The following is a 51,088-nucleotide window of genomic DNA, read 5'->3' as shown; positions in this document are numbered from 1 at the left end:
CCGGAACTCTTTCGTATCCATCCACCGAAATAAATTTGCCGTTCAAAAACAAAGGCTCTCAGACGGGGCTATGAAAAAACGTACATTAGGGGAGGCAGAAAACAAGGAAAAGGGCAGTACGGAAATAAAAGAAGAATAAAATCCAACATTATTCACATTGATATATAATAGCCAAGTATTTCGCCATATCAATATAAATCCAACTATAATCAAAATCAAACAGTTATCTAATTTATTGGTTATTAAACATATAATACGCCAAAACATTTATTTTGGAGAATATAATATTAATTAAACAAAAAAATGGCATCATTAAAAATAAAGTATCGACATTCCTCTATAGAAGGAAAAGCGGGAACATTGTTCTATCAAGTAATTCATAATCGTGTAGCAAGGCAGATAAATTCAGGATACAAGATTTATCCTGACGAGTGGGATATTTTCAATTCCCAAATAATCATACCAGCAAAGACAGGAGAAAACCGGCATCGGTATTTGGTTTCTTTAAAAAAATGTATTGAGGAAGACACCTCACGTCTAAAAGATATTATGATAAGATTTGAGAATCTTGGATACAAATATACGGCAGACGAAATCATTGAATATTATTCCGCTCCTCCTGTGAACGAGTACTTTGTGTCATTTTGTGAGAATCTCATTGAAGAATTGAGACAAATAGGTAAAATACGCACCACAGAAACTTATACCACTACGCTCAATAGCTTCAAGCGATTCATGAATTTCAGAAAGAAAGGCAGAGACATCCCTTTCGACAATATAGACTCCAACCTGATGATGGAATATGAACAATATCTAAAATCTAATGACATTTGTCCGAACAGTACTTCCTATTACATGAGAAACCTCAGAGCCATGTATAATCGTGCCGTAGAAAAAGAATTGGTTATACAGCGATATCCGTTTAAACATGTATATACGGGCATAGATAAAACTGTAAAACGGGCAGTTCCGGCCAAAATTATCCGACAGATACGCGATATGGATTTAAGTCACGACTCCTCTTTGGAATATGCAAGAGACCTATTTATGTTCAGTTTTTATACCCGAGGGATGTCATTTATAGACATGGCTTATCTAAAGAAAAGTAATTTGCAAAACGGTTTTTTATCATATCGCAGAAAAAAGACCAACCAACAGCTAGTAATCAAATGGGAAAAGCCCATGCAAGAAATCATAGATAAATACGATACCATAGGTTCTTCTTATCTATTGCCGATCATTCTCGACGCAAAAACGGATGAACGGAAACAATACAAGAATGCAGCCCAGCTGGTGAATTCAAAACTAAAGAAATTGGGAAAACAAATCGGCCTTCCTATTCCGCTGACGAGTTATGTGGCACGTCACGCCTGGGCTTCTATCGCCAGAAGCAAAAACATTCCGTTGGCTACCATCAGCGAAGCTATGGGACATGATTCAGAAAGCACTACACGGATTTATCTTGCATCGTTAGACACCTCCGTAGTGGATAAAGCGAACAGTATTATTTTAAATACACTTTAATTCACATTATAAAACAGTTTACGCCATAGGTTTCAGCATACGTGCCCAATCGGCCCGCTGTTATTCTATGGCAATTATTATTTTTATTTATCTGACAAAAAATAAGTTGGAATTATGTTATACAAATTGAAGTTTTCTTTCTGAGAGAAAGATTTGTAAATGCAAAAGTACAAAAGATAACACAAAAAACACTAAAAATCAGAAGAAAAATATTAGTCATACCATAAAAAATAAGAGGTATGATTAGAAAAAACTGATTATTTGTTGAGCAAATTGATTATACCAATCTTATAAATATTTGATATACATCAAAATACCAATCACCCCATTTCTCTCAGAAAGAGAAACACCGAAAATAGGAGAAATTTCCTATACGAATGCCATAGGAATATAATGAACAAGTATATACCCTATACTTTCAGTTGTATGACAAGATGGATTCAGAAAGGAAAAAGCCCCGTGAAAGTACAAAATTCTTGCTTGAAAAAGATTGAATAAATGACGGTTTTCTCCATAAGAGAAATGTTTTGAATATGCAAAAATACATAAATTATTGAACATAATAGCATAAAACAAAGAAAAACCTTAATAGCCACCTCGTTAAATGTCGTGGTTACATAACAAATGTTGAGTAAACTAGATTGTATTTACAGCGAATAATCCCTGTAAATCAATTATATATGTTAAATATTTATGTCCTCTATTTTTCTTATGGAGAAAAATAGGAATGCGGCAAGATAAAAGACGGCATGAATGGTTGATATGACAGCCAAAAAAGACATAAATTACTATAATACAGACCAATACATAAGTTGGGATGAACTATGGGTATATCTTGACCTGCCGTAATAACTAAAAAACACACGACGAATGAGTACTCCCATAACCACAAGGGAAGATCTAACTAGAATCCAATGGTTCGCCATGAGCGCTTATAAAAACGAGAAAAAGGCGGAAGAGATGCTCAAAGGCAAGGATGGTCTAGAGTATTTCATACCGAAACACTATGCCGTAAGGGTCTATCACGGAGTGAAATCCAAAAGGCTTGTACCAGTCATCCCGAATCTCGTCTTCGTGCATGCTTCCCGAAAACAGATCACGGATTTCAAAAAAAAATATAATTTCTTACAATTCATGATGTGGGAGAAAAGCACGGGACTGAAATATATCGTGGTGCCGGATAAGCAAATGGAGAGCTTTATCAAGATTGCCTCGCAGTATGAAGAAAACACTATTTATTATAAACCGGAAGAGATTGACATACGGAAAGGTACCCACATATGTATTTACGGTGGCAAGTTCAATGGAGTAAAGGGCGTATTCATGCGGGTGAAAGGAAAACGTCGCCGCCGGGTGGTTGTGATGCTTGAAGGGATTATGGGTATATCGGTAGAAGTTCATCCCGATTTGATTGAAGTCATCAATGATTCCGATTGTGACAAATTTTGAGAGATGACACAAAAAGGAGATGATGAAGTTCCCCTTCCTCGTGGCCTTACACAAATAAAATAATATTTGAATATATGTATTTTTGGATTGTAAATTGTTCACTGGCATTTTTGCTTTGTGTTCTCTGTGCGGGTATCGTCATTCCCCAGATTCTGCTAATCGCTTTCCGTAAGAAATTGTTCGACTTTCCCGATGAGCGGAAGGTACATCATTGTGCGGTGCCCCGATTGGGTGGTATCGCATTCAAGCCGGTAGTGTTTTTCACCATAGCCCTGTTGCTAGGAATCAATATGGTGCTGGGACATTCGGAGATATTGTCCGAAATCGGGAACGACGTGTGCTCTTTGGCTTTTGCTTTCTGCTCCATCATGGTACTATATCTGGTTGGCATGGCCGATGACCTGATCGGTATCCGTTATCGTGCCAAGTTTGTCATCCAGATTCTGTGCGGCGTGATGCTTATTGCCGGTGGGGTATATATCAACAACCTATACGGTGTTCTGGGCATCCATGCGGTGCCGTTATGGTTAGGATATCCCCTGACCATCCTGATCGTGGTCTTCATCATCAATGCCATCAACCTGATTGACGGCATTGACGGGCTGGCTTCCGGGCTATGCAGTATCGCCTGCCTATTTTATGGACTGACTTTCTTTATGCTCCATCAGTATGTTTATGCCATGCTGGCGTTTGCCACATTGGGAGTGTTGGTACCATTCTTCTATTACAATGTTTTCGGGAACGCCAAACACGGAAGGAAGATCTTCATGGGCGACACAGGCAGTTTGACCATCGGCATGATGCTCTGTTTCCTCAGTCTCAAACTGACCATGTGCGGACTAGACGATAATACAGGAAATGTACATCCGATGGTGCTGGCCTTCTCACCCTTGCTGGTTCCATGCTGTGACGTGGTCAGGGTTTACCTGCATCGGGTACGCAACGGAAAGAACCCGTTCCTGCCGGACAAGAACCATATCCACCATAAGCTGCTTGCTCTCGGAATAAAGCAGCGCAATACCATGATCATCATTGTTTCCGTGTCAACTATATTCATACTGCTCAATATTCTTCTGTCCCTTTATCTCAATGTGAACTGGATCGTTTTGGGTGATATATTGATATGGACTCTCGCCAACATCAGGCTGACAAAATCTATCGCACAACTTCAATCGGAACAGAAAACCAACAAATAAAAATCAATAAATATGAAAATCAGATACATTTTATCCTTATTAACCGTGGCCTTTCTATTGGGATCATGTGCCACACCGAAAGTCGCTTATTTCACGGACCTGAAACGGGGTACCGCAGAGCAAGTCTTGAACCCGCTGGAAATCCGGATACGTCCAGAAGACAAGATTTCCATACAGGTCAACAGCAAAGACCCCTTATTAATGAACCTTTTCAACCTTCCGATCATATCCCGACAGATTGGTACGACATCAGGTACATCCAATAGTCAGGGAATATCAGGATATACAATAAATAAGGATGGGGATATTGATTTTCCTGTGCTGGGACATATCCATGTGGCAGGAATGACACGCGCGGAGATCGCCTCGTATATAAAAGAGGAATTGGTTTCAAAGAATCTCGTGAAAGACCCCGTTGTTACAGTGGAGTTTATGAACCTGACCGTTTCAGTGTTGGGCGAGGTTGCCACCCCCGGACGTTTCAATATCGAAAAGGACAAGCTGACACTTTTGGAGGCCTTAAGCATGGCCGGGGACCTTACCGTCTATGGGAAACGGGAAAACGTGCTGGTACAACGGGAGGAAAACGGGAAAAAAACCCTGTATCAGGTCAACCTGAATTCGGGATATGACCTTTATGCCTCTCCTGTGTATTATTTGCAGCAGAACGATATCGTTTATGTGGAACCCAACTCAATGAAAGCACGGCAGGCGACCGTCAACGGCAATAACGTCCGCTCAGCCTCTTTCTGGATGTCATTGGCCTCGTTGCTGACGACCATTACCGTGTTGATTGTAAAATAATATAGAATCAGATATGATGACCGTAAATCAAAAGAATATAAAACCGGGGCAGCAGGATGATTTCCTGCGAATACAGGACCTGTTATACCTGTGCCTCGCAAGATGGAAGTGGTTCGTCTTGTCTTTAGCGGTAACGATCGGTGCCGCTACTGCCTATCTGTTACGCACTCCTGCCGTATATACACGTACCACTTCGGTATTGATCAAAGAGGATTCCAAAGGCAAGTCGGTCTCCTCGGATTTGGAATCCTTCTCGGAGTTCGGGCTGTTTCAATCCGGTACAAATGTGAATAACGAACTCATCACCTTTCGATCACCGTCTTTAATGACCGAAGTGGTTAAACGGTTGCGTCTGGATATGAATTACTTCGTTCGGGGAAAATTCCACCGTCAGGTAGCCTATGGACTGACATTACCGGTGGATGTAACGATAAATGACTTGCCTGAGAATGAATCAGCCGGTTTTACGTTGGAAATACAGCCGGACGGTACGTTATACCTATCCGACTTTATACGTAACGGGACAGATCTTGAAGAAAAGGACGTAAAGGGAAGCTTGCTCGACTCCATCACTACGCCATTGGGAAAAATCATTATCCATACAACACCCAATTACGTGAAAGGCGAGGCATATACATTATATGTAGGCAAATCCAGTCTGTATAACGCCGTCAACTCCTGCTCGTCCAATCTGTCCGTTTCATTGAACAGCGAGAAAGCGTCAGTCATAGACTTGTCATTCAAGGATAACTCCACACAGCGGGCAGAAGATGTATTGAGCATGTTGATTTCCGTTTATAACGAGAATTGGGTGAAGGACAAAAACCAGATCGCTGTCAGCACCTCAATGTTCATCAACGAGCGTCTGGGCGTAATCGAACGGGAACTGGGAAATGTGGACGAGGATATCTCCTCTTACAAGTCAGAACATCTGTTGCCCGACGTGCAGGCGGCATCGAGTATGTATATGGCTCAAAGCAGTGCGGCCAACGCGCAGATCCTGTCCCTGAACAACCAGCTTTATATGACCCGTTACATCCGGAACTATTTAGCCAACGATGCCAACCGTACCCAACTGCTTCCGGCCAACTCCGGCATTGAAAGCGCCAATATTGAATCGCAGATTGCCGAATACAACAAGCAACTGTTGCAGCGCAACAGTCTGGTTGCGAACAGCAGCACGGAAAATCCGCTGGTCGTGGATATGGATCAGGCTCTGGCATCCATGCGTGGGGCGATAATCAGATCTATCGACAATCAGATAGTGACCTTGAATTCGCAGATAAAAAGTTTGCGGCAGACGGAGCAACAGACGACATCACGTATAGCGGCCAACCCAACACAGGCCAAGTACCTGCTTTCGGTGGAGCGCCAACAGAAGGTAAAGGAAGCTCTTTACCTATTCCTGTTGCAAAAGCGTGAAGAGAACGAACTCTCACAGGCGTTCACGGCTTATAATACCCGCATTGTTACCCCGCCACACGGCAGCATGTTGCCGACATCCCCTGTGCATAAAAATATCTTTATGGTCGCATTCGCTCTGGGGCTGCTCATTCCGATAGTCATTATCTTCATGCGCGAGAATATGAATACCCGTGTACGGGGAAGGAAAGACCTGGAAAACCTGACTATACCGTTCATCGGTGAAATTCCGCTGTTCACAAGAAAGAAAAAAGGGATATTAGGAAAGAAACCGCAGGAAGTCAAGGCCGTTATCGTCAAGGAGGGCAACCGTGACATCATCAACGAGGCATTCCGCGTATTGCGTACCAACCTGGAATTTATGACCGGCAAGGACAAGACTTCGAATGTCATCATCATGACCTCATTCAATCCGGGCAGCGGCAAATCGTTTCTGACCATGAACATCGCCGTGAGCCTTGCCATCAAAGGAAAAAAAGTGCTGGTAATCGACGGAGACCTGCGCCACGCCTCTGCATCATCCTATATCGACTCTCCTGACAAGGGATTGAGCGACTATCTGGGAGGTCGTATCGATAATCTGGATGAGATCATCGTACCCGATCCGAAACATAAATCTATGGATATACTACCCGTGGGAACGATTCCTCCTAACCCAACGGAATTATTGTTCGACGAGCGGTTAAAGCAGACAATCGATACTGTAAGGGAGCAATATGACTATGTGCTGATCGACTGTCCGCCCGTTGAACTGGTGGCCGACACGCAAATTATTGAGAAACTGGCCGACCGTACCGTTTTCGTAGTTCGTGCAGGATTACTTGAACGGAGTATGCTTGCTGAATTGGAGAAAATCTACGAGGAGAAAAAATACAAGAACATGTCCCTGATCTTGAACGGGACCGAGGGAAGTGGCGGTCGCTATGGATACCGTTATGGCTATCGATATGGTTATCACTACGGTTACGGCTCAGGATACCACTAAGGTTCCGACGGAAAACAGGGTGGGGATAAATGGATGATTATTAATTAAAAAAAATAAAATGTTTTATATAAAAATACTCGTATCATTGTGTGGCCATTCAGGAAACGTATATCGCTGAAAGATAGCGGTATATTCAAGAATTTTACCGACTGTCACTCGCACATTCTGCCGGGTGTGGACGACGGTGTGCAGACGATGGAAGAAGCATTGGAAATACTGCGCCTGTATGAAGAGTTGGGCATAAAATCCGTATGGCTTACACCGCATATCATGGAAGATATGCCCAACACCACACTGCACCTCCGGGAGCGTTACGCTGAACTTCAAGCCACCTATAGCGGTCCGATAAAACTGCATCTGGCCTCAGAGAACATGCTTGACAACCTCTTCGAGGAACGGTTGGAAAAGAACGATCTGCTGCCCTTGGGTGAAAGCGGTGACCATCTACTGGTGGAAACCTCCTACTTTAACCCTCCGATGGGATTGAACAACATTCTGCTCCGCATCAAGGCTAAAGGCTATTATCCCATTCTTGCCCATCCGGAACGGTATGTTTATATGGGTGAGTCGGATTATCAACAATTAAAAGACATGGGAGTGAAGTTTCAGTTCAATCTTCCGTCAATAGCGGGTATGTATGGCAACCGGATTAAGAAAAAAGCCATGCTGCTATTAAAAGAAAAGGCTATTACTCATATAGGAACGGACATTCACAATTACAATATATTTCAAAAGTTCATTTGTACGAGTATTACAAAAAATATACAAAACTGTTTAATTGATAGTCAGACTGTTATAGTTTAAATAGATTATAATTATCGGTTATTAAGACCTGTAGATTCTGTTTAACTTTTTCTCTCTAGGTGGATTTGCATAAAATACATACAAAAAAATCCAACAGGCTGGAATTCAATGGAAATTGTAACAATCGACTTGGAGCAGATACACACAATCTCTCTTTTATCCAAACCAGTCTTAAAATAAATCATTACACCCCTATCAAGCAATAGGCTTGCAACTTCAACATAAAACAACAATCCATATGTCATTAACAAAAGTTTTAGTTACTGGTGGAGCGGGATTCATCGGCTCCAATTTATGTGAGTATTTATTGGCTCACGACTATGATGTAATCTGTTTGGATAATTTTTCCACAGGTAAACCTGAAAACATTTTTCCATTTCTACAACGATATCCGAATAAGTTTAAACTTATCGTAGGAGATATACGGAATCTGAACGATTGTAAGAAAGCTGTAGAAAATGTAGATTACGTTATGCATGAAGGAGCATTAGGCTCAGTTCCACGTTCTATCAAAGATCCTATAACTACAAATGAAACTAATATATCGGGATTCTTAAATATGCTGACAGCCGCTCGCGATGCCAATGTAAAGCGTTTTATATATGCAGCAAGTTCTTCTACATATGGAGACAGTCAGTCTCTTCCCAAAGTAGAAGATGTGATTGGTAAACCGCTTTCGCCTTATGCCATAACAAAGTATGTAAACGAGCTTTACGCCGATGTGTTTGCCAAAACCTATGGAATGGAATGTATCGGCTTACGATATTTCAATGTTTTCGGTCGTCGTCAAGATCCATTCGGGGCATATGCTGCGGTGATTCCTTTGTTCGTTAAGAAATTCATGGCTCATGAGAGTCCTGTCATTAACGGAGATGGTGAATATAGCCGCGATTTTACTTATATAGACAATGTGATTCAAATGAACATGCTGGCTATGACCACGACAAATCCGAATGCAACCAACCAAGTATACAATACTGCTTTCGGAGAACGCACCACATTAAACCAGTTGGTCGGTTACTTGAAAGAATTTTTGAGTGAATTTGACCCCGAAATTGCCAACGTGAAAATAATTCATGGTCCCAACCGCTTGGGGGATATTCCCCATTCCTTGGCATGTATTGATAAAGCAAAATCCCTTTTAGGTTACAATCCTCAATACAGTATGCGTGACGGTTTGAAAGAGGCTGTCAAATGGTATTGGAAGAATATTTAAAGTAATAATAACAGATGAAATTATGAATGAAACTAAAATTTGCGTAATTGGTCTTGGTTACGTAGGGCTCCCTTTGGCTCGTCTTTTCTCGACAAAGTATAAAACGATAGGTTTTGACATGAACCAAGCTCGTGTGACTGCTTTGATGGCAGGTCATGATGCGACACTCGAAGTGTCAGATGAACTACTCCAATCTGCCCTTGCCAATGGTTTTAAGTGTACTGCCAATATAGAGGAAATCCGTGATTACAATTTTTATGTAGTTGCCGTTCCCACTCCGGTAGACAAAAACAACAATCCGGATTTGACTCCGCTTTACGGTGCCAGCACAACTGTTGGTAAGGTAATCTCCAAAGGGGATATTGTGGTGTATGAATCTACTGTTTATCCAGGTGTTACAGAAGACGAATGTATCCCGGTTGTGGAAAAAGTGTCCGGATTGAAATTTAATGAAGATTTCTTTGCTGGCTATAGCCCTGAACGTATAAATCCGGGAGATAAACTTCATACAGTAGAAAAAATCAAAAAGGTTACTTCCGGTTCTACGCCTGAAATAGGTAAGAAAGTAAATGAGGTATATGCTTCTGTAATTACCGCCGGTACACATCTCGCTCCTACGATGAAAGTAGCGGAAGCAGCCAAAGTAATAGAAAACTCACAGCGTGATATCAATATCGCATTTGTGAATGAGCTATCCAAGATATTTACTAAAATGGGCATTGATACACAGGATGTACTGGAAGCAGCTTCTACCAAATGGAATTTCCTGCCATTTAAGCCTGGGCTGGTTGGAGGCCATTGCATTGGAGTTGATCCGTATTATTTGGCTCAATGTGCACAACGTCACGGTTATAATCCTGAGATAATCTTAGCCGGTCGCCGAATGAACGACGGTATGGGGGAATATGTGGCCAACCAAGTTGCGAAATTGATGCTGAAGAAAGGAATACAGGTGCTCAACTCTCATATCCTCATATTAGGGTTTACTTTTAAAGAAAACTGTCCTGATGTGCGGAACACAAAGGTTATAGATATTTACAATGCTTTGCGAGAGTATAACGTACATATCACCGTATATGATCCTTGGGCCAATCCTGATATAGTTATGCGAGAATATGGAATCTCGGTAACGAACCAACATCCTTTGGATAAGAAATTCGATGCGGCAATTATAGCTGTAGCACACGAACAGTTTATAGGCTTTGATGTAAAAACGTTACTAAATGCTCAACACGTCATATTCGATGTTAAAGCTATCTTTGAAAAAAACGTTGTAGATGGTAGACTCTAATCGGATTGTCTCCTTTGACATATTGAAAGGGGGAGGAATTTTATTGGTCATCCTTGGTCATATACAAATCCCTTACATGTTGAAAACCGTTATTTACAGTTTTCACATGCCCCTTTTCTTTTTTGTGTCAGGCTGTTTCTTTCGTCCAATCAGTTTGAGAGAGTTTTTTGCAAAAAAGACCAGACAATTACTGATTCCTTGGGCCTTTTTTGCCTTTTTGTTGTTCGCATATTTGTTCGTTTTGAAACTTAACGAAACTCATAATTGGGCAAAAGCGATCTCGCTCCCTGTAACGAGTATGTTTGATGGTTTTCTCGGTGATGAAAACTCTTTTATTTTATTTCATGTAATTTGGTTTTTAATTTGTTTGTTCGAGGTTTCATTCGTTTATTTATTGATACATAAAATCACCCCTACAATAAAGCATTAACAATCAGCGCATTATGTATATTATTATATGGAGTAGGATATTGGTTAAATGCTAATAACATTGATTTGCCATATTTTATTGACACAACAATGTCTACCTTGATTTATTACCATCTTGGTTTTTGCTTCATGCGGAACAAATGGTACGGCATGAAGGTTTCACCGATATACTCATTATTCTTGCTTATTATCGCCATTGTTTTCATCGTTCTATTTCCCTCTTACGTTGACTTAAAATCAAACAATTTTCCATTGCATCTATTGTTGCTTTCAATGGTTTTTATTATGAATTTTTATTGGTTTATCAATTCATATTTTAATTCGAGAAAGCTGAAACTTATTCCATTGGATAAAATATTGATTTGGTGTGGAATTAACAGTTTGGCATTATTGGGGCTACATATATTATTTGTAGATACATTCTGGATCGTGCGCAATAAGTTACATCTTGTAAACTACAGTTGGACCATATTGGAATTTGCACTCATTGTTGCAATATGCTATTTTGCGACAACCTTAATAAAAAGATACATTCCGTCTGTATTAGGAAGATCATAAGCTTGCTATGAATAAGACATCGTCCGTAAATAATAAAAAAATATTCAAGAATACAGTGGCACTTTATGCACGTATGTTGCTGTCCATGATTGTATCACTATATACATCACGGATCGTGTTAAATGCACTTGGTGTAGATGATTATGGCATTTATGGACTTGTCGGCGGTATTGTTGTCCTATTTAGCTTTTTGAATGTAACGATGAGTGGAGCGACTTCACGCTTTCTTACAGTCGAACTTGCCAAAAATGACCCTCGACAACTCCAACAAACATTCAATACAGCCTTTATATTACATATAGGAATTGCAATTATAGTCTTGTTTTTGGCTGAAACGGTCGGACTTTGGCTGTTATTCGAAAAATTGAACATTCCAGATGAGAGAATGAGTGCAGCTGTTTGGGTGTATCAATTTTCAATAATTTCCTCAATGGTCAGCATCACTCAAGTTCCATACAATGCGACTCTTATTTCGCACGAAAAAATGGACGTGTATGCTATTGTGGAAATTGTTGGATCACTGTTGAAGTTGCTGATCGCTACACTTCTACTTATTACAGTATGTGATAAGCTCATTTTATATGGAGGACTTATGCTCTTATCTTCATTCTTGATTGCAATGACATATCGCATTTATTGCATTAGGCATTATGACGAATGCCGGATTAATTGGGAATGGAATAAGGTTATCGGCCGTTCTCTGTTTAGCTTTTCAGGATGGAATCTTTATTCCAATATTTGCTTTACTACTCGTCAACAGGGAACAAATATGTTGCTTAATATATTTGGCAGTACAGCTGTTAATGCCGCAGCCGGATTGGCAACAACTGTGCAACTGATGATTGAACAAGTATCAACCAATTTGGTAATGGCTTCGAGGCCGCAAATTATAAAGCAATACGCATTGACCGATTTCAATGCCATGATACAATTACTAAAGCAAACTACTTGTTTGGCAAATGTGTTATATCTGTTGGTTGCTATTCCTTTTATCTCTGAAATACATTATGTAATGAATTTATGGCTCGTGGAAGTTCCTCCATATACAATTGAATTCTGTATTTTATTGATAGTCTCAAGCTTCATATCATTGAATAATAATATTATATATATTGGAATACAAGCTGTCGGACGTTTGAAATTTTATTCATTTATGGCGGGGACAGTATCATTATCAGTCATTCCGATACTTTGGTTATTGTTTAGTAAAGGTATCGGCTTGACTTGGGCTTTTGGATTGCCTATAGTGAGCACATTATTGATTTATATCGTTTGCTCATATACACTCCATCATTATGTTGAAGATTTCAAACCGATACGTTTTTTCTTCACAACGATGGTAGTGAATCTTTTCATAAGTATTCCTTCTTTTACCGCAATCCTACTCATACAACATATCTTGGTTGAGTCCTTTACAAGAGTGATTATCGTGGCTCTTAGTTCTTCAATAATATTGGTTGTTCTGTCCTATTATGTGCTATTAGACAAAGAAAATAAGAAAAAAGTAAAAGCATTGATTTTAAACAAATTAAAACGATGAATAAAAACATACTTATAATTACTCCTTTTTTTCCGCCACAGACTCATGCTGCGGTATTTAGGGCATTTAAACTTGTAAAATATCTTAAACGTACAGGTTGGAATCCGATAGTACTGACGGTTAATCGTAATTATCTATATTTAGAAGATCCTGATTTGTTGGACGAAGTCCAAGACGTGCCTATTTATCAAGCCAATTATATAGAACCGACATTGCGCGGCCTTAGAATGTTGCTTGGAGGAGAAGATACTTCACTCAAAGCCATTACAGCCAAAGCAAAAACTATTGGTGCACAGTCAAAAAGCACGGATACAGTCACCTCTAACAAGCAATCTTTATTCGGTAAGTTTTATAAATATATACTAGACCGATGGATTCAAGTTCCCGACCGCTTTAGATTCTGGGAAAGAAGTGCCGTGAGGATGGGACGAAAAATAATTAAAGAACATGATATATCTATCATATATACCACTTGCCTGCCTTTTACCTCAAATAGAATCGGTATGCGACTTAAACATCTAACCGGAGTAAAATGGGTTGCTGATTTCAGGGATCCTACCACATACGCTAAGCGAATGTATTCTGATTATTTTCCTGTTTTTGCCAAGCAAAAGAAAATTGAACAAGATACTTTTAAATACGCTGATGCTATTACTGGTCTGTCGGGAGCATACCTGAATATATTTAATGATTTATATGAGGGACGATACTCAAATAAATCATATTTTATTCCAACTGGAGTAGATGATGATTATTTGCCTTCTTTTCAAAATAGAGAAAAAGAGAATTATATAATATTCGTGGGTGAATACCTCCATGAATATAAAGATAATTTCTTGAAAATATTTGCCGAAGCTGTCAATTCTAAGGAATTAAAAGGCAAGGGTTGCACCCTTAAAATTGTGGGTAATAAGAATATCAATCAAAAACAAACGGAAGAATTTGTCAATGATTTGGGAATCTGTAACAACGTGGAATATATCAATCATGTACCGCAGCGTAAATTGTATGAATTGATAGTTAATGCAAAAGCAGCAGTACTTATTCCCGGACACACGGCTTTATGGTGGACTAATTTCGCAAAAATGGTCGATTATATCGCATTACAAGTGCCTGTATTAGCAATGGTGCCCATGACTAGCGAAGCACGAACCGAATTGATAAAAGCAGGCATAGGTATTTTTATAGATACTCCTCAGCAAGGTGTTACTGTCATCAAACAAGTATTTAGCGAAAAATTTCCAATGACGGCAAACAAAGAATATTGCCGCCGTTACTTGGCATCGCAACAAACAAAATCTTTCATTGATATTTTCCAAAAAATACAATAGAGATGCATATAGCGTTTTTAACTACAGAATATCCGATATTGGGTATGAAATGTGGCGGAATCGGAATTTTTATCAAACATTTGTCTCATCTTATCGTTAAGAGTGAGACTGGTGTGAAGGTATCAGTTGTGTATTGGGGCAATAAGTTTACAGAAACTGTGTGGGACGATGGTATATCTGTGATACCTATAAACCAGCCTCATAAGTCTCCATTTTCTTCTTTTATCAATAGAAGGTATCTAAATAAAAAGTTAAATCTATTAGTGGCAAAGATTGGCATCGACCTCGTTGAATCTATCGACTGGGAGGGACCTTTGGCTTTTTGTAGTTTATCTGTACCAGTAGTTACAAGATTACATGGTTCAAATGTGTATTTCGATCATTTGTCTGGAAACAAAACTCCATGGAACGTACGGCTTATGGAATATAATGCTTTGCGTAATTCTGATGCCTATATAGGAGTTAGCCGACAGGCTCTCGACCTGACGGATAAATTATTCAGTCTGTCTTCGAATAAGAGAAAATGTGTAATATATAATCCTGTGGATATAAACATGCCCCCTCTTTCATCTAGTGACATGAACAAAAATACAATAACGATACTTTATTGGGGGACAATTGTTGAGAAAAAGGGGGTACTTGATTTGCCTCTTATTTTCAACAGGATATGCGAGCAAAACGACAATGTCAAACTCATTCTCATCGGACAGGATGCAGTAGTGAATGGTTCTTCGACATGGGAAAAATGCAAATCTCTCTTTTCAAAGCAATCGATCGGTTGTGTATCGTATTTAGGTCGCTTACCTTATGACAAGACTATGTCATACGCTAACAGTGCCGATATTTGCATATTTCCAAGCCATGCAGAAACTTTCGGTTTGGTCTTACTGGAGGCAATGTTACTGCGGAAGGCAATTGTTTGTTCCGATATCGATTGTTTTCAAGAGATTATAGGAGACAGTAACTGTGTTTGCAAATGCAGGGTGAAACGTATCGATGAATTTGCAGAGGCTTTGCAACGGCTAATCTCGAATCCCATTTATAGGTGTGAACAAGCCGACAGGGCTTATCTAAATGCAACTGCTAGATTCAACACCAACGAGATAGTGGCACAAAACATCGAATTTTACAATCGAGTTATAAGAGATAGCTCCAAACATCATGTAGAAGAATCCTAACTCAACTGCTTTATTAGAAAATTTAAACGGACTTTTTATTTATAAAATCACATATTCATACGAAGGGGAGTTAAGGCTTTTTTTGTATTGCCATCTTGAAGAAAGTCAAACATTTCAGTACAACTACGTAAAATATAGAAATGCTTCATTATAGTGAAATTTCTGATAGAGTATAATTCCTAAACGAAGTGATTAATTTCTTAACTCTTGATTCATATTATTCATAAACGCCTTATGCAAAAAGGGATAAGCATTATTTTGCCCACACTTAATCGGGCTGATTATCTGGCAAGTACAGTTGATTGCTTAATAGAGCAAGATTTTGGGGAGCCGTATGAAATAATTATTGTAGACCAATCGGCAGCCATTGACAGTACTATGTATAGTCGTGCAAAAGATAGTGATACATTGATTAAGTACTATCATGTGACTGAATTTAGAGGGCTACCTGAAGCTCGTAATTTCGGTGTGCAACACACACAATACGCCTACATCCTATTTCTAGATGATGATATCGAGTGTGACTGCAACCTGCTCAAAGAGCATTACAAGTTCTTGTCACAACCTGATATCGCAGTAGTGGCAGGGGGAATTACAGAAAAATATAAGAATAATCCCAAATCGAAAAATGTAGGCAAGTTCCATTTCTATACGGCAACTCCAGAACGGGGATTCCACATTAATCATAAAGAATATGTAGATCATGGCGGAGGTGGAAATTATAGCATAAAAAAAGACATATTTTTAGAAGTTGGTGGTGTTGATGAATATTTGAATTATGGAGCTGCTCTATATGAAGAAACCGAAATATGTTTACGAGTAAAGGAACTTGGATACAAAGTTTTTTTTAATTATGATGCTCATGTATGGCACTTGGCTGCTGATACAGGCGGTTGCAGGGTTCTGGATATCAATCGCTATATTGCTTCATTAGTACATAACCGGGCTTTATTGATTAGCCGTCATCTCAAATGGTATCATAGGCCGACTGCTTACATCTATTTGTTGCGTCTTGTTGCATCATACGCTTTTACTTACCGCAATCCCGGACTGTTTAGACTTTTTGCAAAAACTTATAAAGAAGGTTATAAAAAAGGAAAACTAACTCCTAAATATACTCATTATGCAAACATCTAACAAACACATTTTTATTGTAACCTATGATTATCCACCAAGTAATGGTGGTATTGCAAGGCTTTGTTTTGAACTGAAAAAATATTTAGAGAAAAAAGGACTGAATGTTACAGTCATTTGTCCCCAAAGTACTTCTACCGATGCAGAGGAGGATAATAATGTGGTGAGATTGCATGGAAGAAGAGGAATATTGGAGTTGCGTACATTGAAGTATTTACGCAAAAAAACTGTTCCCGGTGATATTGTAATTACCGGGAATTATCATCCAGAGGGAATGCTGTCTCTATTGTCAAACAGAGAAACCTATATATTGGCACATGGAGCCGAATATCTTGCCGGAAAGAGTTTTTTCCGACGCTGTATTTGGCCTACTTATCGACGTTTTATACTAAGAAACGCCTCTTGCGTGATTGCTAACAGTCATTATACAGAGACATTAGTAAAACATTGTTCTCCAAATGCTAAAACAATCGCTATTCCGTTAGCGGTTGATGCAATTCATTTTCGCCCTACTTGTGAAAAATATAAGGATGGCTTGCTACACCTCTGTTCTATTTCTCGATTGGAAAAATTTAAAGGACATGATTTTATTATCCGGACGATAGCTTCTTTACCGGCAAAGTATAAGCAACAAGTGCGATTGCATCTCGGAGGTAAAGGAAAATATAAGAGTGCACTTGAGCGGATGGTTACCGATTTAGGATTGTCAGATATTGTATCATTTGAAGGTTTCATTGATGATAATAAACTTTGCGATTTCTATTCAGCCTCGCATATATTCATTCTCTGTACACGTGAAGAAGCGGATAATAGGAATGTAGAAGGATACGGGCTTGTTTTTGCCGAAGCGCAAGCTTGTGGAACCGCCGTTATAGGTACTCGTACAGGTGGCATTCCCGATGCTGTCGAGGAGAATAATGGCGGTTGGTTGATACATCAGGACGCCCACGAAGAATTGGAGAATTTACTCATTAAGTTAATCGACGATAAATCTCTTGCTATAAATGAAGGTCGTAATGCACGTCGGCGCATAGAAGCTAAAATTACGTGGGAACATTATGTGGACCAAATTTGTGATGTCATTTTATGAGTATTAGTCTATATATAGCCTTATATTACAACTTGTTGCTGCTATTAGTTGTTTACATCGCTATTCAACCGGTCAGGGCAGAAACAGTAAGACAGCCTTATATCAACAACCAGATATTTAGCCTTGCTTTACTCTTGATTGTATATGTTCATGTAACTTTCCGACCGACCGATTATCACTACTTTGGAGATACTTCAGCTTATGCCATGGCTTTCCAAAAGAAAGCCTTCTATGGTACGGTTGCTATAAGAGATAGAGATATTGGTTTTGAGTATCTTACCTATTGGCTTTCACAACTCGTCAATTTAAAAGGGTATTGGTTTGTTCTTTGCTCATTATATATATTGCCTGTTTTCTTTGCTTTAAAGAAACGATTCAAACAACAATATGCTGTAGCACTAGTGTTGTTCGTTTGTTCTTTGAGTTTTTGGGGATACGGAGTAAATGGACTGCGTAACGGAATAGCTACATCGTTAGTTATCTTCTCTTTTCTTGTTCCAAACAACGATATTAAACGAATTCCTGTTTGGATTATAGCATGTCTTTTCCATCAATCCGTCATGTTGCCAATTGGCTGTTTCTTGCTGACCCGACTTTCAAATAATCCCAAACACTACTTATACTTATGGGGAACGTTTTTCCTGCTTATGCTTGTTGCACGTGATTCTTTCTCCACTTTGTTGACAAACATTCCTTGGTTTGAACAGGATAAAAGGATGTCTGAATATTTGAATATGTCTTATAAAGGCATGGAGCAAATGTTCTCTAATATTGGATTTCGCTGGGACTTCATTATTTATAGTTTGATACCCATTATCGCAGGAGTGAAATATATCTATACATATTGCTACGAAGACAAATTGTTTATCCGTTTATTTAATACTTATATAGCAAGTAATGCGTTCTGGCTATTGACCATTCATGTACCGTATAATAACAGATTTGCTTATCTATCTTGGTTTCTTTATCCTATAGTATTGATATATCCCTTGCTAAAAGATAACTTAATAAATAACCAGGGAGAACGAATAAAATGGATTATTCTATGTTATTATATGTTCACTTATGTAATGTGGATAAAATAAAATACAAAACAATAGAAAAAGATTTTTATGAAAGATTTAGTTACTGTATTTACACCGGTATATAATAGGAAGAATTTAATTGGAAATCTATATCAGAGTTTGTTGTCTCAAACCTATAAAAATTTTGAATGGATTATTGTTGACGATGGGAGCACTGATGATATTGATGAAATTATAAAATCTTATCAAAATGAAGATCGTATATTAATTCGTTTCATCAAACAAGAGAATGGTGGAAAACATAGAGCAATCAACAATGGCGTATTACATGCAAAAGGAGAATTATTTTATATTGTAGATAGTGATGACTATTTAACAAAAGACTCTATAGAACGAATAGTTTTTCATTATCAATATATAAAGAATAATGATAAATTTGCTGGAGTTTGTGGTATGAAATGCTTTCCAGATGGTTCTCGTATAGGGAAAGAGGTTACATGGAAAATTTTAAAAGATTCTTGGATTAACTATTGGATTATAAAAAATATAAAAGGGGATGTTGCGTTTGTTTTTAAAACATCAGTCCTGAGAAATTATTTATTTGACGATATACCCGGAGAAAAATTTTGTGCAGAAAGTTTGGTTCTAAACCGTATTGGAAAAAATTACCTTATGTTATTTTTTAATGAAAAAATATACATCGCAGAGTATTTATCAGACGGTTTATCTGTTTCATCAATCAAAAACAGAATGAATTCACCTAATTATGCCATGAGAATTTATTCAGAAATGGCATCACTAGATATTCCATATTTAAAAAAAATAAAAGCTCATATAAATTACTGGCGTTTTGCTCCTTGCTCTAAATTGAAAATGAAAAATAAAATAAAACAAATAGGAATTTCTAGTTATATTATTTTTATGCCTATTGGCTATTTGTTTCATATGAAAGATAAAAAAAACAATTATATAGATATTAGACATGTCGGATCTAAGCGGTAGAACTTTATTTAAACGGATTAAACCATTAATTAAGGTATTCGTTATAGTAGATTCATATCTTCCTAGGAAACTTAATAATTTTTTATTTGTAAGTTTAAGAGGTATTGGAGGAAAAGTTGGTATTGTGATTAGATACATATTGGTGAAAAATCTAGCAAAAAAATGCGGTGATAATGTTGTAATTAAAGAAAATGTATATATATCTAACATAGAGAAACTAGAACTGGGAGATAATATCAGTATTCATCCGATGTGTTATTTTGAATGTAGCGGAGGATTGATGATCGGAAATAATGTGTCTATTGCCCATTCAAGTTCAATACTAACAAGTACTCACACTTATTCTGATTTTAATTTACCTATTAAATATAATGAAATCCTAAAAAAAACGGTAGTTATCCATGATGATGTATGGATTGGTTGTGGAGTGAGGATTTTATGTGGAGTTCACATTGATACAAGATGTATAATAGGCGCAAATAGTTTGGTTAATAAAAGTGTTGACTCATTCTCTATTTATGGGGGAGTTCCTGCAAAAAAAATAAAATCTTTTCAATGAAAAAAAAGAAATTATTCAAAATAACAAATTCAGCTTATTTTCAAGTCCGGCAACTTCAAGGTCAATTGAATTATTTTTCCGCATATTTCGATGTCATTGCCGTTGCCCCTAAAGGAGAAGGTTGGGAGGAATTACAGAAGCAACAGGCACGTTGTATTCCGGTAAAAATGTCAAGAGCCATAAATCCGATTTTCGATTTAATAACTCTTTTCCAATTGGTAAAACTTTTTATCAAAGAGAAGCCGACTATTGTTCACTCGCACACCCCCAAAGCTGGTCTTTTGGGTATGTTAGCAGCATGGATAGCACGTGTGCCGATCCGTATGCACACGGTAACAGGCTTCCCATTGACGACGGCTACGGGCATAAAAAAACAAATTCTTCGTTTTACGGAACGGTTAACTTACGCTTGTGCCACAAATGTATATCCCAATTCACAAAAGATGTGTGATATTATTTGTTCAATGGGGATCGGCAATCCTAAAAAAATGCTTGTTATCGGTAATGGTGGTTCAAATGGAATTGATACGGCATTCTATTCGCGAAATGCTACACAAGATATTAAGATTTCAACTTTCGATTTCACGTTTGGTTTTGTAGGTCGTATATTTTATGAGAAAGGAATCAATGAATTAGTAGCTTCTTTTATTCGATTACAGAAAGATTATCCTAACATAGGATTACGTTTAATCGGCTTTATGGAAGAAAACCTTTATCCGGTTGATGATTGGGTAAAACAAGAGATTAGCACAAATTCTCACATTGAGTTTGTCGGCTTTCAACAAGATGTTCGTCCCTATCTAATGGGGTGTGAGGCTTTTGTTTTTCCCTCCTATCGTGAAGGTTTCCCTAATGTTGTCATGCAAGCTGGGGCCTTGGAATTACCACAAATCGTTACAGATATCAATGGTTGTAATGAAATAATTGTTCAAAACAAAAATGGAATAATTGTTCCACCACAAGACGAACACGCATTGTATAAAGCCATGAAATATTTTTTGGATAATCCTAATGAGGTAAAAAGAATGGCAAAGAATGCAAGGGCAATGATTACATCACGTTACGAACGCAATAAATTTTGGAAATTGATGCTTGAAGAATACTATCGGCAAATTAAAAATCGAATTAAATAACATCTATGCAAATCATACTGTTATCCGGCGGTTCTGGTAAACGCCTATGGCCGCTTTCCAATAATACACGGTCAAAACAATTTATCAAACTGTTGACTGCGCCCGATGGCTCGAAAGAGTCGATGGTGCAGCGGGTGGTACGGCAATTACGAGAAACCGGCATCTGTGATTCGATTACTGTGGCAACAAGCCAGTCACAACGGGATATCATCATCAACCAGCTTGGAGAAGAGATTCCTGTAGTTACGGAACCGGAGCGTCGCGATACATTCCCGGCTATCGCTCTCGCAAGCTCGTATTTGGCCTACAAACGAAAATGTTCCACCGATGAGATTATAATCGTCATGCCTTGCGACCCTTATACCGAAACAGGTTATTTTGAAACGATTCGCAGGATAGCGGATGCAGTGAAAAACAATGTAGCCGAACTAGTATTGATGGGAATTAACCCCACATATCCGTCAGCAAAATACGGATATGTAGTGCCAGTCAATGATGTACAGAACAAAGGAATATTTCAAGTATCACGCTTTACGGAAAAGCCAGATATGATAACTGCCGAGAAACTTATTTCAGAGGGTGCTTTCTGGAACGGAGGCGTATTCGCTTTTCGGTTGGGGTATATGACAGATATTGTAACCCGACACATCAAAACCGACACTTTTTCAGAAATTCGTTCTCGCTATGGGGAATTTCCGAAAATCAGTTTTGACTACGAAGTCGCTGAAAAAGCGCAGTCGGTAGCCGTCGTACCTTTTGCCGGAGAGTGGAAAGACCTTGGTACATGGAATACGTTGACTGATGAACTATCGGAACACACCATGGGCAATGTTGTCATGGATGAAGAATCCGAAAATACCCACGTCATCAACGAACTTGGACTGCCAATCATGTGCATTGGCACACGGAATCTAGTTATCGCAGCATCAAATGATGGAATCCTAATTTCGGACAAAGATAAAAGCGAGAACATCAAAACTTACGCTGACTGCCTACAACATCGGCCAATGTTCGAAGAACGTCGCTGGGGTGAATACAAAGTTGTCGATACCGCCGAGTTTTCCGACGGTTACAAATCACTTACCAAGCAACTGAAAATCAAATCCGGTAAGAGTATCAGCTATCAGGTACACCGCCATCGCGATGAAGTCTGGACGTTTATCGACGGCGAGGGAGAACTGGTACTCGATGATATCAGGTCGGTTATCAGCAGAGGCGATACGATTACAATCAAGAAAGGTGTTAAACATGCAGTCAGGGCTATCTCTGAATTGACGTTCATCGAGGTGCAGTCCGGAAATCTACTTGCAGAAGAAGACATTGAACAATTTGACTATAAATGGTAAAATCCTTCGTTAAAACCTCTGACAAAAGAATGAAGTTGGTTTACAAGAAAGTTATCGAACCTCAATTAGGCAACCTGATATCCATATTGAAAAAGAAATGATAATCTATAGCATTGATTATTATCAACAAGATCAAGATTGTACTCAATGTGGAAAACATTCGGAATGTATTTGCCGGTAAAATGATAAAATATCACTATCCATATGTAAGTAAGTATATATACCGGACACAGGATCTTGCGAAAGTAGCTTCGTTTTCAGATTCTAAACCGCAGAAACAGCATTACGCAAAAATTAATGGGTTGGAAAAACTTATTATAAATACTGGTAATGAACCTTTTCATTGATTTTTCTAATGAAAAAGACCATCCTTCAATACATGACCGATATCTATCAGGAAGATATTCCCAAACATATCCTTCAAGAAAACAAGATACGCCTGAATTCTTTTTTCCTGGAACAGGAATCCGTACAGAAGAAAGGGACTCAGTTTATATTCAGATATGCATTCTACTCCGTTGAGAAACCCCGAAAGATCACGAAGCAGCATCTATTGAAAGAATATGCAGGGGTGCCTTTGGAAAAAAGGAGCGTACAACCGGAACAAATACCCGATATGAAGCAATATAGTGATATAATACTGTATGGAGATGCCAGCTCTCCTGAAGCACAGCAACAGCTGGCGGAATAACTCCAACAACATAATTCATTAAAAGTCCAGTTGTCTTTTTTTGACAAGAGAAATGATTCCACTAGCAAGGATGAACAAGCCATCGCATATGCGGAACTACAGAAGGCGCTATTTTTTTGCCAAAGAAAAAAGATACCTCTCCTGTTCGTTTCCTTAAAAGGGATGATAGACGACATCCGTTTTCTCAATCTGCTGGAGGAGAGCCATGTCGATTTCAGATGTATCGATTTTCCATGGTTCTGCAAGGAGAATCTGCCTCTGATAAAGGCAGTTGTGCTATATGAAAAGTTGGAAATAAGAATAAATGTATAAGATATCAAGCTTACAGATTGGACTTCAATGTTGCAGCATTGAGGTTTATGAGAAACAATTCTAAATATATTTCTGTTTGGCGAAATCTTATTCTAAAAGGAACTCTAAATAAAAGAATCCACCTTCAGATATCTTTCTTCACTTATCCTCAAAGTATATAATCCAAACATAAATATCAGACCTATTTTCCCTATAACTGAGTAATAAAAAGATTATTCCCCAACACCGTAAACAAAGAAATAACAGAAGCACTTTAAAATGGTGTATCTAACTCACTTTTTTAAGGATAATATCCCTGTTACAGTTATCTGTAGCAGGTGATCCTTTCAAATTGGGCATTAGATGCACCCTTTTCCTTATTCCAACAAATGCGCCTCTTGTAACCTCACCAATTCCCAATACATCTTCAAAAACATCTCCAGATACACCTTCAGACTCGGGAAATAGACGAAAGACTTCCAGCAAAAGAAAGGCACATGAATGGCCGTTCATTCGGAACCTCCATTTCTGGATAGCGTTTCTTTGTCCATCCAAAATAATCTCTATCGGGACAGAACAATAAACAAAAGCATAAATATCAGGCAAAATTGTCCCGATAAAAGAATTATAACATGACTATTGAAGATGAAATCCTCCAATACCTGCACTATCATCCTCTATCAAACAGGGTTGAGATAACGCTTGGGATAACCAATCCTCCCAGTGGCAGGATTGTAAAAAGACTACTGGCCGATGCCGTAACCAAAGGAATGATAGAAGTACTCTAACAATAGTAGTGCCACTATTTTATAAGCAGCACTGCAATTGTTCCTTACCCCAGCAAATGCACCTCCTGTAACCTCACCAACCCCAAATACATCTTCAAGAACACCTCCTGATACACCTTCAGATCCGGGAAATAGACGAAAGACTTCCGGGCAAAAGAGAGGCACGTGAATGGCCGTTCATTCGGAACCTCCATTTCCGGATAGCGTTTCTTCGCCTGGTCAACCGCCATCTTGTTCAGTGAAGCCACGAAGTTAGCCTGGCGTATCGGATTCCATTTCGGGGTTTCAAGAATCACCATCCCATCTTTCCGCTCAGGAATAACCAAATATTCATCCTGCACGTTACGGACGTAATAGCACACAAAAGACAAGGCCTCATAGACATTATCCCCTACATGAATACCGATAACCCGTTCTTCAACCGGTGTACCGGCAAAGCATTCCGCAATCTGTTTCATGGCATACCCATGCAACAAGGCAGCATCAGAAGCCAACAGATAAGCCGGTGCGGTACGCTCTCCTCCCTTATCGATGGCAGCAAAGACAGAAGGACTCCAACAGAGATGGATGAGCTTTCCTTTTTCTTTCTCACGAAGGGAAGCGACACATAAACGGTTATCAAAGACCAAACGGGCTTCTTTCGTTTCCGGATGGAACTGGAACACGTTCCGTACCCTGTCCGGCTTATGGATATCCATCATCAGATAGCCCTGCCAACCGGACACGTGCTTTGTCTTCAAGACGGTTTCGCTTTCCTCCACATCGAAAAGATAAGACAAGAGCTTTTCTCGCTTACAACATACGAAGAGAGAAAGCTCGTCCTGTTCTTTCATCTGCTGCATATCCAAGGAAAGAACAAAAGCCAATTGCCAAGGAGTAAGCTCGGAAAAGCCATGTAATTCAATACAAGACAACGCATCCTTCTCCGGTGAGTAAACGACATATCCCCGGCCACCTATCTCATATCTCAACATGAAATCCCCCTGTTCAGTGGGATGATAATTCTGTAAAACGGTCTGATAATTCATAAAGCAAATATATTAAGTTAGTATTCATCATAATGAGAAATCGGGACCACTCTTGCGTTTCCGTTTCTTTTTGGACGGTATGAGATCATCCTCTTGCGACTTCTTCCCGCTGCCGGTAATGTCAAGTTCCGGAATGGCCATAACTCCCCCACCCTGCATATAGAAAGCCTCACGATCCACCCGCTCACGGAACTCCCCTACCCTATCGATATGTGGCGAGAGACCGACAGCCACACCATCGAAATGCTTCTGGATATTCTGATAAGTGAGCTTACGGGAAAGATCCGCACCTTTAAAGACATGAGCATTTTCCACGTTTTCCATATAAAAGGAAATCCCGTATGCGCCTTTGCTGTTTACATGTTCCGTCACACGGATCGATTCTTCCGCCAACCTTTTCTTAAAATCCTCATAGCCTAAAGAAGCGTTCAATGCCTTAAACACATGGTCATAGAGATAATGCTTCTGTTCATCGGCGCTCATGCCCCGGCCATCAAAACGAATATTACCAAAACGATATTTCTGAGGAAGTGAAACGTCCTTCAGGTAAAAGCCTGAATCCTTGATGCCATAGACATAATAGGATTTGTCCTTCTTGGTGACCAGACGCATATACAATCCTTCTTGTTCCAGGTTCCTTCGGAAATCGGATGTACTTTCGGAAAAAGAGTAGATGCGGTCAAGCTGTTGTAACAGTTCATCCTTGAACAAGGGGTTGAAAAAACCTCCTTTTTCCAGCAATGCGAAAAGGTTGTCATAGCTTTCATCCCCCAATAGGACACGCCATTCTTCATTGGCCAATTTTATTTCTTGCAAGGGTTTATTCAAAGACCGGTATGTATCGGATTGTTCCAGGACAGCCGATACCTTATCCTTGTAATTATAACTACGCATGGCTTTCTTCAAGGCCGCATCGAAATAATAGTTACGGTATTGCGCCTCTCCCAACGTGGTTCTCTTGCCTCCTTCCCTTTCCAAAGGCAACAGACCGTACTTCTGCTCCAGTTCCCTTGAGATCTTTTCGGAACGGCTGTAATTATTTCCGGAAGGAATGCTTTTGCCTTCTTCATCAATTGTGGTCAGCAGCACATGCACATGGCTGTGTGCCTTGTCGGTATTTAGGACAACGGCATAACAGGACTTTCCGTACCCCATCCTCTCGATATATTCCCCGGCAAGAGAAAGCCACTGTTCATCGGAAAGGCTTTCTCCCGGATAGAGGCTCAGAATAAATTCCGCATAAGGTAGTTTCACCCGGTCATTCAACTGGGAGATAAGTTTCATGTAGGCTGGCATGGCGGCCAGTTCGTCACCAGTGGAGGTGTAAAGCACTTTTCCGTTTCCTTCCTTGACCTTGGAAAGCTGGTATTCAATTTTCCGGCTCATGGACAGGTGGGATGAGAAAGAAGGTTGTATCTCGGCTATCATAACAATTTCCGGTTAATGGTTTCTACATCCGAAAGGTATTGGTTAATCCGATCCAATGAATACAATATATTTTCATCGGACGGAAGCGTATTGATATGTTTGGCAAGCTGGTTGATATTGGCTCCTATTTTACGAAGTTCATATATCATTTGCACATCGGTTTTCGATATGCTTCTGCCTTTCAAGGCAGACTCTCTGATAAAGGAAGAAAGGGATTTTCCCTCTTCCTTTGAACGTTGAAGAAGCTGTTCTTTCTCGGCTTCCGTCAAGCGGATCTTTATACTTATATCTCGATTCTCTTTCATATATACAGAGTATGTGAGTGTAACGAACATTGGTCGGCAGCTCGGCTGTCGCAAGGTTTTTTGTACCCACAAAAACATACCTTGCATTAGCAAAGATATACAATAATACTCAGCTGTGAAACAAAACCAGACAAAAGTCTTGATTTCTTAATCCAGATTAACCGCTCACTTTGTTACAAAGTAACTACGCACATTGTAACAGGCGAACGGAAAGCCATTAGTTACAAAATACATAATTACTAATTATATTATTACAAAGTATGAACATACATACTTAATTATAAGATTAAGTATGTACATATTTATATTTATATTTATATATGTAATTACTTATACAATTAAGTAAAAAAGTGTATAATAAATTAATTATAAAAGTATGCAATTATTTAATTTATTATTTATATATTTGCGCACATACTTAAAAACGTACATTATGGGACAAATATTACCAGGAGTAGTCGTAGCTTTTGAGAATCCCAAGGGCGGGGTAGGGAAGTCTACGCTGACAGCTTTGTTTGCAGGTTATATTCATTCGCAGTCAAACGAAGAGGGGGGCTTATCCATTGCCGTGGTGGATATCGACGACATGCAGAACACTATCGGAAAATTACGTGAGGACGAAGCCGAGGACGGAATCATGAAAAAGGAAGAAGAATATGAGGTTATCAATATCTCTTCCTCAGAGTTCATCAACCAACTGGATTTCCTTCAGGACAATTACGACATTATACTTGTCGATTTTCCGGGTAACCTGAAACAAAACGGTGTAGTTGAAACGCTGCACTTCGTTGACGTGATCATCATTCCCTTCGAACCGAACCAGACCGATTTAAGACCTACATTGACCTTTTACTATAACATCTATGAAGGGATTATCGAAAGCCGTCGAAAGATTGGTAAAAAGACTACCGTGCGTGGTGTTATGAACCGTGTTCTTCCGAATGTGCTGGAGTTCAAAGAAATTTTGAAAAATAAAAAAACCTTGCCTTTCGAGTTGATGCAAAACTACATCAAGGATTCAAGGGTTGACTATCAACGCAATTTAAGTACGCTGAGTAAAGCGTACCATCATCCCTGTGATGCTTTCTGTGAAGAGGTATTGGAATTAATCTGTAACCATATAGGAGAATAAAGCTATGGCAACCAACAAAGAAAGGACATCATCAGCCGCCATGAGAAAACTCTTGCTGCAAAGCGCCAGTAAGAAAGAGCAGGAAATCCAGCAGATCGGAAGTGTTGCGGAAAGCACTATCCCCCAACCTGCGATTGAGCACCACATCCATGAAGAGGTGAAAGAATCGGCTCCAGTCAAAGAAACCGTCCAAGAACCTCAGCCGGAACAAATGGAAAAGCCGGAATCCAAACCTTCCGTGCAGTCTTCTCCAAAAACAGAAGAAAGCAAAGTCTGCGGAAAAAAATTCTCGGAATATCTGGAAGAGCGAAAATTAAAGAACACCGAAGTAATCCGGATATCCAGCGAAACCCACAGAAAGCTGAAGCAGATTGCTATGGCCACTGGATTAGGAATGCACAACATCGCAAACAACATTCTTGAAGACATATTGACCAGCCATAACAAGGAGATTCAAGCGATACTGAAGAAGTATATGAGCATCTGATTCTACTTTCGGAAAAATATATACGCCTGTTCGACTGCATCCGTCGGGCAGGCGTTATTTTTGCACACCGTTTTAGTGAAGGCCGGCATTGAACCGGGACACTTTTACACAACTGCGGAAAAATCCCTTTGCCTATTATCCTGGACAATATGTTAAAGAATTCAAACCTCTACTTGTTTCCACCTCAAAATTTTTTCCGAAAGTAAGAATACGGTAACAAAATCATTTCTTCGTTTTATTTAGGTTTTTAGGGATTTAAGTATTTGTGGGACACTTTTACACAACTAATAAGGGAGGTTTTCCGTATAATCAACTATATTATTGCAAGTTAGCACTTACTGGCATCTTCTCGTAACCGGGACACTTCTGCACAACTAACCGACTATTCGGGACACTTCTGCACAACTGAACAGGAAAGTCGGGATACTTTTACACAACTAGAATCTGCATTCGGGACACTTTTACACAACTAAATCAGGAATCCGGGACACTTCTGCACAACTAAACCGGCCATTCGGGACACTTTTACACAACTGGGGGATCGGAAACAGCCGTAGTCGGGACACTTTTACACAACTAAATCAAGAAACAGCACGAAAAAAATGCTTTGGAATCTTCATTTATAGGGAGTTAGATTCACTATCTCCGTAAAAAAACGTATCTTTGCATCAGTAAACAACAAGTGTCCGCCTATGAAGGAAAGTAATACACAAAAAGAGTTGAGCAGAGTCCCCAGGACTCTCAGCGAGTCTTCCAACACGAAAGTATTGGAAGTTCTATTTGATGCAGGCGGCACTGTCATGTCTGACATTATCATTTACGTGGCATCTTCACAAATGAAAGATCTGTTCGGCGACTGCTGGTTCTCCATCAACGATTTTTGTGAGGTCATGGGGTATGAACGAACCAAGTTGCAACGAAAACTGACCGAGAAGCAGCTTGATTTCCTGTTCAGCAACCAACGTCCGGTATATATCACCGAACAGAACGGCCAAAAGATAGAGCATCCGATAGAGAACACCTTTGAAGCGGCGTTATACCGTTTAGGGACATCCAACCTCAGTGTAGCATACGCCATGAACGGCAAGACGCAATATAAGTTCATTCAAATACTGGACCGCTTTGAGATAAAGGATAACTTCGGCACGAAAAAGCGCACCAAGCGGAATTACAACGTGCATCTGAGCAAAGATCTGATGAATACTTTGCTTACCGAATACAATCTGCTGGAACTGAAAGACTACCGTAACCTGCCCAACCGCAAAGGCTACCGCAAGTTTTATCTGAACCTGGCGAAAATGATTTACCTGATCAAGTATAAGATTGACCAAGGACAAGCACCTTATTTCACCGTTACGGTTGACCAACTTGCCAAGGAATTTGATGTAACGGTAAAGGACAACCATGACCGGAAGAAGAAGGTGACCAGCATCTTAAACGGTATCAACAAAAAGCTGGAGAGAACCAAATTCCAATACCAGTACATCAAAGGAAAAGGGGAGAAGTGGCCCTACACCGTACAGTTTTTCTTTGACCAGGAAACATTGGAATATTTCGACGAAAAGATAAAGGCGATACTGACCTCGCAATATCACGATGCGCTTAAATCATGCTTCTTGTTAAACAAGAAAGGCATTCCCGTGAGCAGACATTATCAATATAAGGATTTCTTTAAATTGGGAACCGGCGAATATTATCATGAATTTACCGCATGGCTTTATTCTGAAGAGGACAAGGAGATTAAGGAGAACATCTACCGGGATATCTATATAAAGGTAGTAGGCATTCGTCCAGAAGACCTTGCCGTCAACTTAAATCCCTAAAAGTTGGAACAAAAACCATAAAATAGTATCTTTGCAGCGGATTGTCAGAAAATTGGCAGCCCGCTTTTTACATACGTCCGTCTGTCTAACAAAAGAGTGGCATCTATCGTTAAGGAATTAACAACAACAGGCGCATGCCTGTACCAGTATGAAACTGGTACGGGGCGTGCCTTTGTTGTTGGAACGCCACGTCCATGTTAGAGGGTACGTTTCCGTACCCTTATATAAACATAAAACAAATTCAATGGTTCAAACAATTGCCACCCTGATAGATGAGACGCTCATGGTAATGGGCGCCCATCTTCACGTGCGGATGACAGACGAAGAAAAGGCGTATCTTGATGCTCATTTCGAGCTTATCCATATCAAAAAGGGAGAACACCTCGTCACCAGGGGCGAGGAAGTATGCTACCTCTATTATCTGGAATCCGGCATCGTCCGGTTATGGTTTCCGGACAAAGAGAATAGAGAGATTTCAGCACGGTTTATCCAAGCCAAAGAGTTCATCAATTTTTTCCTTTCACATGAAGAACACCATGCCCACTACAATATCAAGGCATTGGAGCCATGCAAGATCTGGAGATTGCCCAAAAAAGATCTTCATCAGCTATATGAGTTATCCATCAATTTCAACAAGCTGGCCAGAATACATTTGGTAAGATCCATCAACCGCAAAATAATAAGGGAAGAGGAGTTTTACACACTGGATGCCGAAGCGCGTTACAAAGCGCTTTTGGCCAATGAAAAATGGCTGTTACGTTCAATACCCTTAAAAGACATAGCAAGTTATATCGGCATCACGCCACAAGCATTGAGCAACATCCGAAAGCGCATATAAACCAAACCCTATAAGCCGGGCAGGACAGTTTTACACAACTAATCCTATCCGGCTTTTTTCTGTAGAATTATTCCACACCTGCCGGTTTACGGCACATGTATTTTTTAATGCACATTAAATAAACACGAAAGGCCCTTTAAAAGCCCTTCATAAAATTTGTCCTCCCGTATATAATCTATATGTTTGGAGCGAAAACAACGCGATAAGCACCTTGATTCGGTTCTGCCGACAGGAATCCGCGTAAATTGGAAACACCGTATGAGACAAATAGAAAAATATATAACATTAATAACCTAAAGAGTAATTCCCATGGAACACATCAGACTGACTGCTATCAGCCTTAGCCTGCTGTTATGCACCGTAAGCGCTTTTGCGCAACGCCATTATGAGAACATCCCGGCACTTGAATTGAACTACGGCACTAACCTGTTCGGCAATGCAGGCAACTATTACAACCTGTCCTTTTCCAGATACATCAACCGGACAAGCTATTGGAAAGCCGGGTTTAGCTATTTTGAGAAACCTTACGAATATACAGCCAACCTACCGCAAGTCTCTACCTTGAACCCGGAAGAAACGATTCCCGAAACGATACATGACAAGGGTAAGGACTTTTTTGTGGACGGCGGTTATTACAGAACCCTGGCCTGCAACCTGAAATCCGTTTACTGGGGCATCGGCCTGGGAGGATTCATCGGTACAGAATACGTCCGCCACCCCGATAAGGAATACAACTTCATCATCGGCCCGAAACTGGAAACGGAACTGGAAGTATTCATCCTGCCCCGAACGGCATTGCTTGCCCGCATACAACAACATTGGAATCCCCTATCCATTGACAAGTGGAACACTGTCTGGAACGTAGGAATAAAGATACTGCTCTACTAACCGACAAATCATATCACCATGCTTATTATCATATTGTTAGCCGATACAAATGTATCCGGCCTGATCTCCTTATACCGTGAAATAGGCGCCATGCTGATAGGGGTAGGCTTTCTATGTGCCGGACTAGCGGTACTTAAAAAGCTGATAAGCAACCACGAGCGCACCAAAGAGGCCATCATCACCTATATCACGGCATTGGTCACTTGGCTCATTATCTGGCAACTCTTATGAACGTAGTGGATTTGATACTGGTTGCCATACTCGCCTGTGTCACGCTTCACTTTTACTTTCGGAAAAAGAAGAAAGCACTTTCTTCCGGAAAGGAGAAAGAGAAGCCGATAAGGGAGGCGGTGCGCAAGGAAGGGCAGGAGAGAGCCTGTCCGGTCATCTGCGTGGTATTTCAGCCTGAGCTGGAAGAAGAGGAATTGGCTGCCGAGATAGCCGATATGTACCTGCATGGAAGAGCCTACTACTACTCAGGCAAACCACTGCCGGAACAGCCGAAAGAAGAGCCCATATCCATCAAGTATAAGGATGTGCAATGGGAGAGACTGAAAACGATTCATGTTTAATTAAAAAATAGGAACAAAATGAAAGCAATCGAAAATGTAAGAGAAAAAGCGAACCAAGTCATTAACCGCTATGGAAAGGTTATCTTCACCTTTCTCATATTCTTCACGCTGTTGGGAACGGCACAAGTGGCGGAGGCACAAAGCGGCCTGAAGATTAACAGCCTATCCGAAGTGACAGACAAAGCCAAAGAGGGTGCGGACACCATTCTGGACGTAGCCAAATACATTTTGGCGGCGGTACTCGGCATCGCTCTGGTCTTTGTCATCTATTCGCTTGCCACGAACAATCCCCATGCCAAGGAATACCTGCTCGGCTGGATCATCGCCGTGGTAGTCATCATGGTAGCCTTCCTGATTATCTAAAAACGAAGAGCCATGAGAACCATGCGTAAAATCAACAAGCCGATCAAGTTCTTCGGTCTGTCATCGGGACAGTTCGCCATCTTCATGCTGCTGACGGCCATCATCATCATCGTGAGCATATTCAAGCAGCTGCACCCGATACTCATCATCGGAATCATTTCCGCCATTCTGTTTCTATCCGGTCTGCTGTTCCAAACCTTGAAAAAGGAACACAAGGCCGGTAACCCGGACTACCTGACCGGCCTCCGGATCAAGAACGCCACCCCCCGGCAGATAACGGACAAACGGCAGATTTTCAAATTCATCCTAAAACAGCAACCATGATAGGAATCATCATACTCATATCCCTGCTAATCTGTGCGCTGTGCCTGCTGATTGCTCTGCTGTATATCCGGCAGACAGAGATAGAGGTGAAGGACAAATCCGTGGATCTGGAAAGTGTCTTGCCTATCCAGACCATCACGGAGAACGCCGTCATCAACGGGAACGGTGACATCACCGTCGGCTACCGGCTGCTTCTGCCCGAAGTGTTCACCTTGTCGGAAAGCGAGGCGCAATACATCCATGAGCGGTTGGAGGCTCTTTTGAAGCTGCTTCCGGCAGGCACGGTCATCCATCAGCAGAATTTCTACTATACGGGGCGATACCATCATGCAGAATACTCTTCCAATGCCCTGATAGCGGAGAACAACCGTCATTTCAACGGCAAGGAGATACTGAACAGTTACACCAACCTGTATGTGACGTTCACGAACGGCAGCCGAAACGGTAAGATACGCAAAAGCGCATCGGGCACCTCGCTGATGCGAAAGCTGCACTACCCGTTCAAGCAACCTTATAAGGAATATCAGCAACGGCTGACAGAAATGGAAGCCTTTCTGATGAACTTTGAGAACGGTTTGTCGTCCATCCAGCAGTTTGAGATACGCAAGATGGATGATACGGAACTGAACAACGCCATCTACGACTACGTCAACCTCTCTTACGAGACACCGGAAAACGATGCCACGCAGAAGAGCGTCAACCCTATGGCTGTCAGTGAAAGCGGAAGCATGAAAATAGGGCAGCAGCACGTTTCCATCCTTTCGCTGACCAACGAAGGCGAGCATCTTCAGGAACTGGCCGTGCCGCACACCGGCAAGTCGAAGGCATACGGGGGAAACATAGAGATACCGGACAGCATACGGAGCAAATGCTCGATGCTGTACCCCGTAGGACTTGGCCTGCCGTTCAACCACATCGTAAACATCGTGATAGAGATAACCGATCCAGATGCCACCGTAACGGCCATCGGTGCGGAGAAAGACGCGCTGAACTACATCACCAACTTCTACCCTCCGGCGGCAGAGAAGCAACGCGAGCAGGCAGCCTTCTGCGATGAGATTACCCAGTTCGACTACCAGACCGCCTATACCGCCTTCAATGTCGTGCTGAACGATACAGACCGCACCTCGCTCATGCGGAAAACCGCACTGGTACAGCAAGGCTTCAGCTTTATGAACCAAAGTTCGTGCTATGTGGAGAACGCCGAGCTGTGCAACCTGTTCTTCTGCAACATACCCGGCAATGCCAGGGCCAATTACCGGGGCTTCGTCAACACGACCAAGCAGGCCATCTGCTATCTGCAAAAAGAGGGGATGTACCTTTCGGACGAGAAAGGGCATATCTACCATGACCGTTTCGGTACTCCCGCCAAGATAAACCTCTGGGATTATCCGGCGCTGAACAACAAGAACCGCATCGTTATCGGCCCGTCCGGTTCCGGTAAATCTTTCTGGCTGAACAATTACATCCTGCAAAGCTATGAGCTGGGCCGGGATGTGATGATCATTGACATCGGCGGCTCTTACCGCTCGATGATAGCCTTGAACCGGGGCAAATACTTCGACTCTACCGAGCAGAAGAAATTTGCGTTCAACCCCTTCTTGTGTGACCGTGACAAGAACGGCAAATACCTGTACATCGACACCACGGATGCCGAGTCTGCCGATGACCAGATAAAGACCATCGTCGCCATTATCAGCTACATTTGGAAGGTACGTGAACCCATGCTGCCTGCCGAAAACGCCATTCTCAGGAAATCCGTCATCGGATTTTACGACTATGTGAACAATTCTTCAATAGGAGAGAAGCATGAGCGTATCTTCCCGACGCTGATAACTTACCGGGCTTATCTGAAGGAAGTGTTCAGCAAACGGATGACCGAGTTTGAGAAACAGAAATTCGAGATAGAGGAGCTGTTGCTTTTACTGGAACCCTATACGGACGGAGAGCTGTCATTCCTGCTGAACGCTACCGAGAACGTGGATATCGTGCATGACCGGCTGATAGCCTTCGATATGGAAGATGCCTCTAAGAAAGAGTACTTTCCACTCGTTGCCATCATCACCCTGCAAATGATCGTGGATAAAATCAAGAAACGCCAGGGGTTTGCCAAAGAGCTAATCATCGACGAAGCACTCGACTTCCTGCAAGACGAGAAATTCGGAGACTTCATCGCCTACCTGTACCGAACCTTCCGTAAAAAGGAGGGAAGCATCACGCTGGCCGCACAGAACATCCTGTTTTTGAAAAACATGCCGTCCAGTATCAAGGACTCCATCATCATCAACTGCGCGACCAAGATTATCCTCGACCATTCAGAACACCGGCAGAACCTGCCGGAAGTGAAAGCCGTGCTTTCCATCACGGACGAAGAGGCCTATATGATCGAGTCGTTGCAGCGCACGGAACGCTGGAGAGAGTTTTTCATCAAGATGTCGAACGATGCCTTCATCTTCCGCAACGAGGTGTCCGACTTCGCCGCCGTAGCCTTCGATTCGCGCCAGGCGACAGTAGTACGACTGAAGCAGTTGTTCAACGAAAGCGGCTCGACCTATACGGCCATCAACCGCTATCTGGAGGAAAGGAGGAAAAAGTATGGATGACGCCACCCAAGGGCTGACCGCCCTTCTAGGCTGGTCAACCGACTTCAACGGCAGCGCATACAATCTTGCCGGAAGCATTGCCGCCGCACTTTTGGGCGTTGCGCTCATTTTCGTGGTATGGGCACTCGCCACGAAAAAGGAAAATGCCAAGAGCTATCTGACAGCCTGGCTGGTATGTGTCATATTCACCCTATTATTCATCACCAACAAATAACCGTCATGAAAAGAATCATTCTCATACTCGGACTTGCCGCCTCGATAGGGCTGATGGGAACCGGCAGTGTTCATGCCCAGTTCGTCGTGCATGATCCCGGCCACACCCTGCTGAACTCAACGGAATGGATCGCCAATGTCAAGAAATGGGTTACACAAATCAATGAAATGATCGATGCCCAGGAACTGCGGCTCGGCCTGCAAAAGATCGACCAGTTGAAGGAACTCAAATCATTGAAAGAGCTTGCCGACCTGCTGGACGACGTAGCCTGCCTGAGCAGCGACTACAGCTTTTACCTGAACGTAGGATCGAATTACCACTGCCTGAAATTTCTCAACTTTCAGCGTGTGACCGTCAATCTGAGCCTGAGTACCGACCTGCTGTTCAAGGTGGCCACCGTGACCAGTTACTTCTCGATGAACTCGGAAGGGCGCATGTCCTTTATCGAGCAGGTGAAGGAATCGGTGGAAAAAGCCGCCGAAGAGATGCGTGAGTTTAACGAATCCGTGCGTTCCACGGTCATTTACAAATCCATGAAGGGGCATAACCGGAAGACCTATTACCAGGGACGGTTGGCCGCTTTCACACGACACACCAATTAAAGCGTTATGAATCAAGATAATTTTCTCTGGGGACTTCAGATCACGGACGGTCTGACGATGGAACTCGTTTCGCAAATGACAGTCATCGCCTTCGGTGTTGGTGTCATCTGCTTTATCTGCAACCTAGCATACAACTATCTCTATCACGGAGCCAGCCAGCTGTTAAGCCCGAATGAGGACAAATTTCCCGACATGATGGAAATCGCCCGTTGCCTGGTACTGTTCTTCTGCCTAAGCATATACACCCCCATCGCCCAAACCATCGTAGGCACGATGGAAGTAATCAACGAAGCCACCTCGCTGACCTCCGAGCGTGCGCAGGAATTTGCCCAGTTCATGGCACAATCAGCCATCGAACAAGGAGAGATGATTGCCGAATACGACAAACACAGCCTCCAGTCGGAGGTAGCAGCCGGAGAAGACAGCACCGGCGCCATGCAGCACGAACTGGATAAAAAGATGGAAGAGGACGAAATGACCGGTGTACGCTCCAGCGTGGAGAAGATTGTGCAGCTGCTCAACCCCGCCAACCTCGCCACCCTTGTGCTTCATGGCATTTCCGCCCTATTGGTAGGAATCATACAAGTAGTCATCTTGGGTATCGGCGTGGTCATTGTCAAGCTACTGGTCATTCTCGGCCCGTTTGTCTTTGCCGTAAGCATGTTGCCGGTCTTTCAGAAACAGTTGAGTATCTGGTTCGGTACGCTCTGCTCCGCCTGTATGGTATTCACCGTCATCAATATTCTGAACCAAATCATATGGCAGACCTTCAAGGCCATCTATACGGAAAGTGCCGACATGGTGGACGCAGCTACGCAGCAGATACAATATTTAGGAATGGATCTCGCCCTGATTGGTGCTTATTGCAGCTGTTTCTGGCTATCCTCCAAAATCGTAGGACACAGCGATGCCGGGAAAATCATTTCGAAAACCGTGTCAATCGTCACCACGGCGGCCACCATCGCCCTGATGGGAGGCGCAGCGGCAGGCGGCAAGCTGACCAACGTAGGCGGTGCCGCCTCTATCGGGGCAAGTTTCATAAACGACAACAATAAAAAATAGAACTATGAATCTGATGAAATTCAAAGGAGCAGATGATGCGGTCAAGCTGACTATCCGGCTTTCAGCCGGGTACTGCATCATTCTGACTATCGCTTTTGCCAGCAGTATCATCTTCCTTATCAACAAAATAGAAAAAGCATACGGCCAGGCTCTCGTCATCGACAGGCAGGGAGAAGTCTATGAGGCAAGCAGCCTGTCTGCCAGCGATATGCGGCAATACGAATACATGAACCATGTAAAGACCTTCGTAACCCACTGGTATGCCTTTGACGAGAGCAGCTACGAGAAGAACATTTCGCTTGCGCTCAACCTCATAGGCAACAAGGGGAAGGAGCTGTTGAACGAGTACAACGATGTGAATATGCTGAACTCACTCATACAAAAGAATATCCGTTACGGGGTACGCATCAAGGATGTAGAGATTAACACACAAACGATACCCGTTTCCGGAAAGATAATCTTCACGCAGACCGGGTACCGGGCACGGGGAAGCATCTCACGTAATATCGAAGCGGAGTTCACCATCTATGATATGCTGTCCCGCAGCGAGGAAAATGCGCACGGAGCCAAGATAGAAGATTGGATTGTCCGCTATTCCGAACCCGTGGAAAGCAACGGCACCAACACATCGCAGGCAGCTTCTCCGGGCAAGAATGAAAACCAGTCAGAAACCTCTAAACCAACCGACCATGGAACCGAATAAACTTATCAAAGACAAGAACAAGCTGTTGATGGCCATCCCGGTAATCCTGGGCATCCTCTTCCTTTATGTATTCTTCATCCGTGAGGACGGGAACGTGCCGTCAGGGAGTGACAGACAGGCCGCCTCGCAAGCCTTTTTGGAACCACAGTCGGAAATGGCCGACAAGGTGAACGACAAGATGGAAGCCTATAAGCAGGACAAACTGGAAGAGCAGGAGAAGGCACGCATCCTGAAAGAGTCTCAGGTCAAAGGATCTGATTTTTACTTCGAGCTGCAAAACCAGCAGGAGCGGTATGACCGTGCCACACTGGAGCGCATCCGCCGTATGCAGAACGATCCGTACAGCGAAGTCATGGCAGAATACGGAGGTGGCCGGAACGGACGCTTCTCTCATCAGCTGGAAAGCCAACTGGACGGACTGGAGGACGAGCAGGCGCTCAACGAGATTATCCGGGAAGCCAAGAAGAACTCACGCATCCGCAAGGAACTGGAAGAATCCGACAAATACCGCAAGCGCATGTATGAACGGATTGTCAATTATGACCAAGAGGGAAAAACGGAGAAAGCCGCTGCCAACCCTTCCGGCCATCCATCCGCCGACAGCCTGATGCAAAAAGGCCCGATCTACCATGCCGAAAACGGCAAGCGGGTACGCCGCCAACCGACCTCCGCACCGGGAAACAGCAACCTCTTCAGGGCTTGCATCCACGGCGACCAGACCGTAGTCACGGGCAGTACGGTACGGATGCGGTTGCTTCAGGACGTAACCCTATCCGGCATGAAGATACCGGCCAACACGCTGTTTTACGGTATCGCCACTTTGGGAGCCAACCGCCTCGATGTGGTAGTCAGCAACCTGAAGGTAGGAGACAACCTCAATCCCGTATCGGTGGTTGTCTTCGACAATGATGCCATGGAAGGTTTGAACCTGCCCAATAACCTGAAAGCCAGTGCAGCCAAGCGTATGGAACAAGGTCTTGTACAGAACATTGACATGCCGCTCTCTTCCATCGGCACGATGGCCAGCGAAGTGACCAGCGTAGTCAACGCCACCACCCAGGTAGCCAAGCAAATCTTGAACATGAGCCTCTCACAAGTGAAGGTACATCTCAAGTCCAACTACGAAATGTATATCCAAGAAGAGAGTCAGGAATCGAAGTTGCGTAGGCAAGCCGTGCAAGCGGAGTTACAGAAGCTCTATGAGCAAATGGAACAAGAGAAAACGAACAAGAAAAATCATCCCCTTCAAACATTGATAGACAAATTATGATAGACATTCTCAATTACCTGCTTGCGCTGTCAGCGGTCTTTTTCGGCTATCGGATCTACGTATCACGCCGGAACGGACGAGCCTTTAAAGAAATCCGTCCGCTGACCGTTTCTTTCGGCATTACCCTGCTTCTTCTATGGGGCATTACCGTATTCACCGCCTTTTTTTCAAGAACCGTTTAACATATCGACAACATGAAGAAATATATTTATCTACTGTTTTACTGCTTTGTGTGCAGTCTGCCGCTCTTCGCTCAGGAAAACGGCACTCCCCGGAAACAAGCCATCAGCCAAAAAGACATCTTTATCTCTTTCGACTGTGTGAAACACCTGGTATTTCCTGTGCAAGTATCTGATATCGCCATCGGCGAACAGGAGCTTGTCATGGCCAGCCGGGTAGAAGAGGCGCCCCATATCGTCAGGCTCTCGGCGCAAGCGGAAGGATTCACCGAAGAGACCAACCTGACCGTAGTCTGCATCGACGGAAGCGTTTACACCTATCACATCCGCTACCTTCCCGAAGGCGGCACGGATTCGTACCCGAACATTTACGAGGACAACGGGAAATGGCAGCACCATGACTATCAGGCAGAAGTCAGCGACCTCCATCTGGCCGAGTTCTTCTTTCCGGAGGACATCGCTTACGGAACGCCCGGCAACGAGGTGTCCTTCACTCTGGCCGCCTACAACAACCAGTTGAAAGTATCAACCGCCAAAGATGCCGTGGCATATTCCAACCTGTTTGTGGTGGATAAGGCCATGAACACTTACCACATCACCATCAAACGGGGCAATACCTCCGTATTCACCTACAATTTTGATGACCAGCGCAAATATACCGCCCATGTGGATGTGAACAGCGAGGAAATGGAAAGATGCATCCAAGAGCTGCGCACCAAGAAGCGCAACATCTACAGCCTGGGGGTCATCGAGAACAAGTTTGAGTTGTCAATGGCCAATCTGTATGTGCATGAGGACTTCATGTTTTTCATCTTTGACCTGAAAAACAAATCATACATCGACTACGACATCGAGTTTGTCAAATGTTTCCAGCGTGACCAAAAGAAGAGCAAGAACGCCATCCAGCAAGAAACGACCATCGAACCTATCTATCAGAAAGATTTTGATACGAAAATCAAGGGCAAGAGCCGGAACCGGCTGATACTTGGTTTCGACAAATTCACGATACCCGATGATAAGGTATTCGAGATCGAGATTTACGAGCGAAACGGCGGGCGGCACATCAAGCTGGCCGTGTTGAACGAATACATCCTTTCCGCAGAACCCTTATACAAGCCACAGCCATGAAACTGAGAGAAGCATTAGACACCTATATGTTCGACAACGTGGGACAGTTCGGCGGCATCGCCGAATCACTGGGCTATCAGACCGAATACCGGGACGGATATTTCCGGTTCCGCAAAGACGGGGAAGAGCTGAGCATGAGCGTAAGCGAAATCAGGGAAAAAGCCGGAGCAAAGTACGATGAAAGCCTTCGTGACCAATCAAAAGAACGTGTATCCGCCCTTTTTGACAAGGAACGTGCCAATGATCCTAAATATGTCGCCGAGCTGGAGAAGGATGGCATCAGCATCAAGCGGTGGGAGAACCTGAAGGGACATGACAAGGACGGCTTTACCGTCATCGACCATCGCCTGAAGGTATGCTACACCGGACAGTCGCTCTATGAATACGCCTACAAGCAAGGGAACATCCTCGACGGGAAAGGCACCAAGCTGGAAAAGGGTGTCATGTCTGATTTGATGGAGATACACGGCAAACCGGGGAAGCTCCGTTTCAACGATGACGGAATCTCCGTATTCTACCGCAAAGAGGCGTTGGTTATCCCGGACAAGGTGCTGGGAAAGAAGTTGGGCAAGAAAGAGAAAGAACAGCTGCTTGCCGGTGACATCGTACCCATCACCGTAAATAAGAAGGACATCCTGCTGCAAGTTGACCGGGATCTGAACTCCGTCATCCTGCGCACCAACCAGGAAATCAAGATTCCCGACATCATCGGGCAGACCAGCGAATATGGCGGCTACAAGTTAACCAAAGCCGACAAATACCTGCTCGCCAACGGCCATGCACTGGAGAACAAGCTGCTGCACAGTCCGGAAGGCTACTTCATTGCCGACATCCAACTGACGGATGACAGGAAAGGAGTCATGATACAGAACATACAGAGTATCACTCCCGGCAAGGCACAAGAGCTGATCAAGGCCATGACCCCCAAACTGGAAGCCCATGCGGCCAACATAGAAGCTGCAAAAGAGCAAAAACACGAAGAGGGGCGCAATATGGAAGCCGAGTTTAAGGAAGCGGTGGGCAAACATGACTTTGAAAAAATCGGGAAGCTCAAAGAGGAAGGATATAAACCCAGTGAAGAGTTTATCAAAGGAATCGGTAAGGAACACGGTCTGGATGAAAGGCAAACCCATGAAGTCATCCAGCTGTTCGGCACCAAGCCGGAAGAACAGGGCGAACATGAAAGGCAGGCCGCACGTCTGTTGGATGCCGCACAGACCGACAACTTTCATGTCATCCAAGAGATACAGAAAGAAGGGTACCGGCTCACTCAAGAAGACCTTACCCGGATGCGTGAAACGGGTGTGCAAGCCAACACACTGATAGCCGTACAAAAGATTTTCGGGATGGAAGGCAGCACAAAGACACTGGGAGATGTCAAACTGGCCAGCACACCCAAACCCGACAACAGCAAGGAAATGGCCCGTCCGATAGCCAGCACCATCAACCGGGCTTTCAATGACTTATAACCTAAAAAATCAGGAATTATGGATTACGATGAATTAGTACAGAAAAACATTGCAGGAGAAATCAGTGACTTAGAGTTTCTACTTGCACAGGAAGAGCTTGCACAAGCCTATCAAGAAGAGATGGCTGCCAAGCAGCAAGAGACAAACAACCAAACGGCCAGAGAATGGCTGCTTGATTACGAGAACAGAAATCTATACCAATAAATCATGGATACAGCAAGTGATAAAGCATTACAGCGTTTCGCCGAACTGATGATCGAAAAGATAAAGCAGGTGGAAGACAACTGGCAAAAGCCTTGGTTCGGGATAAAGGGTGGGGGACTTCCGCAAAATATCGAGGGAAGAACCTACAACGGAGTAAATTCCTTCATGTTGTTTCTACTTTCGGAAAAAGAGCAGTACAGCCTGCCGGTCTATATGACCTTCATGCAAGCCAAAGACAACGGCCTTAACATACTGAAAGGAGAAAAGTCATTCCCAGTCATTTACTGGAATTTCTCAGTAAGAGACAAGAACGGAAAGAAAATACCTTTCGACGTATATAAGAACCTGGATAAAAACGAGCAGCAGGAATATAAGGTCACGCCGTTTCTGAAGACATACAATGTGTTCAACGTACAGCAGACCAATCTTCAGGAAACGAAACCGGAGAAATGGGAAGCATTGAAGGAGCAATTCAAGATACCGGCCATCAAGGACGAGCAAGGGATGCTCACCGTGCCTCTGATTGATGCGATGGTACGGGAACAGCAATGGATCTGCCCCATTTATTCCAAGGAAGGAAATAGTGCTTACCATGCAAGGGGAGAAGATAACCATATCGTCGTACCCCTGAAGGGGCAGTTTAAGGACGGAGAGAATTTCTACTCCACACTACTGCATGAGATGGCGCACTCGACTGGAGAACCTGAGCATCTGAACCGGGAAAAAGGCGTGATTTTCGGAGACAAGCAATATGCCAAAGAGGAACTGGTTGCCGAACTCACCTCCGCTACCGTCGGGCAAAGCCTGGGAATATCCACCCATATCCGGGAAGAAAATGCCATGTATCTAAAAAACTGGCTGGGAGCCTTGAAAGAAGATCCCAAATTCATCTACAACATCCTTGCCGATGTAGGAAAAGCCAGCAATATGATTCAGGAACATACCGCACGGATGGAACAGTACCTCACACCGGAGGAACGGTTCACGCAGGCCGTCCTGCAAGACAACCGTCCGGTATTGGAGCAGATGAAAAACGAAGGTTTTACCCCTTCATCACGGTTATTGGAAAGTGTTGCGGCAAACCATCCTACAGCCGACAACCTTGAAACGCTACACAGCACTTTCGGCATTTCGCTGCCTTCCATGGAAGCGGAGCCAGCCATGAAAAATATGAATGAGCCACAGCTCGGATTATAAACTTTTAAAAACCATCATTATGTTTACAGGACAAATTATCGGTTATGTCGGTGCGGATGCCCGGCAGAACAAGAACGGAAAAGGATTCAACTTCCATGTATCCACCAAGTACAAGAACGTGAACAACGAGGAACAGACCCTATGGGTATGCTGTTTCGTGAATTACGAGAGTAAAGTCTTTGAGTATCTGAAAAAAGGGACACAGGTATATGTCTGCGGCGATGTGTATGCCGATGTATTCCAGAAGGATGACGGTAGCCACATCCCATCCGTCAGCCTGACCGTCTCACGCATTGAGTTACTGGGAAAGGCAGAGAAAAAAGAGAGCGGTGACGGAACGGCATCCGGACAACCCCAATAACAGCAACGGCCATGGAAAGAGAGAAGAAAGACCTGTCATTCATCCTGATCCTGCTATCCACGCTCATCGGGACAGCCGTACTGTTTCAGTGGGCTATCGTTACGGGATTATACGCTCCACTACGTAATCCGGCCATGTGGGAAAGGCTGATGGAGAAGGATATCCTATTCCGGTTTCTCTACGTTATCCTGATCGGAGGCCTCGCTTTTCTCTTTCCGGTTGGCAAAGTGAAAGACGAAAACAAGAAATGGGTTTACACCAGTATGACACTGGTTACGGCATCCATGCTGGTTGTCGGATTCAGCCGGTTATCAGCGTGGTATAACCTATTTGTATTTCCCATTCTATTCGTAGCGTACACGCTGCTTGTCATCAAGACTCTGCCTTATTTCATCCGGCGTCATGCCCAATCCGATGATAGCATTTTCGGGTTAAGCCGGGAAGAATCGGCTTTCTACTTCCGCTTTGAAACCGCCTCCGGGCCGCTGGTCATCCATAAGCCGCAGCAGAATGTCTATATCGACGGCGGTCCGGGAAGCGGTAAATCAGAGAGCTGGATCAAGGGAATCATCTACCAGTGCGCCGAGCGCAACTATGCCGGATTCGTGTACGATTGGGAGGGTGATCCCACCAAGGACAAGTCACCCATCCTCTCACGTATCGCATACGGAAGCATCGAACATTTCCGGAACAAGGGGATGGAAACACCCCGTTTCGCCTATATCAACTTTGTGGATATGTCACGCACGGTCAGGGTGAACGTACTTTCTCCGCAATACATGTCAAAGGGAAACGAATCGCTATTCATCCGCAATATCATCATGACACTGATGAAGAATCTGGAAGCAAGCTGGAAGGAAAAGACCGACTTTTGGGCCAACAATGCCATCAACTACGTCTATTCAATCGCCTATAAATGTTTCAAGGAAAGGAAGCTTGGTATCTGTACGCTGCCCCATGTGATAGCCCTTGCCCTTTCTGACAGCAACCTAGTATTCCACTGGCTGTCGGAAGATCCTGAAATCGCATTGAACATGTCCTCCATGCTGACCGCCTGGAAACTGGGTGCACAACAGCAGACAGCCGGAGCCGTATCATCCGCACAGACTCCGTTGGTACTCCTGAACAACAAATACATCTTCTGGGTGTTGTCGCCACTTCCCGAAGAAGAGTTCTCTTTGGATATAACCAACAAGGAACACCCAACGCTGTTATGCGTAGGCAATGCGCCCACCATCAAGGAAGCCGTTTCCCCTGCTATTTCCTGCATCGGCAGCGTCTTGATGTCACAGATGAACAATCCCGGCAAAGCGACCAGCATATTCATGGTAGATGAATTTCCGACCATCCTGTTGCAAGGCATTGACACTTTCATCGGAACCGCCCGGAAGCACAATGTCGCTACCATTCTCGCCGTTCAGGACTTCAACCAAGCGGTCAGGGACTATGGAGAGAAAAGTGCCAACATCCTGAAAGCCTCCTGCGGAACGCAGGCTTACGGTATGACCGGAAATGAGAAGACCGCCAAAGACATCGAGAACTTGCTTGGGGAGAAGAAAGAAGCGCAAGAATCTTATTCACACCAAGCCGGTGGCAATAACAGTGTCACGGAGAGCCTGCAAAAAGAAAAAGTCTTAAAGGCAAGGGACATTGCCGGACAAGCAGCCGGACACTTCATTGGCAAGATTGCCGGAGGCAAGCCGCCATTCTTCAGCGTGCAGATGGATATGTGCCGTTTTGAAGAGAAGGAGATACCCCGTTTCTCCTTACCGGTCAAACTGGGCAACGGCAAAGAAGAGATGGAACTGGAAATCCTGGAAGAGATTATCCAGCAGAACTACATCAAAATCATTGAAGATGTCAACGCCATCCTCAAAAAGATAGAGGACAAATTAAAAGAAAAGTCAGCAGTTCCGCCAACCGGGACACACAAGACAGAACAAAAAATCATCCGATAACATTCAACAAAAGAATCCTACCATGAGAAAAATTCATTCATTATTAGCGGCAGCCTGCTTATTGGCCGCTTCATGCAACAAAGAGGAAATCCAATCGGAAACAGACAAAGCCGGCATGTATCACATCACCGTAGCCGTAACCGGTTCCTCACCCAAAGGCAGTGTGCATATATATAATCTTGACGGCGTGAGATTCAGGAACGAACGCACCGGTACCTCCGCAGCTTCCGTAGATGAGAGTTTCACCGATAAAGCGGAATACAGCACGGAAAAGCCTGTCAGCCAAATTACCGTGCAAGGCATTCTCTATTCAAAAGAGAGTGCTATCATCACCATGCAGATAAAAAAAGACGGGGAAAGCGTATTCAACCAGAGCAAACAGTTGGAGGCCGTTCCCGGTATAGACACTACTGTTGATTTGGTTTACAGTACCTTGAAATAAAAATGCAGACGAATCAAAAAACATATACTTTCTCTTCCATATTTAGATGATATTTCTTATCTTTATGAAAGATAATCTTTCTCATTTATAATCTAAGCTCAGATAAAATGAGATTCAACTAATCCAGTCAACGTTATGAAAGTCGATTTCAATCAGATAAAAACAACCATTTCTCTGCCCGATTTCCTGCTGGAACTAGGATGGAAAATCGTGGAAGGCTCTTCCAACTCCTGTCCCAAAATGAGCAACGGAACGCATACCATCGTCATCAAGCGGAACTCGCAGAACCAATACACCTATTGGGACGTGCATAGTGACAGCGTGCGTGGCCGCAGTATCATGGATCTGATGCAGGAACATCTATTTGAAACAACCGGAAAAATGCCGTCCTTGCGCGAGGTGGGGGAGATCCTTCAGAACTACATCAACACCAACCGCATCACGACACCCGAAAAAAGCCGGTATGAAGTAGGTAACACAAGCATGAGAGCGGACGAACTTCAATTCTACTTGAGCCAGCTACAACCCTACAAGGGCAATTATCTCCAGAAAAGAGGTATCCTGAAAGAAAGCATTGAAAGCCGGTTCTTCAAAGACACTTTCTTTATCCGTGAGGTAAAGAACAAAGGGAGTGTTTACCGCAACGTGTGCATCAAGATGTACAATGAAAACGGTGTGCAAGCCATTTCTCAACGAAATGAAACATTCAAAGGGATTATCGGTGGCAAGTTCGACTGTCTGGCGACCAGCAACCATGACAAAAGCCGCCCGATAGACATTCTCTACATTGGGGAGTCATTTATAGACTGTATCTCCCACTATCAATTACGCCATTCCGGAAACGACCTCAATCTTGTATATGTATCTACGGAAGGGACATTCACGGAAGGACAAATGAGGCTATTACGCCTGATTCTTGACAAGAACCAGGTAAAGGAGCTCCGGAGCATCTTTGACAACGACAAACAAGGGCACAAGTACACTCTATGGCTGCATCGTTACTTTCATGGCGATACGACTGATGTCGAGAGCCTGAGTAACGATGAACTCCGCAACAAGGTACGGAAACTGAAGAACGTCGAACTTTCGGAAAACAAGGATTGGAACGATGATCTGAAAATCTCGTGTGGCATCTGTTCCTCCACGGAGGACGGCCAGTAACCTCATAGATTTGCTCCATCACATAATACGACAACCTATAAAATCAGATCAATATGAATATCAAGCATTTATTTTTTTGTATGCTGCTCATTGCCTTTTCCTCATGCAGCAAACCCGGCTATGAGAAGGCCATTGCGGAATGGGTTCAGACAGATTCTCACGGCACCTGGACGGATTTAAAGTTCGAACTACTGGAAGTGTTGGAAACAGAAGACGTCACCGTATCGGACAGCCTGTGCTACCTGAACAACAAAAGCGCACAATTATCCGCTGTCATACAGAAAGCGGAAAGTCCCCGTGCCTTATTCAAACCGTCCTTTTCCGCCTATATGGAAGCCGAAAAAAGCCTGAAAGCAACGGATGCCATGAAAGCCATGTACCTGCACCGTGACAGTACGGAAGTTATCGGCAAGATATTAAAATGCAGGTATGCCATCGTCCAGCCACACTCAGGGGTGCAGCAGAAAAAGACGGCTTCTTTCCTATTGTCCCCCGACATGGAAAAATGTATCGGCAAACTAAAGCCGACAAGCAAATAATCCGAGCGTAACGATGTGTAGCGACAACGTTTTTTGGGGTTCTTTTTTGGGCGTCTTCCAAAAAAGAACTCCCACACATTTAGATGTGTGGGCTATTCATTACACTACCATCCTTTCCCTTATCAACGGTATATTATCCCGTACCAAATTCAGAATCCGGTCATGATAGGCTGATAATTGGTTAGACTTTCCACGACACTGGCACACCTCCATCCTGCTAAGTGAAAACTCCACCGTTTCCATGCGCCTTCCATCCACCGTTGCCGACATTATCAACGAATCTTCTCTCTTATAATAGGCGTTGCTGAATACACAATGATGCAGCAACTTTCCCTCTTTGTAAAAGTCCGAAAGGCTTTCCAATACCCGAACCATAATATTTCCATCCGCAAACGAAAGATTAAAGAAACGTGATTTGGCAGCAATATAGTCTTTTTCATCCTTTTCAGAATATTTTTTCTTACATTTCCCCATCACCCAATCATGCGCTTCTTCTACATTCAACGGACACAAATAATGAGGATTTCTCGCATCCAATTTATTTTCTATCAGCATATCCACATAGTCCAGCCACAAGTCCGCATCATGTATCACATAGTCATGTCTTAAACAGATTTTTACATACGTCCAATACTTATCTATACCGTATTTTCTCTCTAAAAATCTCAAGAACAAATTCATTTGCCCTGCCTTATATAATATCTCCATCCGATTATCAGTTAATAATGTCATAAAGAAGGAACTCGGACAAATATCATAAAAGGCACCCTTAAATCCATTCCTCGTAAGTTCGGGTATCACTTTCATTCTCGGATAGATAACTGCCGGGCAAATATCATAAATACGGTCATGATGCACATTCCGCTTACGCAATTCCAAAGAACTTCCATATATCCATGCATCGTAATAAAATATAGACATGCCCCGCAGCAAAGACAGCGTTTCTGTCTTGCCCTCTTTATTCATCCAACACTGTACCGCCTCAATTATAAAGTAATTAGCCGGAGACCCTTTTTTCAGCCGGCAGTCCACCATAAAAAAACGGATAACTTGATATTGCTTGTATGTAGTAATCACACAAAAATATTCTTTATATACAGCCGTCCTTTTCCTGCTATTCTCCAATTTCAGGTTCATACCGCAATGAGGACATTTACAGTTTTTCTTATCTTCCTTATCCCGCCATGTATGCCCACAATCCAAACAAAAGCAATTCCCCTTTGCATCACGCTTGAAATAATGCACAAAGCAATGTTTATAGGCATAACGCTTTTGAGCCTCTGAAACGGGAGCTAACTTCCTGCTCCCATTCACGATTTCCATTTGTAATTTTGTCTTGGGTTTCATATCAAAAAAGAGTTAACTGGGTTTGTACTTCGGTGTTGTTCTCACGTTTAGCTTGTTGACGCTTCTTCAACTTTGCCAATTCTTCCTCCTGCAATTTTTTGATAGCAGCCTCACGAGCCGCTTTCTTTTCTTCCTCTGACAATTCAACATGATGATTTACGACTACATTACATTTCAATGGGCTACCCACCTCAATATTATCTTCCTGATAATAGTGCAACGCCATACCAAAAATTTCATCATCACTAAAACCACAGCAACCGCTTTTCTTCACTTGGTTTAAAATATAGGTAATGCAATTATCTATATTCTTTGTAGGTTTTTGATAGACTGGAGCAAACAGACTATCCACCGCTGCCATATTATCAAGGTATGCCTTGATGGTACTTTTAAATTGTTCTGACACTTTCATAGTATATCATTTTTAGATTTCATTTCACAATAAGCCAATTTCACGAGAAACAAGGAGAATAGGCAAATAAGAGCCAACAACGTAACCGACACAACCTTTATCGGACTTGGCGTTATTACCGCTCCGACAAACATAGCCACTGCACAAAGAGCGATGATGACCGAAAAAACAAATTGAATGATTTGCATATACTTCTGCTACTTAGTTTGTTAAACTTCTAATTTTATGCTTCAGCTAGATTTAAAGACCTTTTTTTAAAACCC

The 51,088-nt window shown here is 42.6% G+C and carries 52 protein-coding genes; 47 read left to right on the top strand and 5 right to left on the bottom strand.

The window, feature by feature from the left end; all coding sequences use genetic code 11:
• Positions 1–303 precede the first annotated feature (303 nt).
• The 22 genes from KTR07_RS21955 to KTR07_RS21855 all read left to right on the top strand — a co-directional run bounded on the left by KTR07_RS21955 (position 304) and on the right by KTR07_RS21855 (position 24,786).
• The gene (locus tag KTR07_RS21955; protein ID WP_005868829.1) at positions 304–1,524 is read left to right on the top strand and encodes a site-specific integrase; all 1,221 of its coding nucleotides are present in this window, start codon (positions 304–306) and stop codon (positions 1,522–1,524) included.
• 870 nt (positions 1,525–2,394) lie between these two features.
• Entirely contained in the window at positions 2,395–2,973 is a 579-nt protein-coding gene (locus tag KTR07_RS21950) for a UpxY family transcription antiterminator (protein WP_005868833.1), read from the top strand.
• A gap of 74 nt (positions 2,974–3,047) precedes the next feature.
• Positions 3,048–4,169, top strand: coding sequence for an MraY family glycosyltransferase (locus KTR07_RS21945; RefSeq protein ID WP_005868835.1), 1,122 nt, complete (start codon positions 3,048–3,050; stop codon positions 4,167–4,169).
• A gap of 12 nt (positions 4,170–4,181) precedes the next feature.
• Positions 4,182–4,973 (top strand): polysaccharide biosynthesis/export family protein, encoded by a 792-nt coding sequence (locus KTR07_RS21940; protein ID WP_005868837.1) that lies wholly within the window; start codon positions 4,182–4,184, stop codon positions 4,971–4,973.
• Positions 4,974–4,989: 16 nt separating this feature from the next.
• On the top strand, positions 4,990–7,380 hold the full coding sequence (locus tag KTR07_RS21935; protein WP_217315506.1) for a polysaccharide biosynthesis tyrosine autokinase: 2,391 nt from the start codon (positions 4,990–4,992) through the stop codon (positions 7,378–7,380).
• 87 nt (positions 7,381–7,467) lie between these two features.
• Positions 7,468–8,184 (top strand): tyrosine-protein phosphatase, encoded by a 717-nt coding sequence (locus KTR07_RS21930; protein WP_005868841.1) that lies wholly within the window; start codon positions 7,468–7,470, stop codon positions 8,182–8,184.
• 238 nt (positions 8,185–8,422) lie between these two features.
• Positions 8,423–9,400: an SDR family oxidoreductase gene (locus KTR07_RS21925; RefSeq protein WP_005868843.1), complete on the top strand. Its 978-nt coding sequence runs from the start codon at positions 8,423–8,425 to the stop codon at positions 9,398–9,400.
• A 22-nt stretch (positions 9,401–9,422) separates the two neighbouring features.
• A complete protein-coding gene (locus KTR07_RS21920; protein ID WP_005868845.1) occupies positions 9,423–10,691 on the top strand; it encodes a nucleotide sugar dehydrogenase in 1,269 nt (422 codons plus the stop codon).
• Positions 10,678–11,121, top strand: coding sequence for an acyltransferase family protein (locus KTR07_RS21915; protein ID WP_005868848.1), 444 nt, complete (start codon positions 10,678–10,680; stop codon positions 11,119–11,121). Before KTR07_RS21920 ends, KTR07_RS21915 begins: the two co-directional genes overlap by 14 nt.
• A gap of 564 nt (positions 11,122–11,685) precedes the next feature.
• Positions 11,686–13,218 (top strand): lipopolysaccharide biosynthesis protein, encoded by a 1,533-nt coding sequence (locus KTR07_RS21910; RefSeq protein WP_005868853.1) that lies wholly within the window; start codon positions 11,686–11,688, stop codon positions 13,216–13,218.
• Entirely contained in the window at positions 13,215–14,549 is a 1,335-nt protein-coding gene (locus KTR07_RS21905; protein ID WP_005868855.1) for a glycosyltransferase, read from the top strand. Before KTR07_RS21910 ends, KTR07_RS21905 begins: the two co-directional genes overlap by 4 nt.
• Positions 14,550–14,551: 2 nt before the next feature.
• Entirely contained in the window at positions 14,552–15,727 is a 1,176-nt protein-coding gene (locus tag KTR07_RS21900; protein ID WP_005868857.1) for a glycosyltransferase family 4 protein, read from the top strand.
• A gap of 234 nt (positions 15,728–15,961) precedes the next feature.
• Positions 15,962–16,864, top strand: a complete 903-nt coding sequence (locus KTR07_RS21895) for a glycosyltransferase family 2 protein (RefSeq protein WP_005868858.1) — start codon at positions 15,962–15,964, stop codon at positions 16,862–16,864.
• Positions 16,851–17,951, top strand: a complete 1,101-nt coding sequence (locus KTR07_RS21890; RefSeq protein WP_005868860.1) for a glycosyltransferase family 4 protein — start codon at positions 16,851–16,853, stop codon at positions 17,949–17,951. Before KTR07_RS21895 ends, KTR07_RS21890 begins: the two co-directional genes overlap by 14 nt.
• Before the next feature lie 35 nt (positions 17,952–17,986).
• Positions 17,987–19,036, top strand: coding sequence for an EpsG family protein (locus KTR07_RS21885; RefSeq protein WP_227198474.1), 1,050 nt, complete (start codon positions 17,987–17,989; stop codon positions 19,034–19,036).
• A gap of 27 nt (positions 19,037–19,063) precedes the next feature.
• Positions 19,064–19,978 (top strand): glycosyltransferase family 2 protein, encoded by a 915-nt coding sequence (locus tag KTR07_RS21880; RefSeq protein WP_005868862.1) that lies wholly within the window; start codon positions 19,064–19,066, stop codon positions 19,976–19,978.
• The gene (locus KTR07_RS21875; RefSeq protein ID WP_005868863.1) at positions 19,959–20,537 is read left to right on the top strand and encodes an acyltransferase; all 579 of its coding nucleotides are present in this window, start codon (positions 19,959–19,961) and stop codon (positions 20,535–20,537) included. Before KTR07_RS21880 ends, KTR07_RS21875 begins: the two co-directional genes overlap by 20 nt.
• Positions 20,534–21,670, top strand: a complete 1,137-nt coding sequence (locus tag KTR07_RS21870) for a glycosyltransferase family 4 protein (protein WP_005868864.1) — start codon at positions 20,534–20,536, stop codon at positions 21,668–21,670. The genes KTR07_RS21875 and KTR07_RS21870 overlap by 4 nt, the downstream gene beginning before the upstream one ends.
• Before the next feature lie 5 nt (positions 21,671–21,675).
• Positions 21,676–23,016, top strand: a complete 1,341-nt coding sequence (locus KTR07_RS21865; protein ID WP_005868865.1) for a sugar phosphate nucleotidyltransferase — start codon at positions 21,676–21,678, stop codon at positions 23,014–23,016.
• A 355-nt stretch (positions 23,017–23,371) separates the two neighbouring features.
• Complete coding sequence (locus KTR07_RS28515) at positions 23,372–23,707, top strand: hypothetical protein (RefSeq protein WP_254306568.1); 336 nt, start codon at positions 23,372–23,374, stop codon at positions 23,705–23,707.
• A gap of 162 nt (positions 23,708–23,869) precedes the next feature.
• Positions 23,870–24,019: a hypothetical protein gene (locus KTR07_RS28510; RefSeq protein ID WP_007564710.1), complete on the top strand. Its 150-nt coding sequence runs from the start codon at positions 23,870–23,872 to the stop codon at positions 24,017–24,019.
• A 611-nt stretch (positions 24,020–24,630) separates the two neighbouring features.
• Entirely contained in the window at positions 24,631–24,786 is a 156-nt protein-coding gene (locus KTR07_RS21855; RefSeq protein ID WP_005868867.1) for a hypothetical protein, read from the top strand.
• A gap of 44 nt (positions 24,787–24,830) precedes the next feature.
• Here the strand turns inward: KTR07_RS21855 and KTR07_RS21850 are convergent, their stop codons facing one another.
• The 3 genes from KTR07_RS21850 to mobC are packed head-to-tail and all read right to left on the bottom strand — an operon-like array spanning position 24,831 to position 27,577.
• The gene (locus tag KTR07_RS21850) at positions 24,831–25,814 is read right to left on the bottom strand and encodes a hypothetical protein (RefSeq protein ID WP_005868869.1); all 984 of its coding nucleotides are present in this window, start codon (positions 25,812–25,814) and stop codon (positions 24,831–24,833) included.
• A gap of 27 nt (positions 25,815–25,841) precedes the next feature.
• Positions 25,842–27,242 carry a relaxase/mobilization nuclease domain-containing protein gene (locus KTR07_RS21845; protein ID WP_005868870.1) on the bottom strand — a complete coding sequence of 467 codons (1,401 nt, stop codon included), beginning with the start codon at positions 27,240–27,242 and terminating at the stop codon, positions 25,842–25,844.
• On the bottom strand, positions 27,239–27,577 hold the full coding sequence (gene mobC, locus KTR07_RS21840) for a plasmid mobilization relaxosome protein MobC (protein WP_008770294.1): 339 nt from the start codon (positions 27,575–27,577) through the stop codon (positions 27,239–27,241). The genes KTR07_RS21845 and mobC overlap by 4 nt, the downstream gene beginning before the upstream one ends.
• 403 nt (positions 27,578–27,980) lie before the next feature.
• Between mobC and KTR07_RS21835 the strand changes: the two genes are divergently transcribed.
• From KTR07_RS21835 to KTR07_RS21715, 25 genes are all read left to right on the top strand, one after another.
• Entirely contained in the window at positions 27,981–28,679 is a 699-nt protein-coding gene (locus KTR07_RS21835; RefSeq protein ID WP_005868872.1) for a ParA family protein, read from the top strand.
• 4 nt (positions 28,680–28,683) lie between these two features.
• Positions 28,684–29,166 carry a DUF3408 domain-containing protein gene (locus KTR07_RS21830; RefSeq protein ID WP_217315505.1) on the top strand — a complete coding sequence of 161 codons (483 nt, stop codon included), beginning with the start codon at positions 28,684–28,686 and terminating at the stop codon, positions 29,164–29,166.
• Between the two features lie 692 nt (positions 29,167–29,858).
• Positions 29,859–30,989, top strand: a complete 1,131-nt coding sequence (locus tag KTR07_RS21825; RefSeq protein ID WP_005868874.1) for a hypothetical protein — start codon at positions 29,859–29,861, stop codon at positions 30,987–30,989.
• A gap of 244 nt (positions 30,990–31,233) precedes the next feature.
• A complete protein-coding gene (locus KTR07_RS21820) occupies positions 31,234–31,827 on the top strand; it encodes a Crp/Fnr family transcriptional regulator (RefSeq protein ID WP_005868875.1) in 594 nt (197 codons plus the stop codon).
• Positions 31,828–32,136: 309 nt separating this feature from the next.
• On the top strand, positions 32,137–32,715 hold the full coding sequence (locus KTR07_RS21815; RefSeq protein ID WP_005868877.1) for a conjugal transfer protein TraO: 579 nt from the start codon (positions 32,137–32,139) through the stop codon (positions 32,713–32,715).
• Between the two features lie 18 nt (positions 32,716–32,733).
• Complete coding sequence (locus tag KTR07_RS21810) at positions 32,734–32,946, top strand: hypothetical protein (RefSeq protein ID WP_005868879.1); 213 nt, start codon at positions 32,734–32,736, stop codon at positions 32,944–32,946.
• Positions 32,943–33,287 carry a hypothetical protein gene (locus KTR07_RS21805; protein WP_005868881.1) on the top strand — a complete coding sequence of 115 codons (345 nt, stop codon included), beginning with the start codon at positions 32,943–32,945 and terminating at the stop codon, positions 33,285–33,287. The genes KTR07_RS21810 and KTR07_RS21805 overlap by 4 nt, the downstream gene beginning before the upstream one ends.
• An 18-nt stretch (positions 33,288–33,305) precedes the next feature.
• A complete protein-coding gene (locus KTR07_RS21800; RefSeq protein ID WP_005868883.1) occupies positions 33,306–33,650 on the top strand; it encodes a hypothetical protein in 345 nt (114 codons plus the stop codon).
• A 12-nt stretch (positions 33,651–33,662) separates the two neighbouring features.
• Positions 33,663–33,974: a hypothetical protein gene (locus KTR07_RS21795; protein ID WP_005868885.1), complete on the top strand. Its 312-nt coding sequence runs from the start codon at positions 33,663–33,665 to the stop codon at positions 33,972–33,974.
• Complete coding sequence (locus tag KTR07_RS21790; RefSeq protein ID WP_005868887.1) at positions 33,971–36,577, top strand: TraG family conjugative transposon ATPase; 2,607 nt, start codon at positions 33,971–33,973, stop codon at positions 36,575–36,577. The genes KTR07_RS21795 and KTR07_RS21790 overlap by 4 nt, the downstream gene beginning before the upstream one ends.
• Positions 36,570–36,791 (top strand): hypothetical protein, encoded by a 222-nt coding sequence (locus KTR07_RS21785; RefSeq protein ID WP_005868888.1) that lies wholly within the window; start codon positions 36,570–36,572, stop codon positions 36,789–36,791. Before KTR07_RS21790 ends, KTR07_RS21785 begins: the two co-directional genes overlap by 8 nt.
• A 5-nt stretch (positions 36,792–36,796) precedes the next feature.
• Positions 36,797–37,393 (top strand): hypothetical protein, encoded by a 597-nt coding sequence (locus KTR07_RS21780; protein ID WP_005868889.1) that lies wholly within the window; start codon positions 36,797–36,799, stop codon positions 37,391–37,393.
• 6 nt (positions 37,394–37,399) lie between these two features.
• Positions 37,400–38,455, top strand: a complete 1,056-nt coding sequence (locus tag KTR07_RS21775; RefSeq protein WP_005868890.1) for a hypothetical protein — start codon at positions 37,400–37,402, stop codon at positions 38,453–38,455.
• A 4-nt stretch (positions 38,456–38,459) separates the two neighbouring features.
• Complete coding sequence (locus KTR07_RS21770; protein WP_005868891.1) at positions 38,460–39,158, top strand: hypothetical protein; 699 nt, start codon at positions 38,460–38,462, stop codon at positions 39,156–39,158.
• Positions 39,145–40,428: a conjugative transposon protein TraM gene (gene traM / locus KTR07_RS21765; protein WP_005868892.1), complete on the top strand. Its 1,284-nt coding sequence runs from the start codon at positions 39,145–39,147 to the stop codon at positions 40,426–40,428. Before KTR07_RS21770 ends, traM begins: the two co-directional genes overlap by 14 nt.
• A complete protein-coding gene (locus KTR07_RS21760; protein WP_007564699.1) occupies positions 40,425–40,610 on the top strand; it encodes a hypothetical protein in 186 nt (61 codons plus the stop codon). The genes traM and KTR07_RS21760 overlap by 4 nt, the downstream gene beginning before the upstream one ends.
• A 12-nt stretch (positions 40,611–40,622) precedes the next feature.
• Complete coding sequence (locus KTR07_RS21755; protein ID WP_005868893.1) at positions 40,623–41,735, top strand: DUF4138 domain-containing protein; 1,113 nt, start codon at positions 40,623–40,625, stop codon at positions 41,733–41,735.
• Positions 41,732–43,204 (top strand): DUF3945 domain-containing protein, encoded by a 1,473-nt coding sequence (locus KTR07_RS21750; protein ID WP_005868895.1) that lies wholly within the window; start codon positions 41,732–41,734, stop codon positions 43,202–43,204. Before KTR07_RS21755 ends, KTR07_RS21750 begins: the two co-directional genes overlap by 4 nt.
• A gap of 18 nt (positions 43,205–43,222) precedes the next feature.
• Positions 43,223–43,408 carry a hypothetical protein gene (locus tag KTR07_RS21745; RefSeq protein ID WP_005868897.1) on the top strand — a complete coding sequence of 62 codons (186 nt, stop codon included), beginning with the start codon at positions 43,223–43,225 and terminating at the stop codon, positions 43,406–43,408.
• Between the two features lie 3 nt (positions 43,409–43,411).
• Positions 43,412–44,605, top strand: coding sequence for an ArdC family protein (locus KTR07_RS21740; protein WP_005868899.1), 1,194 nt, complete (start codon positions 43,412–43,414; stop codon positions 44,603–44,605).
• Positions 44,583–44,966: a single-stranded DNA-binding protein gene (locus KTR07_RS21735; protein ID WP_007564694.1), complete on the top strand. Its 384-nt coding sequence runs from the start codon at positions 44,583–44,585 to the stop codon at positions 44,964–44,966. The genes KTR07_RS21740 and KTR07_RS21735 overlap by 23 nt, the downstream gene beginning before the upstream one ends.
• 11 nt (positions 44,967–44,977) lie before the next feature.
• A complete protein-coding gene (locus KTR07_RS21730; protein WP_005868904.1) occupies positions 44,978–46,924 on the top strand; it encodes a type IV secretory system conjugative DNA transfer family protein in 1,947 nt (648 codons plus the stop codon).
• A gap of 22 nt (positions 46,925–46,946) precedes the next feature.
• Complete coding sequence (locus KTR07_RS21725) at positions 46,947–47,366, top strand: hypothetical protein (protein WP_005868906.1); 420 nt, start codon at positions 46,947–46,949, stop codon at positions 47,364–47,366.
• Between the two features lie 135 nt (positions 47,367–47,501).
• Positions 47,502–48,527 (top strand): toprim domain-containing protein, encoded by a 1,026-nt coding sequence (locus KTR07_RS21720; RefSeq protein WP_005868908.1) that lies wholly within the window; start codon positions 47,502–47,504, stop codon positions 48,525–48,527.
• A 53-nt stretch (positions 48,528–48,580) separates the two neighbouring features.
• Positions 48,581–49,066 carry a hypothetical protein gene (locus tag KTR07_RS21715; protein WP_005868909.1) on the top strand — a complete coding sequence of 162 codons (486 nt, stop codon included), beginning with the start codon at positions 48,581–48,583 and terminating at the stop codon, positions 49,064–49,066.
• A gap of 99 nt (positions 49,067–49,165) precedes the next feature.
• On the opposite strand, the gene KTR07_RS21710 is transcribed toward KTR07_RS21715, so the two are convergent.
• Together KTR07_RS21710 and KTR07_RS21705 are read right to left on the bottom strand one after the other, a co-directional pair.
• Complete coding sequence (locus KTR07_RS21710) at positions 49,166–50,413, bottom strand: PcfJ domain-containing protein (RefSeq protein WP_005868910.1); 1,248 nt, start codon at positions 50,411–50,413, stop codon at positions 49,166–49,168.
• A gap of 1 nt (position 50,414) precedes the next feature.
• Positions 50,415–50,825: a PcfK-like family protein gene (locus KTR07_RS21705; protein WP_005868911.1), complete on the bottom strand. Its 411-nt coding sequence runs from the start codon at positions 50,823–50,825 to the stop codon at positions 50,415–50,417.
• Between the last annotated feature and the right edge of the window lie 263 nt (positions 50,826–51,088).

Origin of the sequence: Bacteroides sp. MSK.20.82, assembly GCF_019052485.1 — a bacterium.
Lineage (GTDB): Bacteria > Bacteroidota > Bacteroidia > Bacteroidales > Bacteroidaceae > Bacteroides > Bacteroides thetaiotaomicron.
The sequence above is the reverse complement of the archived record's forward strand: the minus strand, read 5'-3'. Positions and strand labels throughout refer to the sequence as shown.

Coding starts and splice junctions, on each gene's coding strand:
- KTR07_RS21720 (WP_005868908.1), top strand. CDS start 47,502: ATGAAAGTCGATTTCAATCAGATAAAAACAACCATTTCTCTGCCCGAT.
- KTR07_RS21775 (WP_005868890.1), top strand. CDS start 37,400: ATGAATCAAGATAATTTTCTCTGGGGACTTCAGATCACGGACGGTCTG.
- KTR07_RS21740 (WP_005868899.1), top strand. CDS start 43,412: ATGGATACAGCAAGTGATAAAGCATTACAGCGTTTCGCCGAACTGATG.
- KTR07_RS21715 (WP_005868909.1), top strand. CDS start 48,581: ATGAATATCAAGCATTTATTTTTTTGTATGCTGCTCATTGCCTTTTCC.
- KTR07_RS21850 (WP_005868869.1), bottom strand. CDS start 25,814: ATGAATTATCAGACCGTTTTACAGAATTATCATCCCACTGAACAGGGG.
- KTR07_RS21895 (WP_005868858.1), top strand. CDS start 15,962: ATGCAAAAAGGGATAAGCATTATTTTGCCCACACTTAATCGGGCTGAT.
- KTR07_RS21940 (WP_005868837.1), top strand. CDS start 4,182: ATGAAAATCAGATACATTTTATCCTTATTAACCGTGGCCTTTCTATTG.
- KTR07_RS28515 (WP_254306568.1), top strand. CDS start 23,372: ATGAAAAAGACCATCCTTCAATACATGACCGATATCTATCAGGAAGAT.
- KTR07_RS28510 (WP_007564710.1), top strand. CDS start 23,870: ATGATAGACGACATCCGTTTTCTCAATCTGCTGGAGGAGAGCCATGTC.
- KTR07_RS21705 (WP_005868911.1), bottom strand. CDS start 50,825: ATGAAAGTGTCAGAACAATTTAAAAGTACCATCAAGGCATACCTTGAT.
- KTR07_RS21810 (WP_005868879.1), top strand. CDS start 32,734: ATGCTTATTATCATATTGTTAGCCGATACAAATGTATCCGGCCTGATC.
- traM (WP_005868892.1), top strand. CDS start 39,145: ATGGAACCGAATAAACTTATCAAAGACAAGAACAAGCTGTTGATGGCC.
- KTR07_RS21805 (WP_005868881.1), top strand. CDS start 32,943: ATGAACGTAGTGGATTTGATACTGGTTGCCATACTCGCCTGTGTCACG.
- KTR07_RS21730 (WP_005868904.1), top strand. CDS start 44,978: ATGGAAAGAGAGAAGAAAGACCTGTCATTCATCCTGATCCTGCTATCC.
- KTR07_RS21795 (WP_005868885.1), top strand. CDS start 33,663: ATGAGAACCATGCGTAAAATCAACAAGCCGATCAAGTTCTTCGGTCTG.
- KTR07_RS21745 (WP_005868897.1), top strand. CDS start 43,223: ATGGATTACGATGAATTAGTACAGAAAAACATTGCAGGAGAAATCAGT.
- KTR07_RS21735 (WP_007564694.1), top strand. CDS start 44,583: ATGAGCCACAGCTCGGATTATAAACTTTTAAAAACCATCATTATGTTT.
- KTR07_RS21760 (WP_007564699.1), top strand. CDS start 40,425: ATGATAGACATTCTCAATTACCTGCTTGCGCTGTCAGCGGTCTTTTTC.
- KTR07_RS21870 (WP_005868864.1), top strand. CDS start 20,534: ATGAAAAAAAAGAAATTATTCAAAATAACAAATTCAGCTTATTTTCAA.
- KTR07_RS21890 (WP_005868860.1), top strand. CDS start 16,851: ATGCAAACATCTAACAAACACATTTTTATTGTAACCTATGATTATCCA.
- KTR07_RS21935 (WP_217315506.1), top strand. CDS start 4,990: ATGACCGTAAATCAAAAGAATATAAAACCGGGGCAGCAGGATGATTTC.
- KTR07_RS21900 (WP_005868857.1), top strand. CDS start 14,552: ATGCATATAGCGTTTTTAACTACAGAATATCCGATATTGGGTATGAAA.
- KTR07_RS21800 (WP_005868883.1), top strand. CDS start 33,306: ATGAAAGCAATCGAAAATGTAAGAGAAAAAGCGAACCAAGTCATTAAC.
- KTR07_RS21875 (WP_005868863.1), top strand. CDS start 19,959: ATGTCGGATCTAAGCGGTAGAACTTTATTTAAACGGATTAAACCATTA.
- KTR07_RS21825 (WP_005868874.1), top strand. CDS start 29,859: ATGAAGGAAAGTAATACACAAAAAGAGTTGAGCAGAGTCCCCAGGACT.
- KTR07_RS21710 (WP_005868910.1), bottom strand. CDS start 50,413: ATGAAACCCAAGACAAAATTACAAATGGAAATCGTGAATGGGAGCAGG.
- KTR07_RS21770 (WP_005868891.1), top strand. CDS start 38,460: ATGAATCTGATGAAATTCAAAGGAGCAGATGATGCGGTCAAGCTGACT.
- KTR07_RS21910 (WP_005868853.1), top strand. CDS start 11,686: ATGAATAAGACATCGTCCGTAAATAATAAAAAAATATTCAAGAATACA.
- KTR07_RS21830 (WP_217315505.1), top strand. CDS start 28,684: ATGGCAACCAACAAAGAAAGGACATCATCAGCCGCCATGAGAAAACTC.
- KTR07_RS21915 (WP_005868848.1), top strand. CDS start 10,678: ATGGTAGACTCTAATCGGATTGTCTCCTTTGACATATTGAAAGGGGGA.
- KTR07_RS21905 (WP_005868855.1), top strand. CDS start 13,215: ATGAATAAAAACATACTTATAATTACTCCTTTTTTTCCGCCACAGACT.
- KTR07_RS21945 (WP_005868835.1), top strand. CDS start 3,048: ATGTATTTTTGGATTGTAAATTGTTCACTGGCATTTTTGCTTTGTGTT.
- KTR07_RS21790 (WP_005868887.1), top strand. CDS start 33,971: ATGATAGGAATCATCATACTCATATCCCTGCTAATCTGTGCGCTGTGC.
- KTR07_RS21780 (WP_005868889.1), top strand. CDS start 36,797: ATGAAAAGAATCATTCTCATACTCGGACTTGCCGCCTCGATAGGGCTG.
- mobC (WP_008770294.1), bottom strand. CDS start 27,577: ATGTTCGTTACACTCACATACTCTGTATATATGAAAGAGAATCGAGAT.
- KTR07_RS21820 (WP_005868875.1), top strand. CDS start 31,234: ATGGTTCAAACAATTGCCACCCTGATAGATGAGACGCTCATGGTAATG.
- KTR07_RS21955 (WP_005868829.1), top strand. CDS start 304: ATGGCATCATTAAAAATAAAGTATCGACATTCCTCTATAGAAGGAAAA.
- KTR07_RS21785 (WP_005868888.1), top strand. CDS start 36,570: ATGGATGACGCCACCCAAGGGCTGACCGCCCTTCTAGGCTGGTCAACC.
- KTR07_RS21865 (WP_005868865.1), top strand. CDS start 21,676: ATGCAAATCATACTGTTATCCGGCGGTTCTGGTAAACGCCTATGGCCG.
- KTR07_RS21950 (WP_005868833.1), top strand. CDS start 2,395: ATGAGTACTCCCATAACCACAAGGGAAGATCTAACTAGAATCCAATGG.
- KTR07_RS21835 (WP_005868872.1), top strand. CDS start 27,981: ATGGGACAAATATTACCAGGAGTAGTCGTAGCTTTTGAGAATCCCAAG.
- KTR07_RS21750 (WP_005868895.1), top strand. CDS start 41,732: ATGAAACTGAGAGAAGCATTAGACACCTATATGTTCGACAACGTGGGA.
- KTR07_RS21725 (WP_005868906.1), top strand. CDS start 46,947: ATGAGAAAAATTCATTCATTATTAGCGGCAGCCTGCTTATTGGCCGCT.
- KTR07_RS21925 (WP_005868843.1), top strand. CDS start 8,423: ATGTCATTAACAAAAGTTTTAGTTACTGGTGGAGCGGGATTCATCGGC.
- KTR07_RS21755 (WP_005868893.1), top strand. CDS start 40,623: ATGAAGAAATATATTTATCTACTGTTTTACTGCTTTGTGTGCAGTCTG.
- KTR07_RS21845 (WP_005868870.1), bottom strand. CDS start 27,242: ATGATAGCCGAGATACAACCTTCTTTCTCATCCCACCTGTCCATGAGC.
- KTR07_RS21920 (WP_005868845.1), top strand. CDS start 9,423: ATGAATGAAACTAAAATTTGCGTAATTGGTCTTGGTTACGTAGGGCTC.
- KTR07_RS21855 (WP_005868867.1), top strand. CDS start 24,631: ATGACTATTGAAGATGAAATCCTCCAATACCTGCACTATCATCCTCTA.
- KTR07_RS21880 (WP_005868862.1), top strand. CDS start 19,064: ATGAAAGATTTAGTTACTGTATTTACACCGGTATATAATAGGAAGAAT.
- KTR07_RS21815 (WP_005868877.1), top strand. CDS start 32,137: ATGGAACACATCAGACTGACTGCTATCAGCCTTAGCCTGCTGTTATGC.